This is a genomic window from Pseudomonas sp. 15A4 (assembly GCF_016925575.1).
In the GTDB taxonomy this organism is placed as follows: Bacteria; Pseudomonadota; Gammaproteobacteria; order Pseudomonadales; family Pseudomonadaceae; genus Aquipseudomonas.
The window spans coordinates 2780903-2838573 of sequence record NZ_CP068986.1; the positions used below are offsets into that span (position 1 = coordinate 2780903).

Consider the following 57671-nt stretch of genomic DNA (forward strand, 5'->3'; position numbering starts at 1 on the left):
CCGGGGGTCGCGGGTTCGAGTCCCGTCCGCTGCGCCATACATAGCTTCGGGGCCCTTGAACGCCCTGAAGCAACAAAGAAAGCGATCCCAGGATCGCTTTTTTGTGCCTGCGATTTGGCGAAAGCGTCGGCTGTCGCGCTTGATGCTGCAGAGCTCGGCGATAAATGCCATGATCGCCGGCTGTTAACACGGCGCTGAGCGGTGCCTGATTTCGAATTTGGAGAGCTGGACCATGGGCATGAACCAAACCATCACTGTCATCCCGCCGGGCGTACCGCTGACGGGCCATGTGTCGCCGCCCGGCTCGAAGTCCATCACCAACCGCGCGCTGCTCCTGGCTGCCCTCGCCAAGGGCACCAGCCACTTGCGCGGCGCATTGAAAAGCGATGACACTCGCCACATGTCCAATGCCCTGAGGCAGATGGGCGTGACCATCGACGAGCCGGACGACACGAGCTTCGTCGTCACCAGCAGCGGGCGTCTCGAGGCGCCGCAACACCCGCTGTTCCTCGGTAACGCCGGAACAGCGGTGCGGTTCCTGACGGCGGCGGTCTGCACGGTGGATGGCAGCGTCACGCTGGACGGCGATCACTACATGCAGAAGCGCCCGATTGGCCCATTGCTGGAGGCATTGCGCAAGGGCGGCGTGAACGCAGAGAGCGCCACCGGTTGCCCGCCTGTCATGGTGCGCGGGACGGGTTCGATCACGGCCACGCGCTTCGAAATCGACGGCGGACTGTCGAGTCAGTACGTCTCTGCGCTGTTGATGGTGGCGGCCTGTGGCAATGCGCCGATTGAAGTGGCGCTGACCGGCAAGGAAATCGGCGCCCGCGGTTACATCGACCTGACCATCGCCTGCATACGCGCTTTCGGTGCCGAGGTCGAGGTGCTGGATGATGCGTTGTGGCGCGTTGCGCCGACGGGTTACACCGCCTGCGATTACCAGATCGAGCCCGACGCCTCGGCCGCAACCTATTTGTGGGCTGCCGAGGCATTGACGGGCGGCAAGATCGACCTGGGCGTGGCCGGGGAGGCGTTCACTCAGCCAGACGCCAAGGCCATGGAAGTGATCGCGCAGTTTCCGAAGATGCCTGCGGTCATCAATGGCTCACAGATGCAGGACGCGATTCCTACACTGGCGGTGCTGGCAGCTTTCAACGAGACGCCGGTGCGCTTCGTCGATCTGGCTAACCTGCGAGTCAAGGAATGCGATCGCGTTCAGGCGCTGCACGATGGCCTGAATCAGGTCCGGCCCGGGCTGGCCTCGGTAGAAGGGGATGACTTACTCGTTGCGTCTGATCCGAGTCTGGCGGGCACCAGCAGCAACGCCCTGATCAACACTCACTCCGACCACCGCATTGCCATGTGTTTCGCGCTGGCCGGTCTGAAAGTGGCGGGTGTTCGGATTCAGGATCCGGAGTGCGTCGGCAAAACCTACCCCGGCTACTGGCGTGCGTTGGAATTCCTCGGCGTAAAATTGGTGCACGGCGAGCTCTGACGTGCAGGGCATGCCGCGTCTGGAGCTGTCGACTGATCGACGCCAGGCCCGCCATGCCGACTTTTCCGACCTTGTTGCAGTCTGATCAGCGCAACCTTCGCTTCCCTGACAGGCCCACGGATGCAGGCCCCGTGCACAGACACCCTTTCGATGTATCCATACGGTTGCAAACTCTGCGTTGATCCCATGGCAGGCTTGTTGCAGACTTACCGGCGTTTTCTCCGGTCCACGTTCAGTCGACCAATTGCCCCAGGATGTTTGATGCCTAAATTACTGAGCTTTCGTACCGCATGCTGGGTCATTACCCTGCTGGCTGCCGCAGGCTGCTCGTCGAAGAAACCGACGGTCTATGAGCATGAGAATTTCGACGATGCGGGGACATTCTCCCGTAACTACCCGGTTTCGGATGCCGCCACCTGTGAAGCGGCTCGACGGGCACTGCTGAGCCAGGGCTACATCATCACCAGCAGCGATCCCAAAGTGATCAGCGGCCATAAAAGCTTCCAGCAAACCGGCGAAACCCACATGGAGATCAGCTTCAATGTGGTGTGCGCCCCGGACGGCAGCGCCGACAACCGCACCACGATGTTCGCCAACGCGCTACAGGATCGCTATGCGTTGAAGAAGGTCAATAACTCCGCGAGCCTGGGGGTAGGCGTGCTGGGGTCTGTGTCGATGCCGATTGGTTCGACCGACGACTCGATGGTCAAGGTCGCCAGTGAAACCGTGGCGTCGTCCAAGTTCTATGACCGCTTCTTCGCACTGGTGGAAAACTTCTTGCCGCCTGAACTGAAGAAGGCCGCGCACATTGAAGAGAAGCCCAAAACCGAACTGGGTATGCCTGAGCCGGTGCCGGGCAAACCGGCGGCCTTGACGGAGCAAAAGCCGGCCGCTGCACCGGCTGCACCTGCGCCAACCACACCTGCACCCACTATGCCCGTCGCGCCGGCGCCATTGGCGACCCCTGCGACTCAGCCTGCGCCCGCCGCCGAGCAGAGCAGCGAGCCAATGCCTGCGCCTGCCGAACCGGAACCGTTGAAGGCCGAAACAGCGACGCCTGCCGAGGCTGCACCTGCGACGACGCCTGCGCCGGAAACGACCACCGAGCCGAGCCCTGCGCCAGCGGTTGAGTCAACGCCGGCGCAGTGAGCTGTTCTGCTAATTCCCAGGAGCGGTCCCGCGCGCTGACACCGCACGTGCAGCAAACGCAAAACCTGTGGGAGTGACCGGGGTGGCGCTCCACCTTGCTCACGAAGGTCTCTCTGCCAACACGCAACCTGTGGGAGTGAGCTTGCTCACGAAGAGGGTCTTTCAGCCGCTGGAAATTCAGTGACTGATCTGGCCTATTCGCGAGCAAGCTCGCTCCCACACGGAGTCTCCATACAGTCAGACAATCTGTGGTGGAAGCACTGTCTGGCTCACCCCAAAAAGCTTGTACGCCGGGTTCCTGGTCTCGTCCCAATACGGATAGCCAATCTCCGCCAGCGCCTGCGGCACCAGATGCCGTTCGTCTTCCGGCACCACCAATCCGGCCACCACACGCCCGTCTGCCGCGCCATGGTTGCGGTAGTGGAACATCGAGATATTCCATTTCCCGCCCAGCTTGTTCAGAAAGTTGAACAACGCGCCCGGCCGTTCCGGAAACTCAAAGCGCAGCACCACCTCATCGCTGACCCGCTCCGAATGCCCGCCCACCATGTGCCGCAGGTGCAGCTTGGCCAGTTCGTTGTCGGTCAGGTCCAGCACCGGGAAACCCTGTTCCGTCAGGCTCGCAATCAGGGCTTTGCGAGGGTCGGTGTCGGGGTGGGTCTGCACGCCGACGAAGATGTGCGCCTCGCGGTCAGTGTGGTAGCGGTAGTTGAACTCGGTGATCTGCCGCTTGCCGATGGCTGCGCAGAAGGCTTTGAAGCTGCCCGGCTGTTCCGGAATGGTCACGGCAATGATTGCTTCGCGGCCTTCGCCCAGTTCGGCCCGTTCGGCGACGTGGCGCAAGCGGTCGAAGTTGACATTGGCGCCGGAGTCAATGGCGACAAACGTCTGCCCAGTGACTTCGTACTGTTCGGTGTACTTTTTGATCCCGGCCACGCCCAGCGCGCCGGCAGGCTCGGTGATCGAGCGGGTATCATCGTAGATGTCCTTGATCGCCGCGCAGATTTCATCGGTGCTGACGGTGATCACCTCGTCGACGTAATCCTTGCAGATGTCGAAGGTGTACTGACCGATCTGCGCCACCGCGACGCCATCGGCGAACAGCCCGACCTGTTGCAGCACCACGCGCTCGCCGTAGGCCATGGCCTGTTGCAGGCAATTGGAATCGTCCGGCTCAACGCCAATCACCTTGATCTCCGGGCGCAGGTATTTCACGTAGGCCGCGATTCCGGCAATCAGCCCGCCGCCACCGACCGGGACGAAGATCGCGTCCAGTGGCCCCTGATGCTGACGCAGGATTTCCATGGCCACCGTGCCTTGCCCGGCAATGGTGTCAGGGTCGTCATAGGGGTGAACGTAGACGTAGCCGTGTTCCTCGACCAGCTTCAGCGAATACGCCAGCGCTTCGGGAAACGAGTCGCCGTGCAGTACGACTTTTCCGCCGCGGGAGCGCACGCCCTCGACCTTGATCTCCGGCGTGGTCTTTGGCATGACGATGGTCGCCGACACGCCTAAGGTCTTCGCCGCCAGCGCCAGGCCCTGGGCGTGATTACCCGCCGAGGCCGTCACCACGCCCCGCGCCAAGTCTTCCGGACTCAACTGCGCCAGCTTGTTGTACGCGCCACGAATCTTGAAGGAGTACACCGGCTGCAAGTCTTCGCGCTTGAGCAGCACGTTGTTGCCCAGGCGCCGGGACAGCTGGCGCGCGGCGTGCAGCGGGGTTTCCACGGCAACGTCGTACACGCGGGAAGTGAGGATCTTTTTTACGTAGTGATTGAGCAGGTCGCCCTGAGCGAGCGCGTAGGCCGGTGGCTGACTCATCGTGAGGGCCTCGTCGGAAGGCTTGGGATGATCAGGCGGGCGGCGAAAAAGGCGAGGGAAGGGCGAATGATCATGTCTGGCTCCTGGTGTGGTTTTTGGCCCGAGAGACAGAGAGAAAAACCCGCCTCTAGGGCGGGTTGGGTGCAAACGTCGGCTAACCCGCCATGACTGGAATGGCGGTAATAATTATCTGGCCGAAGAAATGCTGGAGTGCGTTCATGGCGTCGAGACTATGGCGAACACGGCGCGATCGTCAAGTGGCCAACCCGTCATGCATAAAAGAACTCACAGCCCACACACCGAATGCGAGCTCAAAGCAGGCTTGGAGATGGGTCTGCACGTGATCGCGACCCTTGCCGTTTATCCGCGCGCGTCCAGTGTTCAACGGGCCTTCATTTTTTGTTCATGAGGGCACTTTAGGGTTGGGCTCGTAGTCAGTAAATTTGCTGCTGAATGACTCAGCGTCGCCACAACGATGACGAGCACAAAAGCCACCTATCACAAGAACCCGCCACGAGGGCGCAAAAATGGACGAGTATCAGGAAGAACTGCTGGAATACCAGGCGTACGAGATGGACCCGCTGGAACCTGCCGAAGACGCCACCGAGTTGTAAGAAAACCCACGGCTGCCAGTCAGAACGACTGGCGCTGGCTGCGGCGAAACGCACCGGGGGTCTGTTCCGTCCAGCGCTTGAAAGCCCGCTGAAAAGCTTCGGCCGACGCAAATCCTAACAAGTAAGCGATTTCGCCGAAGGCCAGTTCGGTGTCCCGGATGTAGGTCATGGCGAGGTCGCGCCGGGTGTCATTGAGGATCGCGCGAAACTGCGTGCCTTCGTCCGCCAGCTTGCGGCGCAGCGTCCAGGTCGGCAGCTTCAGTCGCGCGGCCACTTCTTCCAGATCCGGCTCCCGACCTCCATTCAACAACGGCCCCAGCAGTTGGGTGATGCGCTCGCGCAGGCTGCGGGTGCGCGTGAGCTGTTCCAGTTCCCGCTCACACACCTGCAGCAGATGCCGCCAGGTACTCGGCACGTGGTCGGGATTGCGCAGGCCAAGCTGACGCTGGTTGAGGCGCAACTGATTGACGCCCGCAGCGAAACTCACAGGCTGCTCGCAGAGCACGGCGTATTCAGCGGCGTAGTCGGGGGCCTCGAACTCGATCTCCAGACGTTCGGCTTTTAGTGTCGTCCCGCTCAGCGTCGACAGCTGATGCAGCCAGCCGCTGAGAATAGAATCCACCACGAAGCGGTTGTAGTCGTTGTACGGGCTGATGGAATAGAAGCGCAGCCAGGCGCCGTCACTGTCCTCGTGCAAGCTCGACTGACCGCGATAATTCGAGCCGTACAGCGGTTCGAACCGAATCAGCGTGCGCGCCGCTTCACGCACGGTCGGCGCCTGCCCGGCAGTGATACCCGCCAGACCGGCGTGGCTCAAACGACTGGCCTGGCCCATTCGCAAGCCCAGCGCAGGCAGGCCGGTCAGCTCGATGGCGCCATGGCCCAGGCGCATGTAGCGCGGGATCGACAGCCGGGCACCGGCCTCGCCCAGTCGCGCGGCATCCAGGCCGTATTGCGCCAGCAGCGGTTGCGGGTCTTTCCCTTCTTTGCGAACGGCGTCGGTGAGGCTGTGGACGAAGCCCACGGACAGATCGCCCAGACGCACGCGAGGGAGGCCATCGGTCACAACCACAGATTGATCAGGCGCGCGCCATGACCGGGGCGGACACCTTTCGGGGTGGCGCTGATGGATTGCTCGGCGATGCTTTGTCCGTCGCGACTGGCGAAACTGTGGCCGGCGCTGCCTTGATCCCAGAACTGCCCGCGCATGAATACGCCGATACCCGCCTTGGCGGTGCTGGCCGGGGTCAGGGCCAGTCGACGCCAGGCTTCGCCCTGGGTCATGGGTGTTGCGCCGAGGTTCAGATGGGCGGCCAGTGCCTCGTGCTTGTCGCTGCGCCAGGGTTCTGCCCAGCCGCCAGTGCCGGCGACGTAAGCGGGCACTGCGATCAGCTCGACGCCGCTGGCGTTGAGCCGCGCGTAGTTGTCGGGGTACCAGCTGTCACTGCCGATCAGCGTCGCCAGCCGTCCGGCCGGGGTGTCGATCACGTTGAGCGGCGCGTCTTTGCCGGGACGGATGTAACCCCGCTGATTCCAGCCCGGGAACAACTGACGCTGGGGCTGCCCCAAGGGCACCCCGTCGGGGCCGAACACCAGGCTGCTGTTGTAGAGCGCGCCGCGGCCGATGCGCAGTTCGCCGTTTTCCACCTGCGGGCTGGGCAGCACGATCGAGCCGGCCACCAGCGTCACGCCGAATTCCCTCGCCAGCCCGCCGAACACGTTCTGATAGTCCTGCGCCATGTTGTGCGCCTTCATGCGCAGGCGTGCATCCTCCAGGCGGCTGCTGCCCCGCGCATGAAACATGGCGTCGATGAACAGCAGCGGGTTGCTGAACGCCAGCCAGTTCATGGCTTCGTCGAGGGTGGTGGCTTGGTAGAACTGGGCCTTTTCGTCGACGGCCAACAGCCAGGTGCCGATGTGCTCGGGCAGTACCACGATGGTTTTATCGTTGAGCAGCCCATGGTCGCGGGCCTGTACGAGATACGACGCGAGCTTGCGGTGCAGGCGTTTGACGCTCGAATAGTCGGAAGGAAACAGCTCGGGCTGAATGCCCAGCAGGTTGCCGCGTGCGCCGGGTTGCCCGTCGTTGATCACCAGCTGAATGCGCAGGTCCGTCAGGTAATGCCCGACATGACGCTTGCCCGTCCACAGCCCGTAGCTGACGAGGAGAATCACCAGCACTGCAGCGGTAAGTGAACCGAAAACTTTGCGCATGAAGAAAGGAGAACTGCCTCTGGGAAGAAAGCGCAGGGCGCGATGACGTTGCCGGAAGGCTACGGCAAAACGGCCATTTGGAGAAGGTTTGCCAACGGCCTGGGCGGCCATTTGGTGAATGCGTTGAGGCGACGCGGCATCGGCGGCCGCCTGCGCTGTAGGGATTAGCCGTGATGCCGGCGATTTGCAGGCATCACGGGCACTACGTTTTACAGGCGGAAGCGGCTGACGAGGGTGTTAAACGATACGGCCAGGCGGGAAAGCTCCTGAGTCGACGCGTTGGTCTGGTGCGCACCGGCTGCCGTCTGGGTAGACAGGTCCTGGATGTTCACCAGATTGCGGTCTACCTCCCGCGCGACATTGGCCTGCTCTTCGGAGGCAGTGGCGATGACCAGGTTGCGATCGTTGATCTGGGCAATGCCGTCGGCGATCTGCTCCAGCGCGCGGCCCGTTGCCTGCGCCAGCGCCTGGGTGTCGGTGACCAGCGCCTGACTTTTACCCATCGCTCCGACCGCCTGATCGGCGCTGGCCTGGACGCTGTTGATCATGCCTTCGATCTCACCGGTGGAGGCCTGCGTGCGCGCAGCCAGGGCCCGCACCTCGTCGGCGACCACGGCAAAGCCCCGGCCCTGCTCACCGGCACGGGCGGCTTCGATGGCGGCGTTCAAGGCCAGCAGGTTGGTCTGCTCGGCGATGCCGCGAATCACGTCCAGCACCTTGCCGATGTCCCGGACCTGCACGGCCAGGTCGCGAACCATGTTGGTCGAGGTGGCGATTTCGGTGGTCGCGCTATTGATGGCTTCGACCGCGCCACGGGCCTGGTCACGGCCATCGCTGGCCTGTTTGCTGGTGGTCCTCGACGCATCGGACGTGGACACGGCGTTGCGCGCCACTTCTTCCACAGCGGAAGTCATTTCCGTGACGGCGGTCGCGGCCTGCTGGATCTCGTCGTTCTGGCGGACCAACCCGCGGCTGCCGTTATCGCTGACGGCGGTCAGCTCTTCTGCGGCAGAGGCCAGTTGATTGGACGCATCGGCAATCTGCTGAATGGTGCTTTTCAGGCTTCCCTGCATCTCGCCCAGCGCCATCAACAATTGCCCGGCTTCATCGCGGCCGGTGCTCACGACGGGTTGCGTCAGGTCACCGCCGGCGATGCTCCGCGCGCTCGCGACCGCATAAGCGATAGGACGGCTGATCAGCCGACTGATGAGCACGCCCAGCAGGATAGCGGCCAGGAACGCAATGGCAATGCCGATGTATAGCGCCGTCTTGGCGGCTGACTCCATATGGGCGGCATCCTCGGCGCCTTCGCCGATCTGCCGGTCATTGGATTTGACCATGACAGTCAGTTCATCCAGCACAACACGGTACGCCGCCTGCAGATCACCAACCAACAAGGCGCGGCCGTTATCAAGGTCGCCGGCCTTCATGAGGGCAAGGTATTTCTGAACCAGTGCCTGGTAGATCGGCCAGTCCTTCTCCATCTGGTCGCCTGCCGCGCGCTCATCGTCGGCGAGCGGGGTCTTGCGGTATTCCGCGAACGCTTTTTCGCTCTCTTGCTGATTGGCGTTTATCGATGCAATCACCTCGTCCTTCACGCTCTGGGGAAGACCGGCGGCCGTGGCCGTATACAACCGATAGAGATCGCGGCTTTGTCCTACGGCGTTGGTTTTGGCCTGGCCGGTTTTTGCGACGGACACCAGGTTATTGCTGAACACCAGTTTCAGGCTTTCCGACAGGTCGGACACCCCACGGCTTCCCAGCACCCCCACGCCCAGGGTGATGAATGCGCACAGCACGAAGGCTGTGATCAATTTCGTCGATATTTTTGCATCATTGATCCAGCTCATTGATCGTCCTGCCGAGGTATTAAGAAGAAGGACATTGTTTGGCCATCAGGGCGATGGGGCAAAGTCGTCATCGGGCTATCGGCGGAGAAGTCGAAGGCTGGAGGGGCACCCGATGAACGATGAGGTGCACCGCTTGGTCATTGATTTGTCAGTTTGAGTCATTGAGCATGGCCGGGCGGCTGTTTACTGTTTGCGCCATGTACAAGGCGCTCGTTCGAGGCCCTGACTGATCCGACGGGCGCCACAGAGCGCTCGCGCCCCGTGATGATGCCCGATGGAGTTTTTATGGCCGCCCCCACTACCCGCATTTGCTTGCGCCCCTGGACCTGGGTTTCACCACGCTGCGCAACCGCACCCTGATGGGCTCGATGCACACCGGCCTCGAAGAGAAGCCGGGCGGGTTCGAGCGCATGGCGGTGTATTTCGCCGAGCGCGCACGGGGCGGGGTCGGCCTGATGGTCACCGGCGGTATCGCGCCGAACGCTGAAGGCGGGGTGTATTCGGGGGCGGCCAAGCTGTCGACGCCGGAAGAGGCGGCCAACCATCGCATCGTCACCCAAGCCGTGCACGAGGCCGGCGGCAAGATCTGCATGCAGATCCTCCACGCCGGACGTTATGCCTACAGTCCGAAGCAGGTGGCACCGAGCGCGATTCAGGCGCCGATCAACCCCTTCAAGCCCAAAGAGCTGGACGAAGAGGGCATCGAGAAGCAGATTCAGGATTTCGTTACCTGCGCGACCCTGGCGCAGACCGCCGAGTACGACGGCGTTGAAATCATGGGCTCCGAAGGCTATTTCATTAATCAGTTTCTCGTTGCTCACACCAACCATCGCAGCGACCGTTGGGGCGGCAGCTACGAAAACCGCATGCGTCTGCCGGTGGAGATTGTGCGTCGCGTACGTGAAGCCGTCGGCCCGAATTTCATCATCATTTATCGCCTGTCGATGCTCGACCTGATCGAGGGCGGCAGCAGTTGGGAAGAAGTGGTGCAACTGGCCCAGGCCATCGAGCGCTCGGGCGCCACGCTGATCAACACCGGCATTGGCTGGCACGAGGCGCGCATTCCGACCATCGCCACCAAAGTACCGCGCGCTGCGTTCGCCAAAGTGACCGCGAAAATGCGCGGCTCGGTGTCGATCCCGCTGATCACCACCAACCGCATCAATACTCCCGAGGTTGCCGAACAGGTGCTGGCCGAAGGGGACGCCGACATGGTTTCCATGGCGCGCCCGTTTCTCGCTGACCCCGAATTCGTCAACAAGGCTGCGGCCGGTCGCAGCGACGAAATCAACACCTGCATCGGCTGCAACCAGGCGTGTCTTGACCACACCTTCGGCGGCAAGCTCACCAGCTGCCTGGTCAACCCGCGCGCCTGCCATGAAACCGAGCTCAATTACCTGCCGGTCACCCAGGTCCGGAAAATCGCCGTCATAGGTGCCGGTCCCGCTGGCCTCGCTGCCGCAACCGTCGCGGCCCAGCGCGGGCACGACGTAACGCTGTTCGACTCGGCCAGCGAAATCGGCGGGCAGTTCAACATCGCCAAGCGCATTCCGGGCAAGGAAGAGTTCTTCGAGACCCTGCGCTACTTCGGCCGCAAGCTGCAGACCACCGGCGTCGACCTGCGCCTGAACACCCGCGTCAAGGTCGATGATCTGGTCGGCAAAGGCTATGACGAAGTGATTCTGGCCACCGGCATCGCACCACGAACGCCGGCCATCCCTGGCGTCGATAACCCCAAGGTGCTGAGTTACCTCGACGTGATCCTCGGCCGTAAACCGGTTGGCAGGTCCGTCGCCGTGATTGGCGCGGGCGGCATCGGCTTCGACGTGTCGGAATACCTTGTGCACCAGGGCGTCTACACCAGCCTGGATCGCGATGCGTTCTGGGACGAGTGGGGCATCGACACGCATCTGGCGGCGCGAGGCGGTGTCGCCGGGATCAAGCCTCATCCCCATGCACCAGCGCGTCAGGTGTTTCTGCTTCAGCGCAAGACCACGAAAGTCGGCGATGGCTTGGGCAAAACCACAGGCTGGATTCATCGCACGGGGCTCAAGAACAAACAGGTGCAGATGCTCAACAGCGTGGAATATTTGAAGATCGACGACGCGGGTCTGCATATTCGTATCGGGGCTGACGGCGAGGAGAAACTGCTGCCGGTGGACAACGTGGTGATCTGCGCCGGGCAGGATCCGCTGCGTGAACTGTATGACGGATTACAGGCGGCGGGGCAGAGCGTGCATCTGATTGGCGGCGCTGATGTGGCGACTGAACTGGATGCCAAACGGGCGATTGATCAGGGGTCGCGATTAGCGGCGGGGTTGTAAGGGGGTTGGGTTCTGGCGGGTGCTGGTGCTGGTGGATTTGACGGGGGTGGGACGGTTACCAGCTGCCGTAGGGGATTCCGTGCTGGTTGATCCAGGCTTGGGCTGCTGGGTTTGGGGGTCGGTAAAACAGCCCTTTTCCGTCTTGGTTGGGGCCTAGCGGTTCGAGTTTAGCTTGGTAGCGGCCAACTTCTTTGAAGCCCAGGCATGGCCCACCTACCCACACTTTGACGATACCTCCCGGAGCCATTCCCAGCGTAATAGCGAATCGGTAGTCTTCTATCCATTCTTTTGAGCCGCGGCAGTAGACCCGCTCTGGCCGTACCATTTCATCGCGTACCCACTGAGGGATTTGTATTCTTGCCCTGTAAGCCTGTGGCTCCACCAGTGACTGCCAGCGCAGGAAAATTTGTTCAGGAAGATCGACGTTATTTATGGGTTTTGACTTGCCCCCTCCTTGATGCCAGCCCTCGGCCTTCCCGGTATAACTTGCGACGCCGCCATGCACTCGAAAAAATGCAAGGCCACGCTTATCTAAAACATCCACAGACTCTACCCACACTTCCATGTGCTTTGGTGCGGCCAATCCTATGTACCATGCCGGATAAGGGAGCTTGACCGGTGGGGGTACTGAGCCACCCGTGGCACAGGCACTCAAGCTGATCAGGTAACCGACCGCCAAGACCAGAGGCCTCATTCGGGAAACCCAGTCTGCAAATGGAAGCGTTGAAAAAAGCCGCAAATGCGCTAGCCGTCGCGTGCCGTGATGCTCCTTGTCAGCACTCATGGCGGAATTACCAACTGCCATAGGGAATTCCGTGCTGGTCGACGTAAGCTTTATTCTCCGGTTCGAGCGGGATGTACTTGCCCTTGCTTGCGCCACGATAGGGGCCGAGCGGTTCGACTTTAGCTTGGTAGCGGCCGACTTCTTTGAAACCCACGCATGGACCACCGACCCAGACTTTCACGACCCCTCCGGGGGCCATGCCTAAGGAAATCACATTCCGGTAGTCATCCTTCCAATCATTTGGTACCAAGCAAAACGCTCGTTCTGGACGAATCATCTCGTTTCGCACCCACTGCGGTATTTGTATTCTGACCTTGTAAGCCTGTGACTCCACCAGTGACTGCCAGCGCAGGAAGATCTGGTCGGGCAGATCGACGTTATTTATAGGTTTCCCTCCTGAGCCCCCTCGGTGCCAGCCCTCGACGTTCCCGGTATAACTTGCGACGCCACCGTGTACCCGAAAGAAAGCGAGTCCACGCTTGTCCAGCACATCGACGGTCTCAACCCAGACTTCCATGTGCTTGGGTGCAGCGAAACCTATGTACCAGGCCGGATACGGCAACTTCGGAGCAGGCGGGAATCTTGGCGCGCCAGCGCAGGCACTCAGACTAATAAGCAGCCCTACAGCGAAGATCAGGCGCTTCACTCTGGATAGCCTTTTTGCGGGCGGTTGAGATGCACATTCCTACGATTCAACGGTGCCGGTTTGCTGAATAGAAAGGGACCCTCAGGGGTCCAGTGCGCGGACAGGTGGATGTAACGTGCCCGGAGTAGTGCCTCTTGCGCAGGGTCAAGTCGCACGAGCCGGTCGGTCATTACCTGCTGCAAGATTCGCTTAGCGATAGGCATAAGCTCCTCTGGCACTGCGAGTTCAGGCCGCGCTTCCAGACCCTTGAAGGGAACGCCGTGACTTATCCCCAGCTCACGCATGACACGCAATGCAATCAAGCTCAGTTGGCCATGCACGGGGCGTTCGAGCAGCACGGTTATCCAGTAGTGCTCCATGGCCGACGCAGCTTTGCCGCGAGGGTTAGTTGCTGCAGGCCAGGCTTTCACCGCAACGTAGCCATCGCGGGCCACGCCTGATTCGCGCAATACCTTGGCGTCCGCCTCTGCACGGGTCCAACCGGCATGGGACTCAACTCTTTGACCCGACGGAACGCTGGCCTTGCAGGGCTGCGTCATCCACAACTTTTCTCGTGCTCGTGTGAGATAACCGCCGCCTACATCGGAGTGGGCGCCGCATTGGGTTCTGAGATATTCATTTGTGCGGTGGCGTGATGGTCGCGAGTCCGCAGTAGCATTACCAACTGCCATAGGGGATGCCGTGTTGGTCTATCCAGGCTTGCGCTGCTGGATTGGGTGCTCGGTAAAACAAGCCTCTTCCGTCCTGGTTGGGTCCGAGCGGCTCGACTTTGGCTTGGTAGCGGCCAACTTCTTTGAAGCCCAGGCATGGCCCGCCAACCCACACTTTGACGATACCTCCCGGCGCCATTCCCAACGTAATCGCGAATCGGTAGTCTTCTATCCACTCTTTTGAGCCGCGGCAGTAGACCCGCTCTGGCCGTACCATTTCATCGCGTACCCACTGAGGGATTTGTATCCTGGCCCTGTAAGCCTGAGGCTCTACCAGTGACTGCCAACGCAGGAAAATCTGGTCGGGTAGATCGACGTTATTTATAGGTTTTCCTCCCGACACCCCTTGGTGCCAGCCCTCCACTTTCCCGGTGTAACTCGCGACGCCGCCGTGCACCCTAAAGAATGCGAGTCCACGCGTGTCCAGTACGTCGACGGTTTCCACCCATACTTCCATGTGCTTGGGGGCGGCGAAACCTATGTACCAGGCCGGATACGGCAGCTTGGGGGCTGGGGGTAATCTTGGCCCACTTGCGCAAGCACTCAGACTAATAAGCAGCCCTATTCCGAAGATAAGGCGGTTCATTCTGGATAGCCTTCTTGCGGACGGTTGAAATGCACGTTGCGGCGTTTGAGCGGTGCCGGTTTGCTCAATAGAAAGGGACCCTCAGGGGTCCAGTGCGCGGACAGGTGGATGTAACGTGCTCGGAGCAATGCCTCTTGCGCAGGGTCAAGTCGTACAAGCCGGTCTGTCATTACCTGCTGCAAAATTCGCTTCGAGATTGGCACGAGTTCATCGGGCAACATGAATCGTTTATCCGTATCGGTGATGACGTCGAATGGAACGCCGTGACGTATCCCCAGCTCACGCATGACACGCAATGCAATCAGGCTCAGTTCACCATGCACCGGGCGTCCGAGCAGCACTGTTATCCAGTAGTCCTCGGTGACCGACGCAGCTTTGCCGCGAGGGTTAGTTGCTGCAGACCAGGCTTTCACCGCAATGTAGCCATCGCGGGCCACACCTGATTCGCGCAATACGTTGGCGTCCGCTTCTGCATGGGCCCAGGCGGCGTGGGATTCAACCCTTTGACCGGTTGGAACGCTGGCCTTGCAGGGCTGCGTCATCCACAGCTTTTCTCGCGCGCGTGGCAGATAGCCCCCACCGACATCGGGGTGGGCGCCGCACTGGATTCTGAGACGTTCATTTGTGCGGTGGCGCGATGGGTGCGAGGCCGCAGCAGCATTACCAACTGCCATACGGAATGCCATGCTGGTCTATCCAGGCTTGCGCTGCTGAATTGGGTGCTCGGTAAAACAACCCTTTTCCGTCTTGGTTGGGTCCGAGGGGCTCGACTTTGGCTTGGTAGCGGCCAACTTCTTTGAAGCTCAGGCATGGCCCACCGACCCACACTTTGACGATACCTCCCGGAGCCATTCCCAAAGTAATCGCGAAACGGTAGTCGTTCATCCATTCTTTTGAACTGCGGCAATACACGCGCTTTGGCGTCACCATCTCATCGCGTACCCACTGCGGTATTCGGATGCTGATTTTGTAAGCCTGAGGCTCCACTAGTGACTGCCAGCGCAGAAGAAGTTGGTCTGGTAAGTCAACGTTGTTGATGGGTTTGCCGCCAGATGTGCCCTTGTGCCAGCCCTCGGGCTTTCGCGTGTAACCGGCGACCCCGGCATGTACGTTAAAAAAACGTATCCCCGCTGATCGAGCACATCGACGCTTTCAACCCACACTTCCATGTGTTTGGGCGCGGCGAAGCCGATATACCACGCCGGATATGGCAGCTTGACAGGTGGGGGTACTGAGCCACCCGTGGCACAGGCACTCAGGCTGAGTAGGAATCCGACTGCAAAACCCAGGCACCTCATTCCGGATAACCTTCTTGCGGACTGTTGAGGTGCACGTTCCTGCGATTCAGCGGCGCCGGTTTGCTGAATAGAAAGGGACCCTCAGGGGTCCAGTGCGCGGACAGGTGGATGTAACGTGCCCGGAGTAGTGCCTCTTGCGCAGGGTCAAGTCGCACGAGCCGGTCGGTCATTACCTGCTGCAAGATTCGCTTGGAGATTGGCATGAGTTCATCTGGTAACTTGAAGCGTTTATCCGTATCGGTAATGACGTCGAATGGCACTCCATGACGCACACCCAGCTCGCGCATGACACGCAGTGCAATCAAGCTCAGTTCACCATGCACGGGGCGTTCGAGCAGCACGGTTATCCAGTAGTGCTCCATGGCCGACGCAGCTTTGCCGCGAGGGTTAGTTGCTGCAGGCCAGGCTCTCACCGCAATGTAGCCATCGCGGGCCACGCCTGATTCGCGCAATACCTTGGCGTCCGCCTCTGCTCGGGCCCATGCGGCATGGGATTCAACCTTTTGACCGGTCGGAACGCTGGCCTTGCAGGGCTGCGTCATCCACAGCTTTTCTCGTGCTCGTGGCAGATAGCCCCCGCCGACATCGGAGTGGGCGCCCGGCAGTCCGATCTGGAGGTGCGTGTGGTGGACGTTATTAAGAGAAAAGTCGGCTCGATATTCGTCGAGCGCCTGAAGCTGAATGACCTGCCGCGCGCAGTCGGGTGGCAGATAGAGATTGACGCCACGATTAAGGTCGTTGCCAGGACTGAAGTCACCATGTAGAGGATCTGAGATGGCTGCAACGGTATCGAACAGGCCGATCAAGTTGATAGCTACGCCCGTCGAAGCGTCAAATCCCCTCATAAGACCGAAGTTTCCAGCCTTGAGCACTTCGGCAAATATGCCGGACTGCGGCTTGAGGAATTCATTTGCGCAGTGACGCGCCGCCGCAGCGCCACGACTAAAACCGAAGATATCGACTTCGATCTTATGGATTGAAACACCGGGATTGGTTTGTTCAAAAAAGCTGAGTTGCGTCTTGATGGATGTTGGCATCTGTCTCACCCGAGCAACCACCCCTGTCTCTCCTTGCCCTAGAGCTTGCCCAATCAACACGTCATCTTTGCCACCGCTACGGGTACCAATTCCTTCGATGTATGCCCTGATGTAACCGATTTCCGCGTCTTTACTGACTGGCGTCGCGGTGTTATCCGGATACAAGTCATACAAATACGCCACATTACTCGGCGCATTCCCGTAACTATTATTCGGCGCGCTGTTGAATGCACTCCCGTCAAACTCCCCAAAACCAAACTGCTTGCACGTCGCCGCAATGCTCTCCAGCTCTTCACGGCTGAAACTGTCCAAATCCGATTGTCGGCACTGTGCGGTCGCCGCTGCATTGCTCTGATTATTCCCGGTCCCGTCAAAGAACAGCCCGATGCGCAAGGTGATGCCTTCGGTAATTTCCTCTTCCTCTTCTTCCTCCTCCAGTTCAGGTGCGGGACGCGGTGTCAGCCATTCTTCAGGCTCAGGAAAGTCGATCGCGATGTTTCCAGGCAACATTGTGTGGACGGGCATGGTCTTGCCGTCCTTGTCGGTCACCCCGTTGAACACTTCGCCGGCCTGCGTGGTGATCCGGTAACGGACGAAACGGGCAGCGGCCTGTTGCGCGTCGACCAGGGTGTACCCCGCCCCATAGCCATAAGGTATTGGCGTCACCGGAGTCGTCAGCGTGGTGGCAGCGGCCTTCAGCACGTAAGCGGCCCGGTTATAGATATTCCCCGGCGCCCCCAGCTCGATCTCGCCATCCTTGATACGGATGAATGCGCCACCGCAATTCAGGAGGAGCTCTTCCGGGGCGCTGATTTCGATCCGGCCGGCGAGGCTTTCAATCTTGATGTCGTGCTGGGCGAGCGCGTGCAGTGCGGCACTTTGGGCGTGAAGCTGGACGTCGCCCTGAACCGCTTTTAATTGCAGCCCCTTGGTCACAGCGCACAGGCTGATCCCACCCTCGGCGGTGCCGGTGATGTTGCGTCCGGCGCTGAGGTCGGTTGAGCGTGATGAGGTGATGGCGACGCTTTCACGACCGGAGGAAACGCAGATGGCTTCGGGGCTGACCATGCCGATGCCGGCCGGCGCGTGGAGTAGCAGCCCGGGCTCGGTGAGGTGAGTTAGCGCATCGTTCAGTTGCGTTTGGCCGCTTGTATCGGCGGGAATGGCGCCCGCACTCTTTGCAGCCTGGGCCATGGTGCGGGCCATGGACAACGCGCTTTCAAGCTGCTCGATTGCAGCGTCCATATCGAGCTGCTGACCGTGCGCCTTGGTCTGTTCATCCGCACTGATAAGCAGCCCGCTTCCCGCCCGAATCGCGCCCCAACCATCGGTGCGCAACTCAAACCCTTCGCCGCGTTTATCCTTCTCGTTGTCGACCAGATGCCCGAGGTTCAGCTGGCTCTTGCCGCTGTGTTCGGTGCTGAGTTTGATGTGTTCCTTGCCGCGATCATCTTCCATGCGCAGCTTGTTGTTGGCAGGGGTGCGCAGGACGTTGCGTTTGTAGTCGCTGCGCAGCAGCGTCACATGGTCGGGATGGCGATTATCGTGAAGGGCATGGGCGATGTAGGGCCGGTCCGGGTCACCTTGCTCAAACGCGATGGCTACTTCGGTGCCGCAGATCAGCGGCAGGTGCAGGCCGTGGGTGTCGCCGGCATACGGACGGGCAAGCCGCAGCCACAGACTTTCCTCACCGAGTTTCCAGCTATCGCGGTCGAACAGAAAGCTGACCTTGTAACGACCTTCGCTGTCGATGTGGCTGTAGGGATCGTTGGCCAGCGAGCTGGTGACACGGGCCGGAACAGTGCCGGCTATCGCAGGCTTCGCCAGCAGCGGAGGCCGAACACACACGCTCTCTGAATAAGGAATCGCCTCAAAGCTCAGTTCAAAGCTTCGATCCCGCGCTGCACGCAGCTTCAATCCAGTGATCACCGCCCCCGGTTCAAAAGCCTGAGGCGCCCCACCGGAAATCGCCAGCACCTGCGCCAATCCCAATGTAGCGCTGCTGCTAATCCCACTCAGCCGCGTTTGGTCATTCAAATACCGCTCATGCCGCAATCGGGCATAGAAAAATCCGCTTTCGCCTTCTAAATCCTCGTCCTGATCCAGCTTGTGACCGAGCATCTTGTACGGCTCAGCATAGTGATACGCCTCGCCATAAGTTGTGGTGTCACCCCGCGTCTGATCAACATCCCCATCCAGCCATGCGTTCGCATCCCGATGGTGATAAGCCCGAAAGTGAACGCTCTTCTCCACCACCTCATGGCTAACCTGCAGCCCCCAAACCCCATCCGCGCCACTGCTGCCCAACCCCGACTGCGGCCGGTAAGGCAAGCTAACCCTAGGTCTGACGTAATGACGCTGATCATCATGAAACTCGACCACCGCGATACCCAGTCGCTCGTCATTACTAAAGCGATACCAGATCCCCACCTCGGCCAACAACCGCGAAATAAACGCCAGATCGCTCTCGCCGTATTGCATCACCTGCTCGCGCTTCGGGTAGTCCCGCACCAGCGTGAACAGAAAATCCTGCCCCTTAAAGTCATGCCGAGTGCGCAAAATACTCTCGACAATCTGCGGCACCGATTGATGCTGATAGATCCGAAACTGCCGCCCGCGCGCCAGCAACGCCAGGCGCGGCTCCAATGTCACTTCATAGCGCGCCTCGTCAGCGGAACCGGACAGCCGCTTGAAGCCGGTGATGACCCCATGCAACGTCCGCAACGCTTCAACCCGAGGGACCGGCAACCCACGAATCGCAACAGGCAACGTATGTGCCGCCGCATGCAGGCTGAACTGAGCGGTCTTCCCCAGCACCCGATCAGCCCCAATGTCCTGCTCGACCGAAGTAAATTCCACGCGGTAATGAAACGGCCGGCTCAGCCGTTCCTCGCCCTCGAAGGCCAAGACGTCGAGCGCAAAGGGCAAACGATGAACAACAAGCTTATGGCGACTGTGATCGAAGAAAGGCGGCAACACGGTGAGCATGAATGAGCGTCCCTGGCAGGAGAATGCGCCCCCGACCGGTCCATAAAGAACCGATCAACTCATCCATGACAGGGGCTGAAGCGGGCGAAGATGAGGCATTCCTCACCGTCATTCCATAGACAAAACACGAACGGGACGCGTCCTAATAGAGATCAGGAAATGCCCTACACGGCCTCCTAAATCGAGACCCCGCGCGACGAGTGCTAGACTCCCGCACCGTCCATAGCCCGACCGATTTCATGTTCCTTCTCTCCTCACACCTGCCGTCCGCACCGCTGCAACCGCTCAATTTCGACTGGCTCCAGGCAGCCGGCGTGGAGGCGGCGATCCTGCGGCTGGACCTTGTCGATCCGCTGATCAGCGGCAATAAGTGGTTCAAGCTCAAGCACCATCTGGCGGCGGCTGAACAGGCCAGGGCACAGGGCGTTATCAGCCTGGGCGGCGCGCATTCCAATCACCTGCATGCGCTGGCGGCGGCGGGCAAGCGCTTTGGGTTTGCCACGGTCGGGCTGGTGCGGGGGCATGCGGTCGAGACGCCAACGGTGCTGGATCTGCAGGCGTTCGGGATGGAGCTGCACTGGCTGGGTTACGCCGGGTATCGCGCGCGGCATGACGCGGATTTCTGGGTACCGTGGCGCGAGCGTTATCCGCATCTGTTTCCGGTGCCTGAAGGCGGCGGCGGGCTTGACGGTGCGGTGGGCTGCGCTGAAATCGTCGAACAGGCGCGCAGCCAGCTTAGCGATTTGGGGTGGGGAGATTACGACGGCTGGTGGTTGGCATGTGGCACCGGCACCACCCTTGCCGGACTGGTGCTGGCAGAGGCGGGCCAGCATGAGGTGATTGGCGCGATGGCGGTGCCAGAAGGTCATGGTGTTGAGGGTAATGTGGAGGGCATTCTTGAAGCTTTCGCGAGCAAGCTCGCTCCCACAGCGACGGTGTCATTGTCGAGCCTGGCGACCTTGGCCGAAAATGATCAGACGGCACTAAGCGCCCCTCCGCCTGCGAGTTTTAAATCTCAGGGTTACCGCTTGCTCGACGCCAGTCGTGGCGGCTTTGCGAAGACCGAGCCCGGGTTGCTGGATTTCATTGCGCGGCACGAAGCCGAATCCGGTATCCCCCTCGAACCGCTGTACACCGGCAAGGCATTGCTGGCGCTGCACGAAGAAGTGATCTCGGGCCGGATCGCCGAGGGCACGCGGCTGATCTTCCTGCACACCGGGGGATTGCAGGGCAGACGGACTTTCGAATCTGCGTTGGCACATCCCTGACGCCGGCGCGAGCATCCGGGCACTGGCACGAATCCTGCGGCCCACACCCTCCGATAGGTCGGTCCTGAGTACGTCGGCGACATTTCTGGAGTCGGGCGGGCAGGGCGCTGTACCGATAATCGGATCTTTCCCACGCGCGCCGAGGTTTCCATGACCACTCCCGTCCTTGAGCAGGTTGATCCTGCCACCCTGAGAAAAGTCATCGTGGCGGCCGCCATCGGCAATTTCGTCGAATGGTTCGACTTCGCGGTGTACGGCTTTCTGGCCACGACCATTGCCCAGCAGTTCTTCCCCAGCGGCGACGCCAGCGCCGCGTTACTGAAAACCTTCGCGGTGTTCGCCGTGGCTTTCGCGTTTCGTCCCTTGGGCGGGGTGTTCTTCGGCATGCTGGGCGACCGCATCGGCCGCAAGCGCACCCTGGCGTTCACCATTCTGTTAATGGCCGGGGCGACGACCATCATCGGTCTGCTGCCGACCTACGCGGCAATCGGCGTCATGGCGCCCATCTTGCTCACCCTCATCCGCTGCGCCCAGGGCTTCTCCGCCGGGGGCGAGTACGCAGGGGCGTGCGCTTACTTGATGGAGCACGCGCCGCGCACGCAACGGGCGTGGTACGGCAGCTTCGTGCCGGTCTCGACCTTTTCGGCGTTCGCGGCGGCGGCGATCATTGCCTACGCGCTGGAAGCCTCTTTGAGCACCGAAGCCATGGGCAGTTGGGGCTGGCGGCTGCCGTTTCTGATCGCAGCGCCCTTGGGGCTGGTCGGGCTGTACCTGCGCTGGAAACTGGACGAAACCCCTGCGTTTCAGGCGGTCAAGCAGGAACACGCGGTCGCCCATTCACCGCTCAAGGAAACCCTGCGCAATCACGGCGCGGCGATTTGCTGCCTGGGCGCGTTCGTGTCGCTGACGGCGCTGTCGTTCTACATGTTCACCACCTACTTCGCGACGTACTTGCAGGTCGCTGGCGGACTGAGTCGTGCGACCGCGCTGCTGGTGTCGTTGATTGCGTTGCTGTTCGCGGCGGCGATCTGCCCGGTGGCCGGAGCATTTTCCGACAAGGTCGGGCGACGCAAGACGGTGCTCAGCACCTGCGTCCTGCTGATCGTGGTGGTGTATCCGTCGTTTCTAATGGCCAGTTCGGGTTCGTTTGTGGCGTCGATCGTCGGCGTAATGTTGCTGGCGATTGGCGCTGTGCTCTGTGGCGTGGTGACGGCAGCGCTGTTGTCGGAGACCTTTCCGACGCGCACCCGTTACACCGCTTCGGCGATTACCTACAACATGGCGTACACGATCTTCGGCGGAACGGCGCCGTTGATGGCGACCTGGCTGATTGGCGCGACGGGCAGCAACCTGGCGCCGGCGTTTTACCTGATCGTGATTGCGCTGCTGGCGCTGGCGGGTGGGCTGGCGTTGCCGGAGACGTCCAAAGTATCGCTGCATGATGTGGAAGGTTCGTTGACTGCGCGGGGGAGATTGCAGACGGCGGTTTGACTGGGGCTCCACCGTGCTTGCGAAGGAGACGGTGTGCCTGGTGGATGTTGGGCGGATCGCACGCTGTCTTCGTGAGTAAGCTCACTCCCACAGGATTTGCCTTTGCTTGACAAGAGAGTGGTGTCAAAAAGCTTAAGGTGTTCTGACACCACGCAACCCAACGCACAAATCCGCAACAAAACATGGCAGCGGCGCCCCAAAAAATGGCACATTGGCGACCCCTTGTGCCGCTGACATGTTCTGTAACGAGTCCGACGGCGCATCAACGTTCGATGGATGGACCTGATGGCCGTTACCCGCCCTGCAACCGTGCCCGCGACCGATACTCAACCCGTTCCCGCCCCGCAATCAACGCCATCAAGCCCCTTGGTCATGCGCATCATTGGTGCGGTGGCGCTGGCGCATCTGCTCAATGACTTGATCCAGTCGATCCTGCCCTCGATCTACCCGATGCTGAAGGCCTCCTACGGCTTGAGCTTCACCCAGGTCGGTTTGATCACCCTGACGTTCCAGGTCACGGCGTCGCTGCTGCAGCCCTGGGTCGGTTATTACACCGATCGCCATCCCAATCCGTTGGTGTTGCCAGTCGGCTCGTTGTGCATTCTGGGCGGGGTGATGATGCTCGCGACCGTGGGCAGTTTTCCGCTGATCCTGCTCGCCGCAGGGTTGATCGGCATCGGCTCGTCGACCTTCCACCCAGAAGCCTCGCGCATTGCCCGGCTGGCCTCAGGCGGGCGCTTTGGTCTGGCGCAGTCGAGCTTTCAGGTGGGCGGCAACAGCGGATCGGCCATCGGGCCGTTGCTCGCGGCAGCGATCATCATTCCGTTCGGTCAGGGGCATATCGCCTGGTTCGGGCTGGTGGCGCTGTTTTCTGTGGGCCTGTTGTACGCCATCAGCCGCTGGTACAAGGCCCATCTGGCGCTGTTCAAGATCAAGGCCGGCCAGGCGGCGACACACGGATTGTCGAAACGTCGGGTGACCGGCGCGTTGGTGGTGCTGGCGCTGCTGGTGTTCTCCAAGTATTTCTACATGGCCAGCTTCACCAGCTACTTCACCTTCTACCTGATCGACAAATTCCAGCTGACGGTCGCCAGCTCGCAGTTGCATCTGTTCATGTTCCTGGCAGCGGTGGCGGCGGGCACGTTCTTCGGCGGGCCGATTGGCGATCGCATTGGCCGCAAGGCGGTGATCTGGTTCTCGATTCTGGGCGTGGCGCCGTTCACCATTGCGCTGCCGTACGCCGACCTGTTCTGGACCAGCGTGCTCAGCGTCATCATCGGTTTCATTCTGGCTTCGGCGTTCTCGGCCATCGTCGTTTACGCCCAGGAACTGGTGCCGGGCAACGTCGGCATGATCGCCGGCATCTTTTTCGGCCTGATGTTCGGCTTCGGCGGCATCGGCGCCGCATTATTGGGTCACCTCGCGGACCTTCACGGCATCGTCTATGTCTACACGCTGTGCTCCTACCTGCCGCTGTTGGGCATCCTCGCCATCCTGCTCCCGAGAACTTCAAAAAGATGTTGATAGCCGTCGCGATTTTTCTGGTCACCATCACCCTGGTGATCTGGCAACCCAAGGGCCTTGGTGTCGGCTGGAGTGCAACCTTTGGCGCAGTGCTCGCCCTGATTTTCGGGGTGGTGCACCTGAGTGACATCCCTCAGGTCTGGCACATCATCTGGAACGCCACCGGGACGTTCATTGCGCTGATCATTATCAGCCTGCTGCTCGACGAGGCCGGGTTTTTCAACTGGGCCGCGCTGCACGTGGCGCGCTGGGGCAACGGCAAGGGCCGGCGGCTGTTCGCGTTTATCGTGCTGCTCGGCGCGCTGGTGTCGGCGCTGTTCGCCAACGACGGCGCCGCGCTGATCCTCACCCCCATCGTCATGTCGATGCTGCTGGCGCTGCGCTTTTCGCCGGCGACCACCTTGGCCTTCGTGATGGCGGCAGGGTTCATTGCCGACACCGCGAGCCTGCCGCTGGTGGTCTCGAACCTGGTCAATATCGTGTCCGCCGACTATTTCGGCATCGGTTTCAACCGCTACGCCTCAGTGATGGTGCCGGTGAATCTGGTCAGCGTCGCCGCCACACTGGCGGTGCTGATGCTGTTCTTCCGCCGCGACATCCCGAAGACCTTCGACGCCTCGCAACTGGCCGAACCGTCTTCGGCGATCAAGGACCGCGCGACCTTCATGACCGGTTGGTGGGTGCTGGGGATTCTGCTCGTGGGCTGCTTTGCCCTGGAACCGCTGGGGATTCCCATCAGCGCCATCTCCGCCGTGTGCGCCGCGATCCTGCTGGGCATCGCCGCCAAGGGCCACCGCATCTCGACGCGCAAGGTATTGAAAGACGCGCCGTGGCAGATCGTGATTTTCTCCCTGGGCATGTACCTGGTGGTGTACGGCCTGCGCAATCAGGGCCTGACCGATTACCTCGCGACCTGGCTCGATCGCTTCGCTGAACACGGTTTGTGGGGCGCGGCGATGGGGACGGGGATATTGACGGCGCTGCTGTCGTCAGTGATGAACAACCTGCCGACGGTGCTGATCGGCCTGTTGTCCATTGATGCAAGCCACGCCCACGGCGTGCTGCAGGAAGCGATGATTTACGCCAACGTCATTGGCAGCGACCTCGGTCCGAAAATTACCCCGATCGGCAGCCTCGCGACGCTGTTGTGGCTGCATGTGCTGGCGAAGAAGGGCGTGACCATCGGCTGGGGCTATTACTTCCGCGTCGGCATCGTGCTGACCGTACCGGTGCTGTTGATCACTCTGGCGGCGCTGGTGCTGCGACTGAGTCTGTAACGCGGTGCGGGTCCGGCAGGTTCGGCCACAGGTCCGACACCAGAAACAGCCGCTCGGCCTCTTCCCAGTGGCCGTCGGGATGGCGGGTCAGGCGCACCAGCAGTTGCGCCGGCGCCAGCGGGTCGAGGGCGTTTAGCCAGTCCTGAAACTGGCCCGGTGTCCAGGCGTCGTCGCAGCGCGCCGGCGCCAGCCAGGCCGGACGCGGCAGCAATTGCCAGCGGCCCTCCAGGCTGTTTTTTGCGTAGACCTGCCAGTCCTTTTGATGCAGCCACCTCCCCCGCAGATGCTCGGGGTGGGCACCTCGGGGCCAAGCTGCGGTGTTTGGCCAGGGATAAAACAGATAACCCGCCAGCCAGAGCGACGCGTTGAAGGTGTCCACCCCCGTTCGGCGAGTATCGCGGTGCTTTCCGGGCGCGCTGACATGGGCAGTTGATGCTGATTCAGGTGCGCGAGTTTCAAATCCAGCCGGTCGAGGGCGCCGGGGCCGAGCCAGTGGGCCGGATCGTCGCCGTCCTGATCCTCAACCCCCAGATACAACTTGATCGCCAGCTCGACGTGGTGAACGCCATGCCTGTCACGCAGCAGCAGGTCCAGTTCGCCCAGGGTGCGGCCTTCGCCCTGAATGGGCAGATTCGCCGCGAGCAGTTCCACGCCGGGCGCGTGCTGGATTGCGAATTGCCAGAGCCGCTCGTAATACAGCCCCAGCCGCCGCGTCGAGCTTCTCGCCAGCCAGTCGTTGAGTGCGCTGTCGTCTTGATCCAGCTGCGTTAAAAAAGCTTCGAGTGCTTCGGGGTGATGCACCCAGTCGCTGCCGCTGAGCGGGTGACGCTGGGGCCATTGGGTTTCAGCCAGCAGGGGCGGTGACAGGACCACCCACGCCAGGTCACGCACGGCGGGCGTAAGAAGCTGACGGGGCAGGGCGCTCAGGGTCGGGAACGGAGTATTCATCGTGGCAGGATAGCGGGTGAGGGGCGGTTGCAGCCACCCGATCATTTTCGCCGTCGATGCCCGACGCCATTTACCTGTTTGATGCGAGTCCCGTGTGGGAGCAGGCTTGCAGGCGAAAGCGATTAACCAGCACTCAATACGCCGACTGACATACTGCATTCGCCAGTAAGCCGGCGCCTACGGACGCTTTGTTTATGCGGCGACGTTGAGGGGATAGCACGGAGGGCAGAGCGCTTCATTTGCCGCACCCGACCCCTTCGCCCATAATCGCGTTCTTTACACGCATCACGCCTGCGGGAGCCCCATGGAGCAATTTCGAAATATCGGCATCATTGGTCGCCTGGGCAGTACCCAGGTGGTGGAGACCGTTCGCCGACTCAAGAAATTCCTGATATCGCGGCACCTGCATGTGATCCTCGAAGACGCCATCGCCGAGGTCCTGCCGGGGCATGGTCTGCAGACGTCTTCGCGCAAGATGCTCGGTGAAGTCTGCGACATGGTCATCGTCGTCGGCGGCGATGGCAGTCTGCTCGGCGCCGCCCGTGCGCTGGCCAAGCACAACGTGCCGGTGCTGGGCATCAACCGTGGCAGCCTGGGCTTCCTGACCGACATCCGCCCCGACGAGCTGGAAGTCAAAGTCGCCGAAGTGCTCGACGGCCACTATCTGGTGGAAAACCGCTTCCTGTTGCAGGCCGAAGTGCGCCGCCACGGTGAAGCGATCGGCCAGGGTGACGCGCTCAACGACGTGGTGCTGCACCCCGGCAAATCCACGCGGATGATCGAATTCGAAATCTACATCGACGGCCAGTTCGTCTGCAGCCAAAAGGCCGATGGCCTGATCGTTGCGACGCCCACCGGCTCCACGGCCTACGCGCTGTCGGCGGGCGGCCCGATCATGCACCCCAAGCTCGACGCCATCGTCATTGTGCCGATGTACCCTCACACGCTGTCCGGCAGGCCGATTGTCGTGGACGGAAACAGTGAGCTGAAAATCGTTGTCTCAAAGGACATGACGATATACCCACAGGTTTCCTGCGATGGCCAGAACCACTTCACCTGCGCGCCGGGTGACACCGTGACCGTGAAAAAGAAGCCTCAGAAGCTGCGACTCATTCACCCGCTCGATCACAATTACTACGAAGTCTGCCGCACCAAACTCGGTTGGGGCAGTCGGCTTGGCGGCGGGAGCGACTGATGCTCGATCCCGCGCGTGGCTACGATCTGATCGGTGACGTGCATGGTTGTGCCCAGACCCTTGAGCACTTGCTCGACACACTTGATTACCGCTTTCAGGCCGGCGTCTGGCGCCACCCTGAACGCATCGCCGTGTTCCTAGGCGACCTCATCGACCGCGGCCCGCGCATCCGCGAAACGCTGCACATCGTCCGTGACATGGTCGAGGCCGGCCAGGCGTTCTGCATCATGGGCAACCATGAATTCAACGCGCTGGGCTGGAGCACACCGGCGCCGCCCGACAGCGGCCACCAGTGGGTGCGCGAACACACGCCGCGCCATGCCCGCCTGCTGGGCGAAACCCTGGCGCAGTTCGAGCAGCATCCGGGTGACTGGCACGACTTTCTGAAATGGTTTTACCAATTGCCGCTGTTCATCGACGCCGAGCGCTTTCGGGTGGTTCACGCCTGCTGGGATGCCAGTCTGATCGAGCCGTTGCGCAGTGTTCACGGCGACGGTCGTATCGACCAGGCCTTTGTGCAGGCATCGGCGGAGCCGGGCAGTTTTGCCAGCGCGGTGTTTGATCGCCTGCTGCGCGGCACCGACATGCGCCTGCCCCACGGCATGACCCTGACCGGCGGCGACGGCCTGACCCGCGCCTCGTTCCGCACCAAGTTCTGGGAAGACGACCCGCAGACCTACGGCGACGTGGTGTTCCAGCCTGACGCGCTGCCGGGACCGGTGGCGCGGCGGCCGCTGTCCCCCAGCGAGAAAAACGCGCTGCTGCGCTACGGCGCCAATGAACCAATGTTGTTCGTCGGCCACTACTGGCGCAGCGGCATCCCCGCGCCTATCCGTCCGAATCTGGCGTGCCTGGATTACAGCGCCGTGCTCTACGGCAAGCTGGTCGCGTATCGGCTGGATCAGGAAACCCAGATCGACCCGAACAAGTTCGTCTGGGTCGACGTGACGCGACCGGAGATGCGGACCTGATGCGCTCGAAAGCACTGTACCTTTTGATTTTGAGGAACCTCCATGGATGATTCGACGTTCGACCAGTTGGAGTCCGCGCTGCAAGCGGCCCCCGGCAACGTCGCACTGCTGACCTTGTTGCTCGACGCCAGTGTTGAGCGCGGTGAACATGAGCGCGGCCTGAAGTTGTTGCCTGACGACCTGGAGCAATGGCTAGCGGTCCCGGCCCTAAAACTGGCTGCGGCCAAACTCTGCCTGGCGGCAGGTGATGCTTCGCGCGCTTTGCAGTTGGCTGAGGGTACCGATGCCAGCACGCGGCTGTTCAAAGCGCGGATTCTGGCCGATCTGGAGCGCCTGATAGAGGCGCGGGTCGAATACCGCGCGGCCATTGAAGCCAACCCGGCGCTGGAAGATGTGGTGTTCTGGCGTCGCTTGAACGTGTCGGTGACGGAAGTGCCCTTCGCTGACGGGCGTCCGCGTTTGCGGGTAATTTCCAACGACGACACCGATCAGAGCGAAGTGACACGCTTGCTACAGCCAGACAACCGAACTGTGACCTTCAGTGACATCGGTGGTCTGGAAGACCTGAAAAAGACCATCCACAAAAAAATTATCCTGCCGTACCAGAAGCCCGGCCTCTTCCAGCGCTTTCGCAAGAAGGTCGGCGGCGGCGTGCTGCTTTACGGACCACCCGGCTGCGGCAAAACCCTGCTTGCCCGGGCCACGGCGGGGGAGTGCAACGCCACGTTCTTCAACATCGCCATCTCCGACGTGCTGGACATGTACATCGGCGAGTCCGAACGCAAACTCCATGCGCTGTTCGAGCAGGCCCGCGCCAAGGCGCCGGCAGTGATGTTTTTCGATGAGGTAGAGGCGTTGGGCGGCAAGCGCGCCAACACCCGTGAATCGACCTCTTCCAAGCTGGTCAGCCAGTTTCTCTCCGAGATGGACGGCTTCACCCAGGACAACAAGGGCGTGCTAATTCTCGCGGCGACCAACGTGCCATGGTCAGTTGACTCGGCGTTCCGTCGTCCCGGCCGTTTCGACCGCGTGCTGTTCGTGCCGCCACCTGACCGTGAAGCGCGGGAAAGCATGCTGCGCATGATGATGAAAGACCGGCCCGTAGCTGACGACATCGATTTCGGCTATCTGGCGAAGAACACCTCCGGCTTCTCCGGTGCCGACCTTGGTGAACTGGTGGAAACCGCTGCAGATGGCGCCATTGAAGACTCGCTCAGCAGCGGCAGTGAACGGGTGATCTGCGACGCGCATTTCAAGGAAGCCCTGAAAGAAGTGCGCGCCACGACTCTGGAATGGCTGACCACCGCACGCAACTACGCGCGCTACGCCAACGAGGGCAATCAATACGATGACGTGCTGGCCTTCCTCGACAAGCACGGGAAGGGTCGCTGATGGCGCGATATGGCGGGTATCGTATCGAGGATGAACCCAGGCCGGGCGCTTTGGCCAAATGGGCGGTGTCACCGTTCTGGCCACTGTTGGGCATGATGCTCGGAGGTGCCTGGCTGGGGCTGCCGTGGTTCGTGTTCAATTCCATTGCAGTGGGCAGTCCGACCCGGGTGCGTGAATGGTGCCTGGCCGGTGTCGCGCTGGTGGGCAGCGTGTTCATCGGGTGGGCGCTGATACAACTGGCGGGATTGGGCTATCTGGCATCCCAGGCCCAAGTGGAATACGCGTTGTTGGTGCCGGTGGTGTGGAAACTGACCATCGGCTACCTGCTATACATGCAGCAAAACCAGACCATCGAGATCTATCAATATTACGGCGGCGAACTGAATCGCCTCGGTCTGCCGCTGGCGCTGATCGGCGGCTTTGTGCTCAAAGGTATGGTCGTGAAGTTTTTGCCTTACACCCTCTGGTACCTGGTGGTGAGCTGATGAACACCGATTATCTACTGCAGCTGGCTTACCAGCGTCTGCAGGCCGACCGCAACGACGGGGCCATCGACGCACTGCGTCAATTGCTGGCCAGCGATCCGGACTCGGCAGAGGCCCACGCACTTCTAGCCATCTGCCTGATGAACATGCGCCGTCTCCACGCCGCTCGCCGCGAAGTGCAGCTGGCTCTGGCTGCCGACGCCTTATTGCCGCTGGCCCATTACGCCGCGGCACAGGTCGCCATGGCCCAGCGTAAGTTCAAATCGGCGGAGGAGCACCTGGCACAACTGTTAGATATGGAGCCTCTCAATCCGCTGAATCATCGCAGCCGAGCCGAGCTTTATCAGTTGACCGGCCGTCTTTCTCAAAGCCGCGAGCCGCTTGAAAAAGCACTGGAGCTGGCGCCAGACGATGCCGCCAACCTGGTGGCCATGGCGCAGTTCCACCGTGAAAGTCATCAATGGGATCAGGCCCACCAATTCGCCCGTCAGGCCTTGGTGGCATCCCCGGCCACCCCGGCGCTGTTGTCGTTCTGGGGCATTTGCTGCTCCGTGAGGGAGACGTTGGCGGCGCACGGGATCACGCGATCTGGGCCTTGCAGGAAAACGCCAACAACGTTGCTGCGCTGCACTTACTGACGGCGGTGAAAGCCCGGGGCAACCTGTTTCTCGGCGCTTGGTGGCGGTTCAACAGCTGGATGAACGAGCGCAGCGCGACCGGAGCGATCATCCTGTTGCTTGTCATGTTTGTGACCTACCGCGTAGCAGTCATCACCCTCACGGCTCAGGGGTATTCACAAGTTGCGCAAGTGATCGACTGGCTGTGGCTGGCATTTGCAGCCTACACCTTCGCCGCGCCACAGATATTCCGGCGTTTGCTGGATAAAGAGCTGGTACAGGTCAAGCTGTCCAAGGAATTCTGACGAGCTGGCATCATGCCCAGTTTCGAATGGTCATAATTGCGCCGATTGAATTGGCGACATTTATCTGAGGTTGTTCACATGTCATCTTTTTCGGAAATGATCGAAAACATCACACCGGACGTCTACGAAAGCCTGAAGCTGGCGGTGGAAATCGGCAAATGGTCCGACGGCCGCAAGCTGACCCAGGAACAACGTGAGCTGTCGCTGCAGGCGCTGATTGCCTGGGAAGTGCGCAACGTGCCCGAGGACCAGCGCATCGGCTACATGGGCCCGCAAGAGTGCGCGTCGAAGTCGGCGCCGGTCCCCAATATCCTGTTCAAATCGGACTCCATTCATTGATTGAAATCGGCAGAGGCTCCGTCAACAAAATGTCCGCGCGGCTTGAGGCCTCGCGGGTGGAATACGCGTTCCGGCTGGGGGATTCACAGATCCCCGTCAACCCGCTGATCGGCAAGACCGTGCGCCTTGAGTTTCTGGGCGCGATTCACTGCAGCCATTGCGGCAAACGCACCAAGACCAGCTACAGCCAGGGTTATTGCTACCCGTGCATGCTCAAGCTGGCCCAGTGCGACCTGTGCATCATGAGCCCCGAACGCTGCCACCACGAACATGGCACCTGCCGCGATCCGGCGTGGGGCGAGCAGTTTTGTATGACCGACCACGTGGTCTATCTGGCCAACTCGTCGGGCGTCAAAGTCGGCATCACCCGCGCCACTCAGCTGCCAACGCGCTGGCTGGACCAAGGGGCCAGTCAGGCGCTGCCAATCGTGCGCTGCGCCACCCGGCAGCAGTCCGGTTTCGTCGAAGACCTGTTCCGCAGTCAGGTGGCCGACCGCACCAACTGGCGCGCGCTGCTCAAGGGCGACGCACCGGCGGTTGATCTGGCGGCGATTCGTCAGCAACTGTTCGAGTCTTGTGCAGAGGGGCTTGTCGCGCTGCAAATGCGCTTTGGCTTGCAGGCCATTCAGGTGATGAACGATGTCGAGCCCATCGAGATCCGATACCCGGTAGAGGCCTACCCGACCAAGATCGTCAGCTTCAACCTGGACAAGGATCCGATCGCCGAAGGCACCCTGTTAGGCGTCAAAGGGCAGTACCTGATCTTCGACACCGGCGTGATCAATATTCGCAAATACACGGCGTATCAACTCGCCGTGCATCAGTAGCCCGTATTAGCAGAAGAAGGGACAACAGCATGCGCACCGACCAGCCGAAAATGATTTACCTGAAGGATTATCAGGCGCCGGAGTACCTCATTGACGAGACCCACCTGACGTTTGAATTGTTCGACGACCACTCGCTTGTCCACGCGCAGTTGGTGATGCGCCGCAACCCGGAGCGCGCCGCGCTGGCCCAGAGCGCGGCCTTGCCACCGCTGGAACTCGACGGCCAGCAGCTTGAGCTGCTGTCGGTGAAATTGGCGGATGTCGACCTGACCGCGGGCGACCTGTCACACAACGGCTACCAGTTGACCTCCGACAGCCTGACCGTGCAGCCGACGTCCGAGACCTTCACCCTCGACACCACCGTGAAGATCCACCCTGAAACCAACACCGCCCTGGAAGGCTTGTACAAATCCAGCGGCATGTTCTGCACCCAGTGCGAGGCCGAGGGCTTCCGCAAGATTACCTATTACCTCGACCGCCCGGACGTGATGAGTAAATTCACCACGACCGTCAGCGCCAACAAGCAGGCGTTCCCGATCCTGCTGTCCAACGGCAACCTGATCGCCGCCGGCCCGTCCGAGGACGGCGACCGCCACTGGGCGACGTGGGAAGACCCGTTCAAGAAGCCGGCCTACCTGTTCGCGCTGGTGGCCGGTGACTTGTGGTGCATCGAAGACACCTTCACCACCATGAGCCAGCGCAAGGTCACGCTGCGCATCTTCGTCGAGCCGGAAAACGTCGACAAATGCCAGCACGCCATGGACAGCCTGAAGAAGTCCATGCGATGGGACGAAGAAGTCTATGGCCGCGAATACGATCTGGACATCTTCATGATCGTCGCCGTCAACGACTTCAACATGGGTGCCATGGAGAACAAGGGCCTCAACATTTTCAACTCCAGCGCCGTGCTGGCCCGCGCCGAGACCGCGACCGACGCCGCCCACCAGCGCGTCGAAGCGATCGTCGCCCACGAATACTTCCACAACTGGACCGGCAACCGCGTCACCTGCCGCGACTGGTTCCAGCTGTCGCTGAAGGAAGGCTTCACGGTGTTCCGTGATTCCGGCTTCTCGGCGGACATGAACTCGGCCACGGTCAAGCGCATCCAGGACGTCGCCTACCTGCGCACCCACCAGTTCGCCGAAGACGCCGGCCCCATGGCCCACGCCGTGCGCCCGGACAGCTTCATCGAGATTTCCAACTTCTACACCCTGACCGTGTACGAGAAGGGCGCGGAAGTGGTCGGCATGATCCACACGCTGTTGGGCGTGGAAGGATTCCGCAAGGGCAGCGACTTGTTCTTCGAGCGCCACGACGGCCAGGCCGTGACCTGCGACGATTTCGTCAAGGCCATGGAAGACGCCAATGGGGTCGACTTCACTCAGTTCAAGCGCTGGTACTCCCAGGCCGGCACGCCGCGTCTGGCGGTCAGCGAATCCTACGACGCTGACGCGAAGACCTACAGCCTGACCTTCCGTCAGAGCACGCCGACCACGCCTGGCCAGCCGGGCGATCAGAAGCTGCCGTTCGTGATCCCGGTCGCTATGGGCCTGCTGGACGCTCAGGGTCAGGAACTGCCGCTGCGCCTGCACGGCGAAGCACCGGCGGTGAACACTTCCCGGGTACTGTCGGTAACCGAAGCCGAGCAGACCTTCACCTTCATCGACATCGACGAACAACCGCTGCCTTCGCTCCTGCGCGGGTTCTCGGCACCGGTCAAACTGAGCTTCCCGTACAACCGCGATCAGCTGATGTTCCTGATGCAGCACGACAGCGACGGCTTCAACCGCTGGGACGCCGGTCAGCAACTGTCGGTTCAGGTGCTGCAGGACCTGATCGCCCAGCACCAGAAGGGCGAGTCGCTGGTCATGGATCAGCGTCTGATCACCGCGCTGCACACCGTGCTGACCGACGACAGTCTGGATCAGGCCATGGTCGCGGAAATGCTCTCGCTGCCGGGCGAGGCGTATCTGATCGAGATCAGCGAAGTGGCTGACGTCGATGCGATCCACGCCGCGCGCGAGTTTGCCCGTCAGCAATTGGCCGACAACCTGAGCGACGCGCTGTGGCAGCGTTACCAGACCAACCGCGAGCTGTCGAAGCAGACGCCTTATGTGGCCGCGTCCGAGCACTTCGCTCGCCGTGCGTTGCAGAACATCGCGCTGTCGTACCTGATGTTGACCGGCAAGCCGGAAGTCCTGGCCGCCGCCATCGACCAGTTCGACACCGCCGACAACATGACCGAGCGCCTGACTGCGCTGGCCGTCCTGGTGAACTCGCCGTTCGAGGCCGAGAAGGCCAAGGCGCTGGAAGTGTTCGCGGAAAACTTCAAGGACAACGCGCTGGTCATGGATCAGTGGTTCAGCGTGCAGGCCGGCAGCGGCTTGCCGGGCGGGCTGGAGCGTGTGAAAGCGCTGATGCAGCACCCGGCGTTCACCCTGAAGAACCCGAACAAGGTGCGTGCCCTGATCGGTGCCTTTGCCGGGCAGAACCTGATCAACTTCCATGGGGCGGATGGCTCGGGCTATCGTTTCCTGGCTGATCTGGTCATCGAGCTGAACGGCTTCAACCCGCAGATCGCCTCGCGCCAACTGGCGCCGCTGACCCGCTGGCGCAAGTACGACAGCGCGCGGCAAGCGCTGATGAAAGCGGAACTGGAGCGCATCCTCGCTTCCGGGCCGCTGTCGCCGGACGTGTATGAAGTGGTGAGCAAAAGCCTGGCGTAAATCGGGCGGATGTTGAAAAGGGCTGTCCGTTTGCGCGGACAGCCCTTTTTTGTGGTGGCTGATTCATGGTTTCAGCGGCTGCGGATGCTGTCTTGCACGCCGATACCTTTGTAGGACTGGCTTTAGCCGGGGAGAGGCCGGTTTGTGCGCCACCCATTTTGCGGTGTGACGAATGACGACTTCCCGGCTGAAGCCGGTCCCCCAATTCGAAACGTCCAAGGATTCCGGCGAGCGGCCGATCAGGCGTTGAAGCCGATAATCGCCTTGGTCTCCAGATACTCCTCAAATCCCATCACGCCGTACTCCCGGCCGTTGCCCGAGCGCTTGTAGCCGCCGAAGGGCGCCATGGGATTCCACGCCGGATGGTTCAGGTGCACCTGTCCGGCGCGGATGCGCGAGGCGACGGCGCGGCCCAGTTCGAGGTCCTGCGCCTGCACGTGGGCGCCCAGGCCGTAGACCGTGTCGTTGGCGATGGCCACGGCTTCGTCGATGGTGTCGTAGGCGAGGATGCACAGCACCGGGCCGAAGATTTCCTCTTGGGCGATGCGCATGGCTGAGTCGACCTCGGAGAACACCGTTGGCTTGGTGTAATAACCTTTTTCAAGCCCCGGCACGCGGCCCGGCCCGCCGCACAGCAGTTTCGCGCCTTCGCTGATGCCGGCCTGGATCATGGCTTGAACGCGGCTGAACTGGGCTTCGTTGGCAATCGGGCCGAGTTGGGTGTCGGGGGATTGCGGGTCACCGACGATCAACGCGTTGGCGGTGTCGGCGGCCAGTGCTTCGACTTCGGCGAGGCGGGCGCGGGGCACGATCATGCGGGTCGGTGCGCTGCACGACTGGCCGACATTGCGGAAGGCCGACAGTACCCCAAGCGGCACGGCTTTGGCGAAGTCGGCGTCGGGCAGCATCACGTTTGGCGACTTGCCGCCCAGCTCCTGGGTCACGCGTTTCACCGTCACTGCCGCCGCTTGCGCGACGAGGGCGCCGGCACGGTTCGAGCCGGTGATGGAGATCATGTCGATGTCGGGGTGGGCGGCTATGGCGGCGCCGACGTCCGCGCCGCTGCCGTTGACCAGATTGAACACGCCGGGGGCAGGCCGGCGTCGTGGACCAGTTGGGCGAACAGCAGGGCGCTTAACGGCGACAGCTCGCTGGGTTTCAGCACCACCGTACAACCGGCGGCGAGGGCCGGCGCGACTTTGGCGGTGATCTGGTAGAGCGGCCAGTTCCACGGCGTGATCAGGCCGCAGACGCCGATGGCTTCCCGCTCGATGGCGGTGCTGCCTTCAACGGTCTGGAAGCGGTAGGTGGACAGCAGATCCCGGGCGACCCGCACGTGTTCGGCGGCCAGCGGCACCTGCATGGCGCGGGAGAAACTGATGGCCGCGCCCATTTCCAGGGACAGGGCCTGGGCCAGCGGCTCTTTGCGCTCAAGGATCAGCGCGTGGATTTTGCTCAGGATCGACGCGCGTTCTACGACCGGCGTTGCCGACCAGCCGGGGAAGGCAGCGCGGGCTGCGGCGACGGCCCGATCAACGTCCTCGGCCGAACCCCGCGCGACCTCGGCGACCACCTCCTCAGTGGCCGGATTGACCACGGGCAAACTGGCGTGGATAGCGGGGGATATCCACTCGCCGTTGATGTAGAACTGCCCGGCGTTTTGCAGCTCGATGCCGTGGGTATTTGAAGCGTATGAGGTCATCCAGCTAGCTCCCTGGAGCGGTGATAAGTGCTGCGAACAGCGAGTCCTGACGTGTCGATACGCTAACAAACCGGCCCAGGCAAAAGATGCCGTTGTTGCGGCCTGCAAGGGAGAATCTGCTGAATCCATCGGTGTTGCCGCTGCCGCCTTCCCGGCTAAAGCCGGTCCCACAAGGGATTGCGTACGCTGCCTGATTGGCGGGATGCATGCGGTCTGTTTTCGTAGGACCGGCTTCAGCCGGGAAGAGGCCAGTGTTAGCACCATCAATTATGCAGCGTGACACCTGACGCTTTCCCGGCTAAAGCCAGTCCTACAGTCGAGGTCATGCCGGATATCCTGAATGCACGCGATGTGTTTTCGTAGAACCGGCTTCAGCCGGGAACAGGCCCGCATGTGCACCCGCAGTTTTGCGGCGTGACGCCCGACGCTTTCCCGGCTAAAGCCGGTCCTACAGGATGACCGCGTCCAAATAGTGGGACCGGCTTCAGCCGGGAAGAGGCCCGTGTGAGCGCCATCAATTTTGCGGTGTGGCGCCTGACGCTTTCCCGGCTAAAGCCTGTCCTACAAATGGCGGCGCGCCTGGCAACGTTCACCCAATCGCCTGGGTCACCATCGCAAACTGGGCAATCCCATCCCGAGACTGCGGCGGTTCGCCCAGCACCATGCGGGGCGCGCGATCAACGCATGGCAGCCCCAGACCTTCCAGCCACTCCACCAGCCCGCAATCAGCCAGAATATCGAAACGCACAAACGCGCCGGGGATCAGGCCCAGCAGGTGCGTGATCATCTGTTTTGCCTGCGCCAGATCCTGCGCAACCACCGGCCCGATAAGGTGCCCGCGACCAAAACGGCGGAGCAGGGCGCAGCCTTTCAGTTGGCCGTGCACCTCGACGCCCACCACACACTCCGCCATCGGCAGCAGATCGTTGAGCACCGCCGTTCTGTCCAGCCCGCTGCCGGCGTTGGCCAGTTCGATCACCTGCGGGTATTCGGACTGGGTCACCTCACGACACCGTGCGTCTCCCGTCGAAGCCAGAACCGGCGGCAACTGCGGCACGCCCTGATGCTGCTGAATCCGCGCGTATTCGACGAAACCCATGCTCACATACAGCGGCGCCCCTGATTCAGTGGCATTGAGGATCGGCGTGCGCGGCGCGGCGGCGTCCAGGCACAGGTTCATCAACTGGCGCCCAATGCCTTTGCTCTGGTGCTGATCACTGACGATCACCAGCCCGATGGAAGAATAAGCCCCCTGATGACAAGCAAACGCCACCCCCACCAATTGCCCGTCATGTTCAGCGACGAAACCCTCGGACGTGCGCTGCACCATCGCCCAGTCTGCCTCGCGATGGGGCCACTTCAACTGCACGGACAGCGCGTGGGCGGCGGGCATGTCGGCCGCCGTCGCCATGCGATAAACGTAGGCGTCGCTCATATGAGTTTTCCTGTGCTGAAAAGGCTGGTCGCCAATTGCGGTACGAGTGATGGCTGAGTAAACCGGCGGATGTCGAAGGGGCTGATGGACGTGGTGGTGCTGCCGGTGCTGATCAGTTCGGCCATCACATCGCCGACCCCAGGGCCGAGCTGAAAGCCATGGCCGCAGAAGCCGAACGCGTAAAACAGTCCGTCGACCATGCCGCTGCGGCCCATCACCGGCAGCGAGTCCGGCGTGTAGCTTTCGATACCGCTCCAGGTGCGGATGATGTTGAGCTTCTCGGCGCCGGGCACCAGCCGCTTCATCTGGCGCATCTGGTTGAGCAGGCTTTCAGGCTTGAAAAACGCCCGGCGGTTGACCATGTCCGGCGCGCAACGAGCGCCGCCACCGATGATGATGTTGCCGCGCGGAATCTGCCGAAAATAAATCACCTCTTCCTTGATCTTGGTGAACACGCCGATCACCGTCGGCAACGCGTAGGGCACCGGCTCGGTCACCGACATCTGCGGACCGTTGGGCTCCAGGGGCACGGGTTCATCGAACTGTTGAGACAGCCTGGTCGCCCACGCGCCGGCGGTGATCAACAGCTGCTCGGCGACGAACAATTGCCCGTCGGTGGTGGTGACGTGGAACTGTCCGCCGACCTTTTGCACGTCCGCGACTTCGGTGCGCTCCTCAATGCGTGCGCCAAGCCGACCGGCCGCGCGGGCAAATGCCGGGGCCGCCAGACGCGGATTGGCGTGACCGTCGTGAGGCGCGTAAGAGCCGCCCTTGACCTCTGCGCCGAGGAAGGGAAACCGCTCGTGCAACTCGGCGCCGCGATAGATTTTCAGGTCCAGTTGCTCGGCCTCTGGCGCAGCGGCGTAGGCCTCCAGCTCGGCGATTTCGTCCTCGCGATAACACACGCGCATGTGCCCGCTGGGGATGAATTCCAGGTCGTCGTCGATCAGCTCCGGCAGACGTTTCCACAATCCCCACGACCGGTTTGCCAGTTCGAGCTGGCCCAGATAACGACCTTGGCGACGGACGTTGCCGAAGTTCACGCCGCTGGCGTACTGACCGATCTGGTCGCGTTCCAGCAGGGTGACCGAGCGGCCGCGCCGCTGCAGGAAAAACGTCGAGGAGGCGCCCATGACGCCGCCGCCGATTACCAGCACATCGCTTTTTTGCGGGTTCATGAAGGTTCCTCACGCAGGTTATGGGGTTGCAGGCCACGGGCTACGGCTTCTATCTCAATCAGGTAACCGTGATGCAAAACCGGGACTGGCACCACGGCGCGGGCGGGCCGATGCTCACCCAGGCACTGTGCATAGAGTCGGTCAAACGCCGGCCAGTGTTCAATGCCCACCACGTAGACCGTGACTTTCAGCAAATCGGTTGGGCCCAGGCCCGCTTCCCGGAGGATCGCCATGAGATTGTCGAGGGCAATCGAGGCCTGCACTTCGAACGGCTGATCGGCGCTGTGCTCGCCGTTGGCCCGCACCGGCAATTGCCCGGACACGTACAGCAAGCCGCCGTAAGCCACTGCTTGGGAATAGTGCCCGCCCGGCGCCGCTGCGTCGGCCGTGTGAATGATCTCGATGTCACCAGCCATGCAGACGACTCCAGGTGTGCACCGCGCCGTCGGCGTCGAGGGCGTGATAGTCCGGGAATTGCGCACCGGTGGCGCAGGCGTGGTTGGGCAGAATGCGCAGGCGGCTGCCGATGGGGAATCGTGCGGCGAGGTCGGTACTGTCCGCCTCGCCCAGAGTAATGATGCCGTGCTCCTGATTGGCGCCAGTAACCAACGCCCCTTCGATCCATTCCCCCGCTTCGCCGCACACCTGGCCGTAACCGAAATCGTAACGCTGACGCTGGGTGCCGCGATCACGACTCATGGCCATCCATCCGGCGTCGGTGATGATCCAGCCCTTTTCCTGCTGATGGCCGATCACCGTGGTCAGCACGCTCAGCGCCAACTCGTCGGCTCGGCAGACGCCGATGTTGTGCATGACCAGATCGAAGAACACATAGACGCCAGCGCGCACTTCCGTCACGCCGTCCAGATTCAGGGCCGAGAGGGCGGTGGGCGTGGAGCCGATGCTGACGTCCGGGCAGGCCATCCCGGCGTCACGGATGCGTTGAGCGGCCTGAACGCAGAGTGCGCGCTCCTGTTCGGCGAGGGCCTGCAGTGCTTCGGGGTTGTCGAGTTCGTAGCTGGAACCGGCGTGGGTCATCACACCGCGCAGCTGCACGCCGCCGTCGATGAGGATGCGCGCCACGTCGATGAGTGCCGGGTCTTCGGCAGCGAGGCCGGACCGATGACCGTCGCAGTCGACCTCAATCCAGACGGGCCAGATGGGGTTGGATTCGTCGTGCTCACGCGCAAACGCGACGATGGCCTGTGCGCCCTGAACGCTGTCGGTGAGCACGCTCAGGTTGCAGCCGGCGCACCGCAGCGCCAGTGCCTGATCCAATTTGCCGGGCGCGATGGCGACCGCGTACAACACGTCGTTGATGCCCTGGTTGAAACAGTGCTCGGCTTCTTTCAGGGTCGAGACCGTCACGCCCCTCGCACCGGCCGCGATCTGCGCCTGAATCACCGGCAGGCATTTGCTGGTCTTGGCGTGGGGACGCAACCGCACGCCGAGGCTGTTCATGCGCTGCTGCATGCGCTGGATGTTGCGCTGCATGCGCGGGACGTCCACCAGCGCGGCGGGGGTGTCGAGAGAAGCGATCGGCGTAGACATGACGGAACTCGGGTGGCGAGGGACAGGCTGCACTCTACTCAGCTGTCGTTAAGGTGTGGTTCAATTCAGCCTCATCAATCATTAAGCAAAAGTGAATGATCTCCATCGAAGACCTGCGCCTGGCGGTCGCCCTGAGCCGTGCCGAATCCCTGAGCGCGGCGGCCAGAGCGCTCAATGTCTCGCCGCCGGCGCTGTCCATGCGCCTGCGTAAACTGGAGACATTGCTGGGCCTGACCCTGGCCAACCGCGATGCCCGCCGCCTGAGCCTGACGGCCGACGGCGAACGCTTCTCCCGGGAAAGCGCGCTGTTGCTGGAACAGCTCGAAGCGCTACCGGAATCCTTCCGGCAAAAGGACGAAAGACTGGTCGGCACGTTGCGGCTGGCGGCGCCCTTCGGCTTCGGACGCCAGCGACTGGCACCGCTGTTGGCGCGTTTCATCCGGCTACATCCGCAGTTGTGCCTGCACCTGGACCTGCGCGAAACACCCTGGCCGGACCGGCACGACAGCGACGCCGTGATCCACATCGGCCACCTCAACGACAGCCTCTGGACCGCGCGGCAACTCTCACCCAACGAACGCTGGCTGTGCGCGAGCCCGGCCTACCTGCAAGCACACGGCGAGCCGACCTCGCCGGACCAACTCAGCGCCCACCGCTGCATCTGCATCCGCGAGAACGACGAAGACGTCACCCTCTGGCACCTGCGCAAAGGCCCCGCCCGCAAAACCCTGCGCGTCGAACCGGCCCTGCTCACCAACGACGGCAGCGTCGCCCGCCGCTGGGCCGAACAAGGCCTGGGCCTCGTGCTGCGCTCGCAATGGGACGTCAGCGACGCCATCGCCGCCGGCAACCTCGTCCGCGTCCTCGCCGACTGGAGTTTCGACAGCGCCCCGGTCAACCTCCTCGTGCCCTCCAGGAAATTGCGGAGTCCGAGGGTGCAGGCGTTGGTGGCGTTTCTGGAAGATGCGTTGAAGGTGTGAGCGTCGGTTGATCAAGGAGCAGGCGTCATGCCGCAACATCCTCGGCGCTGGGACTGGCCTCTTCCCGGCTAAAGCCGGTCCCACTAACAGCGCGCGTTGCATCAATGAGACCGGTGACGCGGAGCGTCACAGGATGCATTCCCACGCGGAGCGTGGGGAACGATCGGACAGAAACAGCAACAGCTTCGCGAGCAAGCTCGCTCCCACAGGTAGGGTGTCTGATCAGCAAAACTACCAACGTCCAGACTGGCCTCTTCCCGGCTGAAGCCGGTCCCACTAACAGCGCGCGTTGCATCAGTGAGACCGGTGACGCGGAGCGTCAGGGGATGCATTCCCACGCAGAGCGTGGGAACGATCAAGATCAAAGGCTTCCCGGCTAAAGCCGGTCGTACTAAGCGTAAGCGCGCTTTTGATCTTCATACGCAAAAAGCGCAGACACCGCAGAACGCGACTTTGGTGCAGGCTGAACGCAGGTCTCGCGGAGTGGGCCGAGCGGCATGGATGCCGCGAGAGCCGCCCCCGCCATGGATGGCGGATGGCGGCGGGTCCACGGAGCGGGACCGGAGTGAAGGAACCCGACGAAGTCGGGCCCAACCGAGAGCAAGCACCCTTGGTTACTTGGGGTGCTTTTCCAAGTAACTCGCCGAAGGCGAAACAGTCTGCCCCCAGGCAGACGCCCTTGATCTTGATCTTGATCTTGATCTTGATCTAAAGAGAGACGCTGAGGTTACTTCACCGCATAGACCTTGCGGACGTAAACCGTGCTGGTCCACGCGCAAAACGCCCCCTTCACCACAAAAACCGTATCCCCCGGATTAACCGTCACCTCACCTCCCTCATCATCGGCCAACGTCACGCTCCCCTCCAACAGATGCATCAACTCATGCAACCGATGCCCACGACCATGGCGCTGATACGGCGTCGAATCACAGATCCCAACCTTTAAATCCGTCACCTCATCATCGAACAGACTCAACGCCCGACACTGCGGCGCAGGCCCGATCAAAATCGGCGGCTCCAGCGTCGCCGACGGCTCCAGCCGCAGATGCGCCGGCAACAGCGTCAAACCGGGACGCGCCGGCGCACCCTCCACATCCACCGCACAAAACGCCCACTCACTGCCAGTGCTGGCGTGCACCGCCACCCGACTGCCACGGCCAATCACCGCACTGTCACCGACGCCCAACTCCAGCGTCTGCTCCGCACTGCTCAGCACCACATGGCCGGCGTGCACCACCAGCGTCTCGCTGTAGGGAAAGTCTTCGATCAACGCGTCGCCGGTGAACCGCACAAGCCCGGCCGACACCCCGTCATCGCCGCGCCACGCCACATTTCGCGCCTCGGCAAAAGGGTCGAGCGCGCTCAACGGCGCCGAGCTGAAAGACGTAGAAACGCCGCTGCCATCAGCGCGCGCCAACAGCAAAATACCGGGAGATGACATGGTTAACGCTCCGTAAAAAATCAGCCGATCGCCTGGGTGATCAGCGCAAAAGGTTGCACGCCCTGGCTGGCCTCGGGCGGCGCGCCTCGGGCCATCTGTACCACGGTGTCGACGTTCTTCAGGCCCGCCGTTTCCAGCCAGTCGCTGAGTCCGCAGGTCACAGGGATGTCGATGCGCACAAAAGTGTCCGGCACCTGTGCCAGCAACGTCGCGATCAAGTGCTTGGCCTGATGGATATTCTCTGCCACCACCGGCCCGATGCAGCGCCCGCGTCCGAACGGCCGCAGCAAGGCAAAGCCGCGCAGCTGACCGTCACGCTCGATGCCCACGGCATGCTCCACTTGCAGGTCGCGCAACACATCGCGACGGTCCAGGCCGCTGGCGGCTTTGGCGAGGGCGAGCAGGGCGGCGTGATCGTCAGCAGTGAGCGCACGGCATATTTCGCCGGCGGCCAGCTCATCAAGCGCCGGCACCTGCGCCTGGCCCTGATGCTGCTGCACTCGACCGAACTCAACAAAACCCTGACTGGCATATAACGGCTTGCCAGCGACGGTGGCGTTAAGAATCGGCGTACGCGGCTCGCACGCGGCGAGGGCCGTCTCCATCAAGCGGCGGCCAATGCCCTGGCCCTGATAGTCGTTGCTGACGATCACCAGGCCGATGGTCGCGAAATCACCTTGAGGGCAGACGAAGGCGCTGCCGATCAGGCGACTGCCGTCCATCACCACGAAGCCGTCGCTGACCCGGTGCAGCATCGCCCAGTCGTCCAGGCGATGGGGCCATTTCAGTTGAACCGACAGGTCATGGGCGGCGGCCAGATCGGCAACGGTCATCCGGCGGTAGGTATAAGAAGGGTGCGGCAGGGCGGACATGGCGAGGCTCCGTTATGCGTTATTCAGATAGCGCTGAACGCCTGTATCCCACCTGATTTAAGGGCTGACAAGAGGGCGAGGGATATTCGGCAGATTCGTTGCGCGGCGAGGGACGAGACCCAACTTCATACTTAAATCCGGGGCGAGGGCGGCAGCAAATGCCAGGGGCGGATTTTATCGTTTCAGCCCCACTGATCGTTCCCGCGGTCTGAGTGGGAACGATCAACATTATCTGCCGCCGCAAGCCCCATTCTTAAGCCTTACCACCCAGCAATCCTCACAAAAGCCCCCTAAAAGCGCACAAACACAGGCCCTGCCCAAGGCTGGCGCGCACCGCAAACTCTGCTGAGGCCAGCCACCAAAACGGTGGTTTGTATTGAGCACGGGTCGTTTTAGACGGCATATGCTGATTTCACAGTGATGTAATGAAGCTGTGCTGCAACGAGGCCGACGCGCCGCCAGGGCAGCGAACGCTTGCCACACTCAACTGACTTCAGGACCGCACTCAATGAGCTTTCTCCGTCCCAAATTCATTACGTTCGACTGCTACGGCACGCTCACCAACTTCCACATGGGCACCATGACCCGCGAGCTCTTCGCCGACCGCGTCAAGCCTGAACAGATGGACCAGTTCGTCAAAGACTTTTCGGCCTATCGCCTCGATCAGGTCATGGGCGACTGGCAGCCGTACGACGTGATCCTCAAGACCGCCCTGGCCCGGACCTGCAAACGCTGGGGCGTCGAGTACCGCGATGAAGGCCAGCTGTATTACGACGCGGTGCCGACCTGGGGCCCCCACGCCGACGTGCCGGCCGGTCTGTCGAAGATCGCCGACAAGATTCCCCTGGTGATCTTCTCCAACGCCAGCGACAGCCAGATCATGTCCAACGTCGACAAACTCGGCGCGCCGTTTCACAAGGTCTTCACCGCCGAACAGGCCCAGGCTTACAAGCCACGCCTGGCAGCTTTTGAATTCATGCTCGACAACCTCGGCTGCGGCCCGGAAGACATCTTGCATGTGTCTTCGAGCTTCCGTTACGACCTGATGCCGGCCCACGACATGAAGATCAAGAACAAGGCCTTCGTCGCCCGCGGTCATGAAGTGCCGGCGAATGCGTATTTCGAGTACCAGCAAATCACCGACATCGGCGGACTGCCGGCGCTGGTGGGCCTGTAACTCAAGCGCCGTCTCCACGCCGTTTCAGCGCCGCCGTTTTCGCATAAGGGGTTAAAGATGGGCAGTGAATCCTATTGGCTCGACACTTCACCGGCCTTCACCGGTGCCCAACTCGGCGGCTTGCCCGGGCAGGTCGACGTGGCCGTGATCGGCGGTGGATTCACCGGCCTGTCGGCGGCGCGGGCGCTGACGCTCAAGGGGGCCAGCGTGGTGGTGCTGGATGCCGGGCGCGTGATCGGTGAAGCCTCCGGTCGCAACGGCGGCCAGTGCAACACCGGCGTCGCGCAGGATTACGCCGGTCTGCACGCCAGTCTCGGTGCGGCCAGGGCGCGCGCCTATTACCAGGCCTATGAAAGCGCGGTCCAGACCGTGGTGTCGCTGGTCGAGCAGGAAGGGATCGCCTGCGATCTGCGGCGCAACGGCAAGCTCAAGCTGGCGGCCAAACCCCTGCATTACGAAGGCCTGGCCCGCACCTGCGAGCTGATCCGCCAGGAGGTGGACGCCGACGTCGAGCTGCTGAATGCCGAGCAAACCCGTGCCGAAGTCAACTCGTCGCAGTTTCACGGTGGCTTGTTGCAGCGCAACGGCGTGCAAATGCACGTCGGCCGCTTTGGGGTCGGTCTGGCGGAAGCCGCTGCCCGGCGCGGCGCAATGATTTACCAACACACCCCGGTCAAGGACTGGAAGCCCCAGGCCGGCGGTTATCAGGTCAACACCGCCAAGGGCTCGCTGCACGCAGGCCAAGTGCTGCTGGCGACCGGCGCTTGCCAGCACGGCGACCTCGGCTGGTACCGCCGGCGGATCGTGCCGGTGGGCAGTTTTGTCATCGCCACCGAAGTCTTGCCCCAGGCCCTGATCGACGAGTTGTTGCCGCAGCACCGGGCCTACGTGACCAGCCGCATGATCGGCAACTACTTTCGCCTGACCCCGGACAACCGCCTGCTGTTTGGCGGGCGTGCGCGTTTTGCCATGTCCGACGGCGTGTCCGACGCCAAGAGCGGCAAGGTGCTGCAGGCGGCGATGCTGAACATGTTCCCGCAATTGGCCAACGTGAAAATCGATTACTGCTGGGGCGGTCTGGTGGACATGACGTCCGACCGTCTGCCCCGCGCCGGCCAGCACGGCGGCGTGTTTCATTCCATGGGTTACAGCGGCCATGGCGTGCAGATGTCCGTGCACATGGGCCAGGTCATGGCTGAGGTCATGGCCGGCAACGCAGCGGCCAACCCCTGGCGTGAACTGGAGTGGCCGGCGATTCCGGGCACTTCGGCAAGCCGTGGTTTCTGCCGTTCGTGGGTGCGTACTACCGCTTGCAGGACTATTTGCACTGAATCATGCACGGAGCCCTGCACTGAGTCGCCGCTGTAGCGTCACCGTCGTCTGCGTTTCCAGGACGCTCCGGACATCCGTGAGCACTCGAATATCCCGATCATCGACAGGTAGCCTTGATATGACTGACCACAAAGACACCCCCGAGCTTATCTCCGGCCCAGACAGCCTGCGGGTATTCGAAGGCCTCAATCGCGGCATGTCGCGGCGCAATGCCTTGCAGATGCTCGGCCTGGCCGGTGTCGCCGCAGCGGGGGCGGGCAGCCTGTTCGGCAGCGCCGGCAAACTGTTCGCCGAAGAAGCCACCGCTGGCGGCAAGGGCAAACCGGGCGGCAAGATCCGCGTCGCCGGCATGTCCAGTTCCACCGCCGACACCCTCGACCCGGCCAAGGGCGCGCTGTCCACCGACTACGCCCGTCACTACATGTTCTACAACGGCCTGACCCGCTTCGATAAGCACTTGGTGCCGCAGCTGGAACTGGCCGAGCGCATCGACAATGTCGACGCCACGCTGTGGACCATCACCCTGCGCAAGGACGTGACCTTCCACAACGGCAAGAGCCTCGGCGCCGCCGACGTGGTGTTCTCCCTCAGCCGCCACAAGGACCCGCTCACCGGTTCCAAAGTCATGCCGCTGATGGAGCAGTTCGCAGAGATCAAGGCCACCGGTCCGAACGAAGTGCAGATCCGCCTGAGCGCGCCGAACGCCGAACTGCCGTCGATCCTGGCCGTGTCGCACCTGCTGATCGTTCCCGAGGGCACCACCGACTTCAACAAAGGCATCGGCACCGGGCCGTTCACCGTCGGCGAGTTCAAGCCGGGTGTGCGTTCGGTGGCCGTGCGCAACAAGAACTACTGGAAACCGGGCCTGCCGTACCTCGACGAGATCGAATTCATCGCCATTGCCGACGAGCCGTCGCGGGTCAACGCGTTGCTGTCCGGCGACGTGCACATGATCAACGAGGTCAACCCGCGCTCCACCACACGTATCGCCGCCAGCCCCAAACACCGCGTCGTTGATGCGCCGTCGGGCAACTACACTGACTTGATCATTCGCCAGGACCAGCTCCCCGGCAAAAGCCCGGAATTCACCCAGGCCATGAAACTGCTGCTGGACCGCGAACAGGTCAAATCCGCGGTGTTCCGTGGCTTCGCCGTGGTCGGCAACGACCACCCGATTGCGCCAGGTTCGCGCTACTTCAACACCGACTTGCCGCAGACGGTATACGACCCGGAAAAAGCCAAATTCCTGCTGAAGAAAGCCGGCATGGAAAGCATCACCATGCCCGTCATGGCGTCGCCTGCCGCGACCGGTTCCGTGGACATCGCCGTGCTGCTGCAGCAATCGGCGAAACAGGCGGGGCTCAAACTGGACGTCAACCGCCTGCCGAGCGACGGCTACTGGTCCAACCACTGGATGAAGCACCCGTTGAGCTTCGGCAACATCAACCCGCGACCGAACGCCGACGTGATGTTCTCGCAGTTCTTCCAGTCCAAGGCGCCGTGGAACGAGTCCGGCTGGCAGAACGATCAGTTCGACCAGTTGCTGATGCTGGCCCGGGGCGAAACCGACGACGCCAAGCGCGCCAAGATGTACGGCGACATGCAGACCCTGGTGCACGATCACTGCGGCATCGGCGTGCCGGTGTTCATCAGCAACATCGACGGCGTCGACCAGCGCATCAAGGGCTATGACTCCAACCCGTTGGGCGGCTTCATGGGTTACATGTTCGCCGAGCAGGTGTGGCTGGACGCTTGAGGAGGCAGTGCGATGAATAGCCATACGCTGTGGTTGATCTGCCGGCGCCTCGGTGCCGGGGTCGTGACCCTGTTGATCGTGTCCATGGTCGTGTTTGCGATCACGGCCGTGCTGCCGGGCGACGCGGCGCAGCAATCCCTCGGGCAGTTCGCCACCCCGGAACAGGTGGCGGCACTGCGCCTGAAACTGGGGCTCGATCAACCCGGCGTGTTGCGCTATCTGCACTGGTTGATGAGCCTGCTTACCGGCGACATGGGCCAGTCGGTGTCCAACGCCATGCCGGTGGGTGAATTGATGGCCGGCCGGGTGCCGAACACGCTGATGCTGGCAGGCGCCACGGCGCTGGTGTCGGTGCCGCTGGCGCTGATCCTCGGCATCGGTTCGGCCATGGGCCGGGGCGGGCGCATCGACAGCTGCCTGAGTTTCATCACCCTGGCGATGGTCGCGGTGCCGGAGTTTCTGGTGGCGACCCTGGCGGTGCTGATTTTCGCGGTCAACCTCGGTTGGCTGTCGGCACTGTCCTATGCCACTGACATCACCTCGCCGCTGCAGTTTTTGCGCACCTACGCGTTACCGGTGATGACCCTGTGCTGCGTGATCGTGGCGCAGATGGCGCGGATGACCCGTGCTGCCGTCATCGACCAGCTCGACAGCCCGTACGTGGAAATGGCCCGCCTCAAAGGCGTCAGCCCGATCCGCATCGTGCTGCGCCACGCGTTGCCCAACGCCATCGGGCCGATTGCCAACGCCATCGCCCTGAGCCTGTCGTACCTTCTCGGCGGGGTGGTGATCGTCGAAACCATCTTCAACTACCCCGGCATCGCCAGCCTGATGGTCGATGCCGTGACCAACCGCGACATGGCGTTGGTGCAAGCCTGCACCATGCTGTTCTGCGCGGCCTATCTGGCGCTGGTGTTGCTCGCCGACCTCTGCGCCATCCTCTCCAACCCGAGGCTGAGAAACCAATGAACCCGCTCATTGCGAAATCCAGGCCTGCGTCTTCAGCCCTGGCACTGGCCAAGGTCTCCGGCAACCCGTCCTGGCTGGGACTGGTCGGCGCTGCCGTCTGTGTGATCTGGCTGCTGGTGGCGCTGTTCGGCCCGTGGCTGGCGCCGCACCCGGTCGGCGAAGTGATCTCCGACAACATCTTCGAAGGCTTCAGCCTGGCGCATCCCTTCGGCACCGATTACCTGGGCCGCGACATGCTCAGCCGGGTGCTGGTGGGGGCGCGCTTCACCGTCGGTCTGTCGCTGGTGGCGGCGCTGTTGGCCAGCTTCTTCGGCACCGGCTGCGCGCTGCTGTCGGTGGTTTCGCCGAAATGGCTGGACGAAATCATCAGCCGGATCATGGACGCGTTCATTTCGATCCCCAGCAAGATGCTCGCGCTGATCATGGTCTCGGCCTTCGGCTCGTCGGTCACGCTGCTGATCTGCACGGCGGTCATCAGCTATATCCCCGGTTCGTTCCGGGTGGCCCGCAGCATGGCGGTGAATATCGAAGCGCTGGAATACGTGCAAGTGGCGCGTACCCGGGGCGAAGGCAAGCTGTACGTGGCGTGCCGGGAAATCCTGCCGAACATGCTCAACCCGGTGCTCACCGACCTGGGCCTGCGTTTCGGCTACATCGTGCTGTTGCTCAGCGGCATGAGCTTTCTGGGCCTCGGCGTACAGCCGCCCGACGCCGACCTTGGCTCGCTGGTGCGGGAAAACATCGGCGGCCTCAATCAGGGCGCGATGGCGATCATCATTCCGGCGCTGGCCATCGGCACGCTGACCATCGGCGTCAATCTGCTGATCGACTACCTGTCATCGCGACGCGGTCGACGCTCGGGAGGCCATTGATATGACCCAGTTGATTCGCGTCGAAGACTTGCGCGTGGTGGCCGGCGATCCGGGCAGCGAAGTGGAGATCGTCAAGGGCGTGAGTTTTGCCCTGGAGAAGGGCGAAGTATTGGCGCTGATTGGCGAGTCCGGCTCCGGCAAAACCACGATTGCCCTGGCATTGCTCGGTTATGCGAGACGGGGCTGCCGGTTGTCCGGTGGCGTGGTGCAGGTCGGCGAACACGACATGCTCGCCCTGAACGAAAAACAGCTGCAGGGCCTGCGGGGCAATCGCGTCTCGTACATTGCCCAGAGCGCGGCGGCGGCGTTCAACCCGGCGAAAAAACTCCTCGATCAAGTGGTGGAAGGGCCGTTGATCCACGGCCTCGGCACCCGCGCCGAGCTGGAAGCCAAGGCCATTGGCCTGTTCCGTGATCTGGCCCTGCCGAATCCGGAACGCATCGGCCGCCGCTACCCGCACCAGGTTTCCGGCGGTCAGCTGCAACGGGTGATGGCCGCCATGGCGCTGATCAGCGACCCGCTGCTGGTGGTGCTCGATGAGCCGACCACCGCCCTGGACGTCACCACCCAGATCGACGTGCTGCGGGCGTTCAAGCGCGTGGTGCGTGAGCGCGGCGCCACGGCGGTCTACGTGTCCCACGACCTGGCCGTGGTCGCACAAATGGCCGACCAGATCGTCGTGCTCAACGGCGGGCAGATTCTCGAGCAAAGCGCCACCGCGCCGCTGCTCAAGGCGCCGGCCCACGAGTACACCCGCAGCCTGCTGGCGGCCGCGCGGCCTGACACGGGCATTCGTCCGCCCTGTGGCGTGGCTGAAGAAAGCCCGCTGCTGACCATCACCGGCCTGACCGCCGGCTACGGCAACAAAAACCTGCACGGCATGCCGGCGATCCGCGTGCTGGAAGACATCGACCTGACCGTACGACGTGGCCAGGCCATCGGCGTGATCGGTGAATCGGGCTCGGGCAAATCCACCCTGGCACGGGTCGTAGCGGGGCTGCTGACCCCGGCCCTCGGCGGCCTGACCTTCGACGGCCAGCCGTTGGGCGGCAGCTTGTCGGAGCGTACGCCGGAGCAGTTTCGCCGGATTCAGATGGTTTTCCAGAACGCCGACACCGCGCTCAACCCGATGCACAGCGTGGCGACCATCCTCAGCCGTCCGCTGAAAATGTATTTCGGCCTCAAGGGCGCGGCGTTGCAGGCGCGCATCGGCGAGCTGCTCGACCTGGTGCGCCTGCCGCGAGACATGGCCGAGCGCCGCCCCAATGAACTGTCCGGCGGGCAGAAGCAGCGGGTCAACCTGGCCCGGGCGCTGGCGGCCAAGCCCGACCTGATCCTCTGCGATGAAGTCACCTCGGCCCTCGACACCGTGGTTGGTGCGGCGATTCTCGAACTGCTCCGCGACCTGCGTCAGCAACTGGGCGTGTCCTACCTGTTCATCAGCCACGACATCTCCACCGTGCGTGCGCTGTGCGACGACATCGTGGTGATGTACAGCGGCCACAAAGTCCACGCCGGCCGCCGCGAATCCTTTGCCGAAGCGCCGTACCACCCGTACACCGACCTCTTGATTCATTCGGTGCCGGAACTGCGTCAGGGTTGGCTGGAAACCTGTGGCGCCACCAGCGGCGAGCTGCCGCCGATCGGCGAGCGGGCCAACCTGCCGGAGCTCTGCACCTTTCTCAATCGCTGCCCGATGCGCGTCGACGGCCTGTGCAACCGCACCGCGCCGAAGCGCCGCACGCTGGACAACGGCAGCGAAATTCTCTGCCACCGCGACGCCGCCGATCTGCTGGCGACCCAGCGCGGCGTTACCCCCACAAGCTTTGGAGCGTATGCATGAAAGGGCGTTTTGTGAGGCTGGCCGAACAGGGCCGGCCGACGGTCAACCTGACCGTGGATGGCGCGCCAATCGAAGCGTTGCAGGGCGACACGCTGATGGTGGCGTTGCTGACCCAGGGCGGTTCGCTGCGCCAGTCGGAATTCGACAGCGGCCGCCGCGCCGGTTTCTGCCTGATGGGCGCCTGCCAGGATTGCTGGGTCTGGACCCGTGGCGGCGAACGCCTGCGCGCCTGCTCCAATGAAGTCCGCGACGGCCTGGACATCGTCACCACACAACCGGAGGCGACATGGCCACTGCACAGTTGAGCACCCATCGCGTCGTCATCGTCGGTGCGGGCCCGGCCGGCGTGCGCTGCGCCGAAACCTTGCTGGCGGCCGGCATCAAGCCGATTCTGGTGGACGAGAACCGCCGCGACGGCGGGCAGATCTACCGCCGCCAGCCGGACGGATTCACGCGCGATTACTCCGCCTTGTATGGCAGCGAAGCCGACAAGGCCAAGGACCTGCACCAGACCTTCGACCGCATCCGTGGCGCCATCGATTACCGCCCGGACACGCTGGTGTGGAACCTCACGCCGGGGCAGTTGTGCTGCGCGAATCAGGGCCGCCACACCACCCTGGACTACGACGCGCTGATTCTCTGCACCGGCGCTACCGACCGCCTGATGCCCATTGAAGGCTGGCAACTGGCGGGCACCTACAGCCTGGGCGGGGCGCAGATCGCGTTGAAAAACCAGGCCGTTTCCATCGGCCATCGCGTGGTGTTCATGGGCAGCGGGCCCTTGCTGTACCTGGTCGCCAGCCAGTACGTCAAAGCCGGCGCGACTGTGGCCGCGGTTCTTGATACCTCGCCCTTCAGCCTGCGTCTTAAAGCCCTGCCAAAACTGCTGGCACGACCGGGGCTGTTGTGGACCGGCATGAAATTTCTGGCGCAGCTGTATCAGGCTAAAGTGCCCGTGCATCTCGGCGTCAAACCGTTAGAGGTGTTGGGCGATGCCGCCAATGGCGTGGCAGGCGTGCGTTTCACCACCGGCAGCGGCAAGGCCGTGACCGTGCAGGCGGATGCCGTCGCATTGGGTTATCACCTGCGCCCGGAAACCCAGCTGGGTGATCTGGCCGGTTGCGCCATGGCCTTCGATGAAGCCTCCAGGCAATGGTGGCTGGCGACGGACGAGGCCGGTCGCACCTCGGTGAACGGCGTCTACGCCGCGGGCGACGGGGCGAAGATTCGCGGGGCCGATGCCGCCGAGCACGCCGGACGCCGAGTGGCACTGGCACTGCTGGAAGACCTCAAGCAACCGTTTAACGCCGGGCTGCGCGATGAACAGCAACAGGCGCTCACGGTGATGGACCAGTTTCGTCTGGGCCTGGCCGAAGCGTTTCCTTGGCCTGCTGAACAGGCCAAGGCCTTGCCCGACAGCGCCATCGTCTGCCGCTGCGAGATGATCACAGCCGGCGAGTTACGCCGCACGGTCAACGAGAAGGGCGCCTGTGAAGTCAACCGCGCCAAGGCATTCAGCCGGGTCGGCATGGGTCGCTGCCAGGGCCGTTATTGCTCCCAGGCGGGGGCTGAAGTGATCGCCGCAGAGGCCGGCGTGCAGGTGCAGGAAGTCGGTCGCCAGCGCGGGCAGGCGCCGGTCAAACCCTTGTCGATGCTCATTGAGGAGGTGTCGCCATGAGCGTGCAAAAAGCAGATGTGGTGATCGTCGGCGGCGGCGTGATGGGCTCAGCGACGGCGTTCTTTCTGCGTCAGCGCGGGCAGTCGGTGATCCTGCTGGAGCGCGACCAGATCGGCCAGTACGCCAGCGGCGTCAACTTCGGCAACGTGCGCCGGCAAGGGCGTTTTCTCGGGCAACTGGCGCTGGCCAACCGTTCGTACGCACTGTGGAAACGCCTCCCGGAACTGATCGACGACGACCTCGAATTCATCCCCAGCGGGCACATGCGCGTGTGTTACCGCGAAGACGAAATCGCCGAGCTGGAGGCCTATGCCGCCGCCCCGGAAGCCGAGGAACTTGACCTGAAAATCTTCCGTGGCGCCGAGCTGCATCAGCGCTTTGGCTTTCTCGGCGCGGACGTCAAAGGGGGTTCTTATGCGCCCCACGACGGCCACGCCAACCCGCGCCTTGCCGCGCCAGCCTTTGCCCGCGCTGCCCGTCGCCTGGGCGCGCAGATCGAAGAGCGCACGGAAGTGGCCGAGGTCCAGAAGGTCGGCGGAGACTTTCACGTCACCACCACCGACGGTCGTCAGTTCCACGCCGCGCAGCTGTTGATCACCGCCGGCGCCTGGGGCCAGAAACTCTCGGCGCAGTTCGACGAACCGGTGCCGCTGGACACCCACGGCCCGCAGATGGCGGTCACGGAACCGGTGCCCTACGCCTTGCCAACGGTGATCGGCGTGTACACCAAGATCGCCGAGGAAGTGATCTACTTCCGCCAGATCTCCCGGGGCAACATCGTCATCGGCGGCGGCTTTCGCAGCAAACCGGACATGCTCAACCGCCGCGCCGCTGTCGAACCGCGCAGCATCCTCAATCAGGCCGAGCAGATGCGTCGGCTGCTGCCAGGCGTCGGCAATCTGAACATCATCCGCGTGTGGAGCGGCATCGAAGGCTACCTGCCGGACTCGCTGCCGATCATGGGCCCCAGCGGCACCGTCGACGGGCTGTTCTACGCCTTCGGCTTCTGCGGCCACGGCTTTCAGCTCGGCCCCGGCGTCGGTGACGTGATGGCCGAACTGCTCGATACCGGTCGCACCACGACCCCGATCGAGGCATTCTCCATCACGCGTTTTGCCCTTCCCGCCGCGCAACGGAGCCACGCCTCATGAAACCCCGCGTTCTCGAGATTCTGAAACGGCTGATGGCCTTCGAAACCGTGTCGTCGGAGTCCAACATGGCCCTGATCGACTACGTCCGCGACCTGCTGCTGAGCAAGGGCATCGAGTCGCTGATCGTCAAGGACGAGAGTGGCAAGAAGGCCAACCTGTTCGCCAGCACCGGTCCGAAAGACCAGCCCGGCGTGTTGCTCTCCGGGCACACCGACGTGGTGCCGGCGGCGGGGCAGGCGTGGACCTTTCCGGCCTTCGCCGCCACCGTGCAGGACGGGCGCATCTATGGCCGCGGCAGTTGCGACATGAAGGGCTTCATCGCCCTGGCCATCGACGCCATGCTCGACGCGGCAGAGCACTCACTCACACGCCCCTCAACCGCCCGCTGCAACTGGCCTTGTCCCATGACGAGGAGATCGGTTGCGTCGGCGTGCGGCGCTTGCTCGACGTGCTGCACCTGGCGCCGGTGCGGCCGTTTCTCTGCGTGATCGGCGAGCCGACCAACATGCAATTCGTCCTTGGGCACAAAGGCAAAGGCTCCTACCGCACCTATTGCCGGGGCCAGGAGGCGCATTCGTCCCTGGCGCCGCGCTCGGTCAACGCCATTCACGTGGCCTGCGACTTCATCGCCTCCCTGCGGGAGAGCCAGCAGCATTTGCAACGCCACGGTGCTCAGGACACTGACTACGACGTGCCTTACAGCACCGTGCATGTCGGGCAGATCAGCGGCGGCAAGGCGCTGAACATCGTGCCGAACCTGTGCACCCTGGATTTCGAGGTGCGCAACCTGCCGGCGGACAACCTGGATCAGTTCATCGAGCAGATGCGCGAGCGCGCCGAAGTGATCGTGCGTGAGGCGCAGAAGCTCTCCAGCGTCGCGGCCATCGAGATAGAAACCATCAACGTCTACCCCGGCCTCGACACCCACCCGACGGTCGAGGCGGTGAGCTTCCTCAAGCAATTCGCCGCGCCGGACACCGGCATGACCAAGGTCTCCTTCGGCACCGAAGGCGGTCTGTTCAAGCAGCGGCTGGATGTGCCGGTGGTGGTGTGTGGCCCGGGTTCCATCGAGCAGGCGCACAAGCCGGACGAGTTTATCGAGGTCAGCCAGATGGACGCCGGCGAGCGCTTTCTGCAAGGGCTGCTGGGCTCGCTGAAGGCGTAGCAGAGCCTGCCGTCCTGACGGGAATTTCAGCACGGCACGCTGGTTTGAAGACGCTTTCGGCATCCTCGTCCGAGGCAGATCCCTAGACTGGAATCTGTCTCGGATCAGGACTCGACCATGCTCAAGAATCGCTTGCAAGACCCCGGCCTGTTGGCTGAACGCGCCTACGTAAACGGCCAGTGGATCGCTGCCGACAGCGGCGCCACCCTCGACGTCCGCGACCCTGCCGCCGGCGAACTGCTTGCCCAGGTTCCGGCCATGGACGCCGTGGACACCCGCCGGGCCATCGAAGCCGCCGAGCAGGCCTGGCCGGCGTGGCGCGCGCGCCCGGCGGCAGAACGTGCGGCGCTGCTGGAGCGCTGGTTCCAGGCGATGATCGACCACCTCGACGACCTCGCGCTGATCATGACCTGCGAGCAGGGCAAGCCGCTGAACGAGGCCAAGGGCGAAATCCGCTATGGCGCCGGCTTCGTCAAATGGTTCGCCGAAGAAGCGCGCCGGGTCTACGGCGAAACCATGCCGGCCCCCAGTGGCGACCGCCGCCTGCTGACCCTCAAGCAACCCGTGGGCGTCTGCGCCGCGATCACCCCGTGGAATTTCCCCAACGCGATGATCACCCGCAAATGCGCGCCGGCCCTGGCCGCCGGTTGCCCGGTCATCGTCAAACCGTCGGACCTCACGCCGCTGTCGGCCCTTGCGCTGGCGGTGCTGGCCGAGCGCGTCGGTATTCCGGCCGGCGTGTTCAACGTCATCACCGGAATGCCCGCCGGCATCGGTGAAGAACTCACCGGCAACCCTGCGGTGCGCAAGATTTCCTTCACCGGCTCCACCGCCGTCGGCCGCCTGCTGATGCGCCAGAGCGCCGAACACATCAAACGGCTGAGCCTGGAACTGGGTGGCAACGCGCCGTTCGTGGTGTTCGACGACGCCGACCTCGAACAGGCCGTGGCCGGGGTGATGATCAGCAAGTTTCGCAACGCCGGGCAAACCTGCGTGTGCGCCAACCGCATCCTCGTGCAGGCGGGCATCTACGACCGATTTGCCGCGCGGCTGGTGGAGGAGGTGGGCAAACTCAAGGTCGGCAACGGCCTGGAAGAAGGCGTGACCATTGGTCCGCTGATCAACCCGGCGGCGGTGAGCAAGGTGGCCCGGCACATCGACGATGCCCTGAGCCAGGGCGCCAGACTGCTCTGCGGCGGGATTCCCGCAGGCGACAGTCAGTTCGTGCAACCCACCGTGCTGGCTGACGCCCACGCCGGCATGCTCCTGGCCAATGAGGAAACCTTCGGCCCGGTGGCGCCGTTGATGCGCTTTACTACAGAAGACGAAGCGCTGGCCCTGGCCAACGCGACGCCGTTCGGCCTGGGCGCCTACTATTTCACCCAGGACTTGAAGCGTTCGTGGCGCTTCGGCGAAGCGCTGGAGTTCGGCATGGTCGGCCTCAACACCGGGATCATCTCGATGGAAGTCGCGCCGTTCGGCGGCATCAAACAATCGGGCCTCGGCCGCGAGGGCAGCAAGTACGGCCTGGACGAGTACCTTGAAGTCAAAGCCTTCCACATCGGCGGCTTGAACTGATTCATCCCAAGGGGCGCACCATGAGCAAGGCATTCAGAATCGCCGCGATTGCGGGCGACGGCATCGGCAAGGAAGTCCTGCCCGAAGGGCTGCGGGTACTGGAACAG

General features: G+C 62.5%; 44 protein-coding genes, 1 tRNA gene and 6 pseudogenes (2 of these 51 running past the window's edge). 30 read left to right on the forward strand and 21 right to left on the reverse strand.

Annotated features, from left to right (window positions below):
* The 3 genes from JN403_RS12565 to JN403_RS12575 form a co-directional block, all read left to right on the forward strand.
* Positions 1–37, forward strand: a tRNA-Asp gene (locus JN403_RS12565); it begins 40 nt to the left of the window's first position.
* 195 nt (positions 38–232) lie between these two features.
* Positions 233–1498, forward strand: a complete 1266-nt coding sequence (locus JN403_RS12570; protein WP_205487155.1) for a 3-phosphoshikimate 1-carboxyvinyltransferase — start codon at positions 233–235, stop codon at positions 1496–1498.
* Positions 1499–1759: 261 nt separating this feature from the next.
* Positions 1760–2647, forward strand: coding sequence for a DUF2242 domain-containing protein (locus JN403_RS12575; protein WP_205487156.1), 888 nt, complete (start codon positions 1760–1762; stop codon positions 2645–2647).
* A 237-nt stretch (positions 2648–2884) separates the two neighbouring features.
* On the opposite strand, the gene ilvA is transcribed toward JN403_RS12575, so the two are convergent.
* The 4 genes from ilvA to JN403_RS12595 form a co-directional block, all read right to left on the reverse strand.
* On the reverse strand, positions 2885–4468 hold the full coding sequence (gene ilvA, locus JN403_RS12580) for a threonine ammonia-lyase, biosynthetic (protein ID WP_205487157.1): 1584 nt from the start codon (positions 4466–4468) through the stop codon (positions 2885–2887).
* A 633-nt stretch (positions 4469–5101) separates the two neighbouring features.
* Complete coding sequence (locus JN403_RS12585; RefSeq protein ID WP_240356913.1) at positions 5102–6154, reverse strand: AraC family transcriptional regulator; 1053 nt, start codon at positions 6152–6154, stop codon at positions 5102–5104.
* Positions 6145–7296: a carbon-nitrogen hydrolase family protein gene (locus JN403_RS12590; protein WP_205487158.1), complete on the reverse strand. Its 1152-nt coding sequence runs from the start codon at positions 7294–7296 to the stop codon at positions 6145–6147. The genes JN403_RS12585 and JN403_RS12590 overlap by 10 nt, the downstream gene beginning before the upstream one ends.
* Before the next feature lie 209 nt (positions 7297–7505).
* Entirely contained in the window at positions 7506–9146 is a 1641-nt protein-coding gene (locus tag JN403_RS12595) for a methyl-accepting chemotaxis protein (protein ID WP_205487159.1), read from the reverse strand.
* 308 nt (positions 9147–9454) lie between these two features.
* Between JN403_RS12595 and JN403_RS12600 the strand changes: the two genes are divergently transcribed.
* Positions 9455–11470, forward strand: a complete 2016-nt coding sequence (locus JN403_RS12600; RefSeq protein ID WP_205487160.1) for an NADPH-dependent 2,4-dienoyl-CoA reductase — start codon at positions 9455–9457, stop codon at positions 11468–11470.
* A gap of 55 nt (positions 11471–11525) precedes the next feature.
* Here JN403_RS12600 and JN403_RS12605 read toward each other — a convergent pair whose 3' ends face one another.
* The 9 genes and pseudogenes from JN403_RS12605 to vgrG all read right to left on the reverse strand — a co-directional run.
* Positions 11526–12275 (reverse strand): DUF2931 family protein, encoded by a 750-nt coding sequence (locus JN403_RS12605; RefSeq protein WP_345945846.1) that lies wholly within the window; start codon positions 12273–12275, stop codon positions 11526–11528.
* Positions 12262–12900, reverse strand: coding sequence for a DUF2931 family protein (locus JN403_RS12610; RefSeq protein WP_205487161.1), 639 nt, complete (start codon positions 12898–12900; stop codon positions 12262–12264). Before JN403_RS12610 ends, JN403_RS12605 begins: the two co-directional genes overlap by 14 nt.
* Positions 12897–13439: a hypothetical protein gene (locus tag JN403_RS12615; protein WP_205487162.1), complete on the reverse strand. Its 543-nt coding sequence runs from the start codon at positions 13437–13439 to the stop codon at positions 12897–12899. The genes JN403_RS12610 and JN403_RS12615 overlap by 4 nt, the downstream gene beginning before the upstream one ends.
* Positions 13440–13557: 118 nt before the next feature.
* Positions 13558–14196, reverse strand: a complete 639-nt coding sequence (locus JN403_RS12620) for a DUF2931 family protein (RefSeq protein WP_205487163.1) — start codon at positions 14194–14196, stop codon at positions 13558–13560.
* Entirely contained in the window at positions 14193–14882 is a 690-nt protein-coding gene (locus JN403_RS12625; RefSeq protein WP_205487164.1) for a hypothetical protein, read from the reverse strand. The genes JN403_RS12620 and JN403_RS12625 overlap by 4 nt, the downstream gene beginning before the upstream one ends.
* A complete protein-coding gene (locus JN403_RS25455) occupies positions 14857–15321 on the reverse strand; it encodes a DUF2931 family protein (protein WP_345945848.1) in 465 nt (154 codons plus the stop codon). Before JN403_RS25455 ends, JN403_RS12625 begins: the two co-directional genes overlap by 26 nt.
* Before the next feature lie 11 nt (positions 15322–15332).
* A pseudogene (locus JN403_RS25895) lies at positions 15333–15494 on the reverse strand (hypothetical protein); the annotation flags it as partial.
* On the reverse strand, positions 15491–17056 hold the full coding sequence (locus JN403_RS25465; protein ID WP_345945849.1) for a DUF2235 domain-containing protein: 1566 nt from the start codon (positions 17054–17056) through the stop codon (positions 15491–15493). The pseudogene JN403_RS25895 and the gene JN403_RS25465, both read right to left, overlap by 4 nt.
* Positions 17057–17233: 177 nt before the next feature.
* Positions 17234–19519: pseudogene (vgrG, locus tag JN403_RS25470) on the reverse strand (type VI secretion system tip protein VgrG); the annotation flags it as partial.
* 239 nt (positions 19520–19758) lie between these two features.
* On the opposite strand from vgrG, the gene JN403_RS12640 reads away from it, so the two are divergent.
* The 4 genes from JN403_RS12640 (at position 19759) to JN403_RS12655 (ending at position 25079) form a co-directional block, all read left to right on the forward strand.
* Positions 19759–20787: a pyridoxal-phosphate dependent enzyme gene (locus JN403_RS12640; RefSeq protein WP_205487166.1), complete on the forward strand. Its 1029-nt coding sequence runs from the start codon at positions 19759–19761 to the stop codon at positions 20785–20787.
* A 150-nt stretch (positions 20788–20937) separates the two neighbouring features.
* A complete protein-coding gene (locus JN403_RS12645) occupies positions 20938–22278 on the forward strand; it encodes an MFS transporter (protein WP_205487167.1) in 1341 nt (446 codons plus the stop codon).
* A 285-nt stretch (positions 22279–22563) separates the two neighbouring features.
* Positions 22564–23802: an MFS transporter gene (locus tag JN403_RS12650; RefSeq protein WP_205487168.1), complete on the forward strand. Its 1239-nt coding sequence runs from the start codon at positions 22564–22566 to the stop codon at positions 23800–23802.
* Positions 23796–25079, forward strand: a complete 1284-nt coding sequence (locus tag JN403_RS12655) for an arsenic transporter (protein WP_205487169.1) — start codon at positions 23796–23798, stop codon at positions 25077–25079. The genes JN403_RS12650 and JN403_RS12655 overlap by 7 nt, the downstream gene beginning before the upstream one ends.
* Here JN403_RS12655 and JN403_RS12660 read toward each other — a convergent pair.
* Positions 25042–26027, reverse strand: a pseudogene (locus JN403_RS12660) (DUF1853 family protein). The gene JN403_RS12655 and the pseudogene JN403_RS12660 overlap by 38 nt on opposite strands.
* 304 nt (positions 26028–26331) lie before the next feature.
* Between JN403_RS12660 and JN403_RS12665 the strand changes: the two are divergent.
* From JN403_RS12665 to pepN, 9 genes are all read left to right on the forward strand, one after another.
* Complete coding sequence (locus JN403_RS12665; RefSeq protein ID WP_037011709.1) at positions 26332–27222, forward strand: NAD(+) kinase; 891 nt, start codon at positions 26332–26334, stop codon at positions 27220–27222.
* The gene (locus JN403_RS12670) at positions 27222–28193 is read left to right on the forward strand and encodes a metallophosphoesterase (RefSeq protein ID WP_205487170.1); all 972 of its coding nucleotides are present in this window, start codon (positions 27222–27224) and stop codon (positions 28191–28193) included. Before JN403_RS12665 ends, JN403_RS12670 begins: the two co-directional genes overlap by 1 nt.
* Before the next feature lie 42 nt (positions 28194–28235).
* Positions 28236–29585, forward strand: a complete 1350-nt coding sequence (locus JN403_RS12675) for an ATP-binding protein (protein ID WP_205487171.1) — start codon at positions 28236–28238, stop codon at positions 29583–29585.
* Entirely contained in the window at positions 29585–30070 is a 486-nt protein-coding gene (locus JN403_RS12680) for a hypothetical protein (protein WP_205487172.1), read from the forward strand. Before JN403_RS12675 ends, JN403_RS12680 begins: the two co-directional genes overlap by 1 nt.
* The gene (locus JN403_RS12685; RefSeq protein ID WP_240356915.1) at positions 30070–30708 is read left to right on the forward strand and encodes a tetratricopeptide repeat protein; all 639 of its coding nucleotides are present in this window, start codon (positions 30070–30072) and stop codon (positions 30706–30708) included. Before JN403_RS12680 ends, JN403_RS12685 begins: the two co-directional genes overlap by 1 nt.
* Positions 30666–30992, forward strand: coding sequence for a hypothetical protein (locus JN403_RS25475; protein ID WP_240356916.1), 327 nt, complete (start codon positions 30666–30668; stop codon positions 30990–30992). The genes JN403_RS12685 and JN403_RS25475 overlap by 43 nt, the downstream gene beginning before the upstream one ends.
* 78 nt (positions 30993–31070) lie before the next feature.
* Positions 31071–31331 (forward strand): DUF1315 family protein, encoded by a 261-nt coding sequence (locus tag JN403_RS12690; RefSeq protein WP_205487173.1) that lies wholly within the window; start codon positions 31071–31073, stop codon positions 31329–31331.
* A complete protein-coding gene (locus JN403_RS12695; protein WP_163022093.1) occupies positions 31328–32158 on the forward strand; it encodes a DUF2797 domain-containing protein in 831 nt (276 codons plus the stop codon). The genes JN403_RS12690 and JN403_RS12695 overlap by 4 nt, the downstream gene beginning before the upstream one ends.
* A gap of 29 nt (positions 32159–32187) precedes the next feature.
* Positions 32188–34884 carry an aminopeptidase N gene (gene pepN / locus JN403_RS12700; RefSeq protein ID WP_205487174.1) on the forward strand — a complete coding sequence of 899 codons (2697 nt, stop codon included), beginning with the start codon at positions 32188–32190 and terminating at the stop codon, positions 34882–34884.
* Positions 34885–35123: 239 nt separating this feature from the next.
* Here pepN and JN403_RS12705 read toward each other — a convergent pair.
* The 5 genes and pseudogenes from JN403_RS12705 to JN403_RS12725 form a co-directional block, all read right to left on the reverse strand.
* Positions 35124–36586, reverse strand: a pseudogene (locus JN403_RS12705) (aldehyde dehydrogenase family protein).
* Positions 36587–37175: 589 nt separating this feature from the next.
* Positions 37176–38021 carry a GNAT family N-acetyltransferase gene (locus tag JN403_RS12710; protein ID WP_205487175.1) on the reverse strand — a complete coding sequence of 282 codons (846 nt, stop codon included), beginning with the start codon at positions 38019–38021 and terminating at the stop codon, positions 37176–37178.
* On the reverse strand, positions 38018–39199 hold the full coding sequence (locus JN403_RS12715; RefSeq protein WP_205487176.1) for an FAD-dependent oxidoreductase: 1182 nt from the start codon (positions 39197–39199) through the stop codon (positions 38018–38020). Before JN403_RS12715 ends, JN403_RS12710 begins: the two co-directional genes overlap by 4 nt.
* A complete protein-coding gene (locus JN403_RS12720) occupies positions 39196–39615 on the reverse strand; it encodes a RidA family protein (protein ID WP_205487177.1) in 420 nt (139 codons plus the stop codon). The genes JN403_RS12715 and JN403_RS12720 overlap by 4 nt, the downstream gene beginning before the upstream one ends.
* On the reverse strand, positions 39605–40750 hold the full coding sequence (locus JN403_RS12725) for a DSD1 family PLP-dependent enzyme (protein ID WP_205487178.1): 1146 nt from the start codon (positions 40748–40750) through the stop codon (positions 39605–39607). Before JN403_RS12725 ends, JN403_RS12720 begins: the two co-directional genes overlap by 11 nt.
* A gap of 95 nt (positions 40751–40845) precedes the next feature.
* Between JN403_RS12725 and JN403_RS12730 the strand changes: the two genes are divergently transcribed.
* Positions 40846–41730: a LysR family transcriptional regulator gene (locus JN403_RS12730; RefSeq protein WP_205487179.1), complete on the forward strand. Its 885-nt coding sequence runs from the start codon at positions 40846–40848 to the stop codon at positions 41728–41730.
* 727 nt (positions 41731–42457) lie between these two features.
* Here the strand turns inward: JN403_RS12730 and JN403_RS12735 are convergent.
* A complete protein-coding gene (locus JN403_RS12735) occupies positions 42458–43171 on the reverse strand; it encodes a cupin domain-containing protein (protein WP_205487180.1) in 714 nt (237 codons plus the stop codon).
* Between the two features lie 20 nt (positions 43172–43191).
* Positions 43192–44043 (reverse strand): GNAT family N-acetyltransferase, encoded by an 852-nt coding sequence (locus JN403_RS12740; RefSeq protein WP_205487181.1) that lies wholly within the window; start codon positions 44041–44043, stop codon positions 43192–43194.
* 508 nt (positions 44044–44551) lie between these two features.
* Here JN403_RS12740 and JN403_RS12745 point away from each other — a divergent pair.
* From JN403_RS12745 to JN403_RS12800, 12 genes and pseudogenes are all read left to right on the forward strand, one after another.
* On the forward strand, positions 44552–45220 hold the full coding sequence (locus tag JN403_RS12745; RefSeq protein ID WP_122535510.1) for a haloacid dehalogenase type II: 669 nt from the start codon (positions 44552–44554) through the stop codon (positions 45218–45220).
* A gap of 57 nt (positions 45221–45277) precedes the next feature.
* Positions 45278–46551: pseudogene (locus JN403_RS12750) on the forward strand (FAD-dependent oxidoreductase).
* 119 nt (positions 46552–46670) lie between these two features.
* On the forward strand, positions 46671–48308 hold the full coding sequence (locus JN403_RS12755) for an ABC transporter substrate-binding protein (protein WP_205487182.1): 1638 nt from the start codon (positions 46671–46673) through the stop codon (positions 48306–48308).
* 12 nt (positions 48309–48320) lie between these two features.
* On the forward strand, positions 48321–49277 hold the full coding sequence (locus JN403_RS12760) for an ABC transporter permease (protein WP_122535507.1): 957 nt from the start codon (positions 48321–48323) through the stop codon (positions 49275–49277).
* Positions 49274–50149, forward strand: coding sequence for an ABC transporter permease (locus JN403_RS12765; RefSeq protein ID WP_108123039.1), 876 nt, complete (start codon positions 49274–49276; stop codon positions 50147–50149). The genes JN403_RS12760 and JN403_RS12765 overlap by 4 nt, the downstream gene beginning before the upstream one ends.
* A 1-nt stretch (position 50150) precedes the next feature.
* Positions 50151–51992 carry an ABC transporter ATP-binding protein gene (locus JN403_RS12770; RefSeq protein WP_205487183.1) on the forward strand — a complete coding sequence of 614 codons (1842 nt, stop codon included), beginning with the start codon at positions 50151–50153 and terminating at the stop codon, positions 51990–51992.
* Positions 51989–52297 (forward strand): (2Fe-2S)-binding protein, encoded by a 309-nt coding sequence (locus JN403_RS12775; protein ID WP_122535505.1) that lies wholly within the window; start codon positions 51989–51991, stop codon positions 52295–52297. Before JN403_RS12770 ends, JN403_RS12775 begins: the two co-directional genes overlap by 4 nt.
* Positions 52279–53670, forward strand: a complete 1392-nt coding sequence (locus tag JN403_RS12780) for an FAD/NAD(P)-binding oxidoreductase (protein WP_205487184.1) — start codon at positions 52279–52281, stop codon at positions 53668–53670. Before JN403_RS12775 ends, JN403_RS12780 begins: the two co-directional genes overlap by 19 nt.
* Positions 53667–54821: an FAD-binding oxidoreductase gene (locus JN403_RS12785; protein WP_205487185.1), complete on the forward strand. Its 1155-nt coding sequence runs from the start codon at positions 53667–53669 to the stop codon at positions 54819–54821. Before JN403_RS12780 ends, JN403_RS12785 begins: the two co-directional genes overlap by 4 nt.
* A pseudogene (gene argE / locus JN403_RS12790) lies at positions 54818–55986 on the forward strand (acetylornithine deacetylase). The gene JN403_RS12785 and the pseudogene argE overlap by 4 nt, the downstream one beginning before the upstream one ends.
* A 117-nt stretch (positions 55987–56103) precedes the next feature.
* Complete coding sequence (locus JN403_RS12795; protein ID WP_205487186.1) at positions 56104–57564, forward strand: NAD-dependent succinate-semialdehyde dehydrogenase; 1461 nt, start codon at positions 56104–56106, stop codon at positions 57562–57564.
* 20 nt (positions 57565–57584) lie between these two features.
* Positions 57585–57671: the beginning of a tartrate dehydrogenase gene (locus tag JN403_RS12800; RefSeq protein ID WP_205487187.1), read on the forward strand. 996 nt of this gene lie beyond the right edge of the window; the window shows 87 of its 1083 coding nt (coding positions 1–87); the start codon lies at positions 57585–57587; its stop codon lies beyond the right edge, outside the window.

What these genes read in the sequence shown, in the direction of transcription:
- JN403_RS12570 (WP_205487155.1), top strand. Translation starts at nt 233, where the DNA reads ATGGGCATGAACCAAACCATCACTGTCATCCCGCCGGGCGTACCGCTG.
- JN403_RS12575 (WP_205487156.1), top strand. Translation starts at nt 1,760, where the DNA reads ATGCCTAAATTACTGAGCTTTCGTACCGCATGCTGGGTCATTACCCTG.
- ilvA (WP_205487157.1), bottom strand. Translation starts at nt 4,468, where the DNA reads ATGAGTCAGCCACCGGCCTACGCGCTCGCTCAGGGCGACCTGCTCAAT.
- JN403_RS12590 (WP_205487158.1), bottom strand. Translation starts at nt 7,296, where the DNA reads ATGCGCAAAGTTTTCGGTTCACTTACCGCTGCAGTGCTGGTGATTCTC.
- JN403_RS12595 (WP_205487159.1), bottom strand. Translation starts at nt 9,146, where the DNA reads ATGAGCTGGATCAATGATGCAAAAATATCGACGAAATTGATCACAGCC.
- JN403_RS12605 (WP_345945846.1), bottom strand. Translation starts at nt 12,275, where the DNA reads ATGGCAGTTGGTAATTCCGCCATGAGTGCTGACAAGGAGCATCACGGC.
- JN403_RS12615 (WP_205487162.1), bottom strand. Translation starts at nt 13,439, where the DNA reads ATGACGCAGCCCTGCAAGGCCAGCGTTCCGTCGGGTCAAAGAGTTGAG.
- JN403_RS12620 (WP_205487163.1), bottom strand. Translation starts at nt 14,196, where the DNA reads ATGAACCGCCTTATCTTCGGAATAGGGCTGCTTATTAGTCTGAGTGCT.
- JN403_RS12625 (WP_205487164.1), bottom strand. Translation starts at nt 14,882, where the DNA reads ATGGCATTCCGTATGGCAGTTGGTAATGCTGCTGCGGCCTCGCACCCA.
- JN403_RS25465 (WP_345945849.1), bottom strand. Translation starts at nt 17,056, where the DNA reads ATGCCCGTCCACACAATGTTGCCTGGAAACATCGCGATCGACTTTCCT.
- JN403_RS12640 (WP_205487166.1), top strand. Translation starts at nt 19,759, where the DNA reads ATGTTCCTTCTCTCCTCACACCTGCCGTCCGCACCGCTGCAACCGCTC.
- JN403_RS12645 (WP_205487167.1), top strand. Translation starts at nt 20,938, where the DNA reads ATGACCACTCCCGTCCTTGAGCAGGTTGATCCTGCCACCCTGAGAAAA.
- JN403_RS12650 (WP_205487168.1), top strand. Translation starts at nt 22,564, where the DNA reads ATGGCCGTTACCCGCCCTGCAACCGTGCCCGCGACCGATACTCAACCC.
- JN403_RS12655 (WP_205487169.1), top strand. Translation starts at nt 23,796, where the DNA reads ATGTTGATAGCCGTCGCGATTTTTCTGGTCACCATCACCCTGGTGATC.
- JN403_RS12665 (WP_037011709.1), top strand. Translation starts at nt 26,332, where the DNA reads ATGGAGCAATTTCGAAATATCGGCATCATTGGTCGCCTGGGCAGTACC.
- JN403_RS12670 (WP_205487170.1), top strand. Translation starts at nt 27,222, where the DNA reads ATGCTCGATCCCGCGCGTGGCTACGATCTGATCGGTGACGTGCATGGT.
- JN403_RS12675 (WP_205487171.1), top strand. Translation starts at nt 28,236, where the DNA reads ATGGATGATTCGACGTTCGACCAGTTGGAGTCCGCGCTGCAAGCGGCC.
- JN403_RS12680 (WP_205487172.1), top strand. Translation starts at nt 29,585, where the DNA reads ATGGCGCGATATGGCGGGTATCGTATCGAGGATGAACCCAGGCCGGGC.
- JN403_RS12685 (WP_240356915.1), top strand. Translation starts at nt 30,070, where the DNA reads ATGAACACCGATTATCTACTGCAGCTGGCTTACCAGCGTCTGCAGGCC.
- JN403_RS12690 (WP_205487173.1), top strand. Translation starts at nt 31,071, where the DNA reads ATGTCATCTTTTTCGGAAATGATCGAAAACATCACACCGGACGTCTAC.
- pepN (WP_205487174.1), top strand. Translation starts at nt 32,188, where the DNA reads ATGCGCACCGACCAGCCGAAAATGATTTACCTGAAGGATTATCAGGCG.
- JN403_RS12710 (WP_205487175.1), bottom strand. Translation starts at nt 38,021, where the DNA reads ATGAGCGACGCCTACGTTTATCGCATGGCGACGGCGGCCGACATGCCC.
- JN403_RS12715 (WP_205487176.1), bottom strand. Translation starts at nt 39,199, where the DNA reads ATGAACCCGCAAAAAAGCGATGTGCTGGTAATCGGCGGCGGCGTCATG.
- JN403_RS12720 (WP_205487177.1), bottom strand. Translation starts at nt 39,615, where the DNA reads ATGGCTGGTGACATCGAGATCATTCACACGGCCGACGCAGCGGCGCCG.
- JN403_RS12725 (WP_205487178.1), bottom strand. Translation starts at nt 40,750, where the DNA reads ATGTCTACGCCGATCGCTTCTCTCGACACCCCCGCCGCGCTGGTGGAC.
- JN403_RS12730 (WP_205487179.1), top strand. Translation starts at nt 40,846, where the DNA reads ATGATCTCCATCGAAGACCTGCGCCTGGCGGTCGCCCTGAGCCGTGCC.
- JN403_RS12735 (WP_205487180.1), bottom strand. Translation starts at nt 43,171, where the DNA reads ATGTCATCTCCCGGTATTTTGCTGTTGGCGCGCGCTGATGGCAGCGGC.
- JN403_RS12740 (WP_205487181.1), bottom strand. Translation starts at nt 44,043, where the DNA reads ATGTCCGCCCTGCCGCACCCTTCTTATACCTACCGCCGGATGACCGTT.
- JN403_RS12745 (WP_122535510.1), top strand. Translation starts at nt 44,552, where the DNA reads ATGAGCTTTCTCCGTCCCAAATTCATTACGTTCGACTGCTACGGCACG.
- JN403_RS12755 (WP_205487182.1), top strand. Translation starts at nt 46,671, where the DNA reads ATGACTGACCACAAAGACACCCCCGAGCTTATCTCCGGCCCAGACAGC.
- JN403_RS12760 (WP_122535507.1), top strand. Translation starts at nt 48,321, where the DNA reads ATGAATAGCCATACGCTGTGGTTGATCTGCCGGCGCCTCGGTGCCGGG.
- JN403_RS12765 (WP_108123039.1), top strand. Translation starts at nt 49,274, where the DNA reads ATGAACCCGCTCATTGCGAAATCCAGGCCTGCGTCTTCAGCCCTGGCA.
- JN403_RS12770 (WP_205487183.1), top strand. Translation starts at nt 50,151, where the DNA reads ATGACCCAGTTGATTCGCGTCGAAGACTTGCGCGTGGTGGCCGGCGAT.
- JN403_RS12775 (WP_122535505.1), top strand. Translation starts at nt 51,989, where the DNA reads ATGAAAGGGCGTTTTGTGAGGCTGGCCGAACAGGGCCGGCCGACGGTC.
- JN403_RS12780 (WP_205487184.1), top strand. Translation starts at nt 52,279, where the DNA reads ATGGCCACTGCACAGTTGAGCACCCATCGCGTCGTCATCGTCGGTGCG.
- JN403_RS12785 (WP_205487185.1), top strand. Translation starts at nt 53,667, where the DNA reads ATGAGCGTGCAAAAAGCAGATGTGGTGATCGTCGGCGGCGGCGTGATG.
- JN403_RS12795 (WP_205487186.1), top strand. Translation starts at nt 56,104, where the DNA reads ATGCTCAAGAATCGCTTGCAAGACCCCGGCCTGTTGGCTGAACGCGCC.